The organism is Sulfitobacter sediminilitoris, from assembly GCF_010667575.1.
In the GTDB taxonomy this organism is placed as follows: Bacteria; Pseudomonadota; Alphaproteobacteria; order Rhodobacterales; family Rhodobacteraceae; genus Sulfitobacter; species Sulfitobacter sediminilitoris.
In genome coordinates this window covers 1-57,671 of record NZ_JAABNT010000012.1, presented here as the reverse complement: position 1 = coordinate 57,671, position 57,671 = coordinate 1, and the positions used below count along the sequence as shown (strand labels likewise).

General features: G+C 55.7%; 37 protein-coding genes and 6 pseudogenes (1 of these 43 running past the window's edge). 30 read left to right on the top strand and 13 right to left on the bottom strand.

Annotated features, from left to right (window positions below):
- Both GV827_RS17090 and GV827_RS17085 read left to right on the top strand, forming a co-directional pair.
- Nucleotides 1–4,957, top strand: partial view of a hypothetical protein gene (locus GV827_RS17090; protein WP_164355030.1) — the 3' portion only. The gene continues 155 nt to the left of window position 1, outside the view; the window shows 4,957 of its 5,112 coding nt (coding positions 156–5,112); the start codon falls outside the window, past its left edge; it ends in the stop codon at nt 4,955–4,957.
- Nucleotides 4,958–4,975: 18 nt separating this feature from the next.
- Nucleotides 4,976–5,674 carry a CpXC domain-containing protein gene (locus tag GV827_RS17085; RefSeq protein ID WP_164355029.1) on the top strand — a complete coding sequence of 233 codons (699 nt, stop codon included), beginning with the start codon at nt 4,976–4,978 and terminating at the stop codon, nt 5,672–5,674.
- A gap of 9 nt (nt 5,675–5,683) precedes the next feature.
- On the opposite strand, the gene GV827_RS24020 is transcribed toward GV827_RS17085, so the two are convergent.
- Genes GV827_RS24020 through GV827_RS17055 form a run of 6 tightly spaced genes read right to left on the bottom strand, consistent with a single transcriptional unit; the run spans nt 5,684 to nt 10,705 of the window.
- Nucleotides 5,684–7,081: a DUF4384 domain-containing protein gene (locus GV827_RS24020; protein WP_164355028.1), complete on the bottom strand. Its 1,398-nt coding sequence runs from the start codon at nt 7,079–7,081 to the stop codon at nt 5,684–5,686.
- Nucleotides 7,078–7,476, bottom strand: coding sequence for an ExbD/TolR family protein (locus GV827_RS17075; protein WP_164355027.1), 399 nt, complete (start codon nt 7,474–7,476; stop codon nt 7,078–7,080). Before GV827_RS17075 ends, GV827_RS24020 begins: the two co-directional genes overlap by 4 nt.
- Nucleotides 7,473–7,910 (bottom strand): ExbD/TolR family protein, encoded by a 438-nt coding sequence (locus GV827_RS17070; RefSeq protein ID WP_164355026.1) that lies wholly within the window; start codon nt 7,908–7,910, stop codon nt 7,473–7,475. The genes GV827_RS17075 and GV827_RS17070 overlap by 4 nt, the downstream gene beginning before the upstream one ends.
- Nucleotides 7,911–7,938: 28 nt before the next feature.
- The gene (locus GV827_RS17065; protein ID WP_164355025.1) at nt 7,939–8,565 is read right to left on the bottom strand and encodes a MotA/TolQ/ExbB proton channel family protein; all 627 of its coding nucleotides are present in this window, start codon (nt 8,563–8,565) and stop codon (nt 7,939–7,941) included.
- 2 nt (nt 8,566–8,567) lie between these two features.
- Nucleotides 8,568–8,996, bottom strand: coding sequence for a hypothetical protein (locus tag GV827_RS17060; RefSeq protein ID WP_164355024.1), 429 nt, complete (start codon nt 8,994–8,996; stop codon nt 8,568–8,570).
- Between the two features lie 20 nt (nt 8,997–9,016).
- The gene (locus GV827_RS17055) at nt 9,017–10,705 is read right to left on the bottom strand and encodes a hypothetical protein (protein ID WP_164355023.1); all 1,689 of its coding nucleotides are present in this window, start codon (nt 10,703–10,705) and stop codon (nt 9,017–9,019) included.
- Between the two features lie 205 nt (nt 10,706–10,910).
- Here GV827_RS17055 and tssA point away from each other — a divergent pair, with 205 nt between their 5' ends.
- The 22 genes and pseudogenes from tssA (at nt 10,911) to GV827_RS16955 (ending at nt 39,869) form a co-directional block, all read left to right on the top strand.
- Nucleotides 10,911–11,954, top strand: coding sequence for a type VI secretion system protein TssA (gene tssA / locus GV827_RS17050; RefSeq protein WP_164355022.1), 1,044 nt, complete (start codon nt 10,911–10,913; stop codon nt 11,952–11,954).
- A 74-nt stretch (nt 11,955–12,028) separates the two neighbouring features.
- Nucleotides 12,029–12,538, top strand: a complete 510-nt coding sequence (gene tssB / locus GV827_RS17045; RefSeq protein WP_164355021.1) for a type VI secretion system contractile sheath small subunit — start codon at nt 12,029–12,031, stop codon at nt 12,536–12,538.
- Nucleotides 12,539–12,541: 3 nt separating this feature from the next.
- Nucleotides 12,542–14,038 carry a type VI secretion system contractile sheath large subunit gene (gene tssC, locus GV827_RS17040; RefSeq protein WP_164355020.1) on the top strand — a complete coding sequence of 499 codons (1,497 nt, stop codon included), beginning with the start codon at nt 12,542–12,544 and terminating at the stop codon, nt 14,036–14,038.
- 67 nt (nt 14,039–14,105) lie between these two features.
- Nucleotides 14,106–14,606, top strand: a complete 501-nt coding sequence (locus GV827_RS17035; RefSeq protein ID WP_164355019.1) for an Hcp family type VI secretion system effector — start codon at nt 14,106–14,108, stop codon at nt 14,604–14,606.
- Between the two features lie 95 nt (nt 14,607–14,701).
- Complete coding sequence (locus GV827_RS17030; protein WP_164355018.1) at nt 14,702–15,517, top strand: type VI secretion system accessory protein TagJ; 816 nt, start codon at nt 14,702–14,704, stop codon at nt 15,515–15,517.
- The gene (gene tssE / locus GV827_RS17025; RefSeq protein ID WP_164355017.1) at nt 15,510–16,007 is read left to right on the top strand and encodes a type VI secretion system baseplate subunit TssE; all 498 of its coding nucleotides are present in this window, start codon (nt 15,510–15,512) and stop codon (nt 16,005–16,007) included. The genes GV827_RS17030 and tssE overlap by 8 nt, the downstream gene beginning before the upstream one ends.
- Before the next feature lie 5 nt (nt 16,008–16,012).
- The gene (gene tssF / locus GV827_RS17020) at nt 16,013–17,890 is read left to right on the top strand and encodes a type VI secretion system baseplate subunit TssF (protein ID WP_164355016.1); all 1,878 of its coding nucleotides are present in this window, start codon (nt 16,013–16,015) and stop codon (nt 17,888–17,890) included.
- A complete protein-coding gene (gene tssG, locus GV827_RS17015) occupies nt 17,854–18,885 on the top strand; it encodes a type VI secretion system baseplate subunit TssG (protein WP_164355015.1) in 1,032 nt (343 codons plus the stop codon). The genes tssF and tssG overlap by 37 nt, the downstream gene beginning before the upstream one ends.
- Before the next feature lie 38 nt (nt 18,886–18,923).
- Nucleotides 18,924–21,632: a type VI secretion system ATPase TssH gene (tssH, locus tag GV827_RS17010; protein ID WP_164355014.1), complete on the top strand. Its 2,709-nt coding sequence runs from the start codon at nt 18,924–18,926 to the stop codon at nt 21,630–21,632.
- A gap of 24 nt (nt 21,633–21,656) precedes the next feature.
- On the top strand, nt 21,657–21,791 hold the full coding sequence (locus tag GV827_RS23875) for a hypothetical protein (protein WP_268895751.1): 135 nt from the start codon (nt 21,657–21,659) through the stop codon (nt 21,789–21,791).
- A gap of 65 nt (nt 21,792–21,856) precedes the next feature.
- Nucleotides 21,857–22,690: an ion transporter gene (locus GV827_RS17005; RefSeq protein ID WP_235930416.1), complete on the top strand. Its 834-nt coding sequence runs from the start codon at nt 21,857–21,859 to the stop codon at nt 22,688–22,690.
- Nucleotides 22,691–22,696: 6 nt separating this feature from the next.
- Nucleotides 22,697–23,194 (top strand): annotated as a pseudogene (gene tssB, locus GV827_RS23645) (type VI secretion system contractile sheath small subunit); the annotation flags it as partial.
- Between the two features lie 339 nt (nt 23,195–23,533).
- Nucleotides 23,534–27,574: a type VI secretion system contractile sheath domain-containing protein gene (locus GV827_RS24015; protein WP_328823178.1), complete on the top strand. Its 4,041-nt coding sequence runs from the start codon at nt 23,534–23,536 to the stop codon at nt 27,572–27,574.
- A 51-nt stretch (nt 27,575–27,625) separates the two neighbouring features.
- Nucleotides 27,626–29,668, top strand: a complete 2,043-nt coding sequence (locus GV827_RS16995; RefSeq protein WP_164355011.1) for a type VI secretion system Vgr family protein — start codon at nt 27,626–27,628, stop codon at nt 29,666–29,668.
- A gap of 9 nt (nt 29,669–29,677) precedes the next feature.
- The gene (locus GV827_RS16990; RefSeq protein WP_164355010.1) at nt 29,678–30,289 is read left to right on the top strand and encodes a DUF6931 family protein; all 612 of its coding nucleotides are present in this window, start codon (nt 29,678–29,680) and stop codon (nt 30,287–30,289) included.
- Nucleotides 30,286–30,597, top strand: a complete 312-nt coding sequence (locus GV827_RS16985; protein ID WP_164355009.1) for a PAAR domain-containing protein — start codon at nt 30,286–30,288, stop codon at nt 30,595–30,597. Before GV827_RS16990 ends, GV827_RS16985 begins: the two co-directional genes overlap by 4 nt.
- Before the next feature lie 7 nt (nt 30,598–30,604).
- On the top strand, nt 30,605–32,065 hold the full coding sequence (gene tagH, locus GV827_RS16980) for a type VI secretion system-associated FHA domain protein TagH (RefSeq protein ID WP_164355008.1): 1,461 nt from the start codon (nt 30,605–30,607) through the stop codon (nt 32,063–32,065).
- A gap of 40 nt (nt 32,066–32,105) precedes the next feature.
- Nucleotides 32,106–33,446, top strand: coding sequence for a type VI secretion system baseplate subunit TssK (gene tssK, locus GV827_RS16975; protein WP_164355007.1), 1,341 nt, complete (start codon nt 32,106–32,108; stop codon nt 33,444–33,446).
- A gap of 21 nt (nt 33,447–33,467) precedes the next feature.
- On the top strand, nt 33,468–34,895 hold the full coding sequence (tssL, locus tag GV827_RS16970; RefSeq protein ID WP_408056273.1) for a type VI secretion system protein TssL, long form: 1,428 nt from the start codon (nt 33,468–33,470) through the stop codon (nt 34,893–34,895).
- The gene (gene tssM, locus GV827_RS16965) at nt 34,895–38,470 is read left to right on the top strand and encodes a type VI secretion system membrane subunit TssM (protein WP_164355005.1); all 3,576 of its coding nucleotides are present in this window, start codon (nt 34,895–34,897) and stop codon (nt 38,468–38,470) included. Before tssL ends, tssM begins: the two co-directional genes overlap by 1 nt.
- Nucleotides 38,470–39,156: a type VI secretion system-associated protein TagF gene (tagF, locus tag GV827_RS16960; protein ID WP_164355004.1), complete on the top strand. Its 687-nt coding sequence runs from the start codon at nt 38,470–38,472 to the stop codon at nt 39,154–39,156. Before tssM ends, tagF begins: the two co-directional genes overlap by 1 nt.
- Nucleotides 39,153–39,869 carry a PP2C family protein-serine/threonine phosphatase gene (locus GV827_RS16955; protein ID WP_164355003.1) on the top strand — a complete coding sequence of 239 codons (717 nt, stop codon included), beginning with the start codon at nt 39,153–39,155 and terminating at the stop codon, nt 39,867–39,869. The genes tagF and GV827_RS16955 overlap by 4 nt, the downstream gene beginning before the upstream one ends.
- A 92-nt stretch (nt 39,870–39,961) precedes the next feature.
- Here GV827_RS16955 and GV827_RS16950 read toward each other — a convergent pair whose 3' ends face one another.
- Both GV827_RS16950 and GV827_RS16945 read right to left on the bottom strand, forming a co-directional pair.
- Entirely contained in the window at nt 39,962–42,133 is a 2,172-nt protein-coding gene (locus tag GV827_RS16950; RefSeq protein WP_164355002.1) for a serine/threonine-protein kinase, read from the bottom strand.
- Between the two features lie 42 nt (nt 42,134–42,175).
- Nucleotides 42,176–42,739, bottom strand: coding sequence for an OmpA family protein (locus GV827_RS16945; protein ID WP_164355001.1), 564 nt, complete (start codon nt 42,737–42,739; stop codon nt 42,176–42,178).
- A gap of 149 nt (nt 42,740–42,888) precedes the next feature.
- Between GV827_RS16945 and GV827_RS16940 the strand changes: the two genes are divergently transcribed.
- Complete coding sequence (locus GV827_RS16940; RefSeq protein ID WP_164355000.1) at nt 42,889–43,758, top strand: M15 family metallopeptidase; 870 nt, start codon at nt 42,889–42,891, stop codon at nt 43,756–43,758.
- A gap of 117 nt (nt 43,759–43,875) precedes the next feature.
- Here GV827_RS16940 and GV827_RS16935 read toward each other — a convergent pair.
- From GV827_RS16935 to GV827_RS16925, 3 genes and pseudogenes are all read right to left on the bottom strand, one after another.
- Nucleotides 43,876–44,868 (bottom strand): annotated as a pseudogene (locus GV827_RS16935) (IS30 family transposase).
- A 205-nt stretch (nt 44,869–45,073) separates the two neighbouring features.
- Nucleotides 45,074–45,439, bottom strand: a complete 366-nt coding sequence (locus tag GV827_RS16930; RefSeq protein ID WP_235930420.1) for a hypothetical protein — start codon at nt 45,437–45,439, stop codon at nt 45,074–45,076.
- Nucleotides 45,363–45,764 (bottom strand): annotated as a pseudogene (locus tag GV827_RS16925) (ISNCY family transposase); the annotation flags it as partial. The pseudogene GV827_RS16925 and the gene GV827_RS16930, both read right to left, overlap by 77 nt.
- Before the next feature lie 211 nt (nt 45,765–45,975).
- Here GV827_RS16925 and GV827_RS16920 point away from each other — a divergent pair.
- Nucleotides 45,976–46,362, top strand: a complete 387-nt coding sequence (locus GV827_RS16920; protein WP_164354999.1) for a hypothetical protein — start codon at nt 45,976–45,978, stop codon at nt 46,360–46,362.
- 41 nt (nt 46,363–46,403) lie between these two features.
- On the opposite strand, the gene GV827_RS16915 is transcribed toward GV827_RS16920, so the two are convergent.
- Entirely contained in the window at nt 46,404–48,182 is a 1,779-nt protein-coding gene (locus tag GV827_RS16915) for a hypothetical protein (RefSeq protein WP_204325946.1), read from the bottom strand.
- Between the two features lie 378 nt (nt 48,183–48,560).
- Here GV827_RS16915 and GV827_RS16910 point away from each other — a divergent pair.
- The 3 genes and pseudogenes from GV827_RS16910 (at nt 48,561) to GV827_RS16900 (ending at nt 56,448) form a co-directional block, all read left to right on the top strand.
- Nucleotides 48,561–49,318 (top strand): annotated as a pseudogene (locus tag GV827_RS16910) (IS5 family transposase).
- Between the two features lie 384 nt (nt 49,319–49,702).
- Nucleotides 49,703–53,344, top strand: coding sequence for a hypothetical protein (locus tag GV827_RS16905; protein ID WP_164354997.1), 3,642 nt, complete (start codon nt 49,703–49,705; stop codon nt 53,342–53,344).
- Between the two features lie 29 nt (nt 53,345–53,373).
- Complete coding sequence (locus GV827_RS16900) at nt 53,374–56,448, top strand: hypothetical protein (RefSeq protein ID WP_164354996.1); 3,075 nt, start codon at nt 53,374–53,376, stop codon at nt 56,446–56,448.
- A 325-nt stretch (nt 56,449–56,773) separates the two neighbouring features.
- Here the strand turns inward: GV827_RS16900 and GV827_RS16895 are convergent.
- A pseudogene (locus GV827_RS16895) lies at nt 56,774–57,466 on the bottom strand (IS481 family transposase); the annotation flags it as partial.
- A gap of 63 nt (nt 57,467–57,529) precedes the next feature.
- On the opposite strand from GV827_RS16895, the pseudogene GV827_RS24205 reads away from it, so the two are divergent.
- A pseudogene (locus GV827_RS24205) lies at nt 57,530–57,671 on the top strand (IS256 family transposase); the annotation flags it as partial.

Here is a 57,671-nt window from a genome sequence, read left to right as displayed (position 1 = left end):
AGAGATCGCGTCGGTCGAAGATGCGGCCGTGCGTTCGATCTTGCTCGGTCAGCTCGCGGTCGCTGAGACGATCATTGAGAAAGACCCGGACAACCTCGATTTCGAAGGCGGGCATAGACAGCTTGAAGACGTACAGGCAGCTATGCTGCTGCATATCCGCAAGGAGGATGCCGAGCGCGCGCATCACCAGCTGGAAACAGCGATGGGACGGATGGACAAGGACAATCCGCTTGTCGCGAAGGACGGCGGCGCGGATGGGCAAAGCGATATTGCCCTGACATGGGCCTATATTGAGGAGAAATTCGCAGCCGGCATGGCGTCGAACGATCCCAAGGCGCTGGATGACGCGCTGCGTGCGATGGGCCGGCTTGAAGTTATGATGCGCAATGCCGACAAGGCGGGTCAGAACCCGTTTGAGGCGCGACTGGCCGAGGTGGGCGATGCCAGGGCGGCAGCGGAAGAGGGTCTGGACCCGCGCTTGCAGGATGCGCGCCGCAAGCTGTCGGATACCTTCAACCAGCTTGCCGCGCTGCGTGAGAAACTTGCGGCGCAATTCGGCGAGGACAAGGTGCCGCTGGCGCTGCGCATCGGTGTGACGACCACGCAAAAGAAACTGGATGCAGCGGTCAATGCCGCCCCGGCCAAGTTGCCTGATCTGGCCGATGATGCAGAGGCGGGCTACATCGAGGTGCAGCGGGACGCGGAGAAAATGATCGCCGCGTCACAGGCCTGGGTCAGGGATCACGAGACGTTTCTGGTGCGCTATGCCGTGATGCAGGCGCACCCCAAAAAGGGTGACACGGAATTCGTCAAACCCGAGTTCGACAAGATCACGAGCGCGTACCTTGCGGCCAAGGCCAAAGCGGATGCACATGATTACCTGGAGGCGAGCCAGGACATCGCGGTGGTGCGCAATGATCTGAAAGACGCTCTTGATTTCGCGGATGACTGCGCAAGCTACGAGGCCGTGCTGACAGAGCGTGAGGCGCTGCTGGCCACTTTACCAGCGCCCGCGAAATATCCTTTGGACAAGCTGCGCGAGGACCATCAGGCAGCACATAAATTGCTGGACGATGCCAAGGATGCGCGCCGGGAAAAACGCATGAGCGGGGCAATGACCTTGCTGAACCAGATACCGGCGGCGGTGGCCGAGATCATCGAGCTGAACCAGATGGCAAGTGAGTTCGCCCGGTTCAAAAGAAGATGGGCCCGGCGGCAGGAGGAGTTCGAAGACAACTATGACGATGATGTCAAAGCGCTGATCAGTAAAGACGTTGAGTACTGCCAGAAAGCGGGCGAGGCCGCGCAGGCCGATGCGGACCGGGGGGCCTACAAGAGCGCGGCGGGCCAGATGCGCAAGGTTTATGGCTACCAGCGTCGCGTAAAGGAAGACGCTGATTACGCCAAGCTATACATTGTTGAGCGCGCGGAATTCGCAGCACGGCTGAAAGCGACAGAAGAACGCGCCGGACCTGAAGGACGCGTCGCGATCGAGAGCTACTATCAGGCGCTATTGGGAGACGAGACAAAACGCGCTGGCGCCCAGGCAACAGGTGATATCAAACTTGCGAACGCGATGTGCCTGCGGCTGAAATCGCAACATGAAGAAATGATGAATCTGGCGGATGACGCCAAGAATTATTTGGTCAAGAAGGCGGCCTTTGACGCCGAACTGGCCAAGCTGCAGGGGAAGAAGACGGCCGAGGCACTGGAGGCCAAGCAAACTGCGAATGAGATGCTAACCAATGCAGTTGCTGCGACAACACGCGGAAACTGGCTGGCTGGTAGGACTCTGCTTGAAAGCGCAACGCTTGAGATCAAGCGCGCCGTCAGTGACGCTCAAACCGCTGAGCTGATTGACGGAATGCAGAGCGGTGAAAATGGAATTGTCCTGACGCCAACCAGTGATTTCAAAATTATATATGCGGACTTTGCCAAGGTGCGCGCGCATGTCGAGGGATTGGATACCAATAGCATGTTTGGCACTGCGCTTGAGGCGGCAGACAATAAGGCTCGCTCAGCCGAAGGCATGATGGCCGGAGACCTGCAACAGGCTCAAGATGTGCTCAATGACGCCATCGAAGACTGCAAAAGCATTGCTTTGAAACTTACCGCTGCGGCGAGTTACGAGGCACAACGGATCGTGACCGAGGGAGTCATTGCGCTGGCCAAGGATGCGAATGCGGACAACGTGATCGATGACGAGATCAACGATGCCGAGCAATCGGTGGAAGATGCAGCAAAGGCGGTGAAAGATCTTACGCTGGATTTTCCCAGCGCGGTTCGCACCTTGGCCGAAGGGCAGGCGAAGGCTCGTTTGGGCCTTGACGCGATGGCGCATTTCTCAACGTCGATCAAGGACGCGAGATCGAAGATCGAAGCCCAGCTGGCCAAATTCCGCGCGCCCAATGTGGCCGGGCATATGGCGGCGGTGGCGGACCGTCTTCAGGCTGTGCTGGATCAGATGAACACCGCGTTCGATGACCGGAACCTGACCGAGGCGGGCAATCACGCGCGAAAGGGCGTCGAACTGGTGGCGGCCTTTGAGGGGACCTTCAAGGAATACGAACAGGCAGAGGCATTCATCAAGCAATATGTACGCGGCAAGCAGGGGGTCGAGATGACCCATGCATCGACGACGGAGGAAGCGTCCGAGATCACCCGGCTGACCGCCAAGATGGATGAAGCACACGCGAAGGGAAACTTCGGCGAGTCCTACCACACGGCTATTCAGATTTACCGTCTGGCCTATTGGGCACGGAAGAAAGCAGAGAGCTTTGATCTCTACCTCCCGCACAAGCTGGCCTGCGAACGCAAGCTGGATGAACTTGAGCCGCGCTCGGTGCCGCAGGCGGGTCCGGGATACGGGGCGGTTAAAGCGCTGCGTACGACCCTTGATGGCGCCGCGGCAAAGGCGGATCTTGATAACTATGGTGGGGCGAAGAAGGCACTTGATACCTTCCTTGCGGATTGTGACGCGGCTGGCGCGGAGCTGGACAAGTACGATCGCTATGCGCTGCAGAAAACGAGGGCGCAAGAGGCGCTCGAACGGGTGCGCCAAATCAGGTCCCCGGCGATTGAACCCTTGCTGGCACGGTTGGAAGGCAAGGATGCGAATGCGCAGAGAAAGGCTGCGGGCTTTGACTTTGCCATCGCGACGGACCTCTATACCGAACTGAAGGATGAATGCGACACCGCTAAGGACAGCGCAAAACGCGTCGCGGATTTTGCCGATGTCATCACCGATATCAAGGTCATCGCCGAGGATGATCCCGAAGACCTGATGGCAGCGATCTCCAAGGCTGAAAAGACACTAGACGATCTGAGCAAGGAGCCGTCGGCGATGTACGTGCATGAGGAAATCATGCAGTGCCACGCGCGATTGGACGCCGCACGGGCAGCCGCCGATGAGAATTTCACATCCGCCCGGCAAGATGTCGAAGCGGCGGTGGATGGATGCGTGCAGATCACGCTGCTGATGGCGCAATATGATCAGTTGAACGATTCAGCAGCCGTTGCGCGGACACTTGCCACGTCCCTGCAACATAGCCACCCCTTGCGGCAGAAAGCGGAACATGCCGATTTCGCCCAAGATGACATTTCAGACCGGATGGCGGCATTGGAAGTGTCGATGAACGCGGCACGTTCGGCCAAGTCAAACCGGGCACAAACCCAGAAAGACATTGAAGAGACGATCACCGCGCTGCGCGACCTGCGAAAGGTGCTGGATGCCCATCTGGCCTATGGCAATGAAAGAGAACCCGTCGCGGCAGCGCTTGCAGATCTGGAGAAAGGCGAACACCGTCACCTTATTCGCGAGGATCTGACGCTGGCCCACCGGGCGCTCGATACCGCTGCAACCCGCGCGGCAGACCGCAATCACAGTTCTGCGGTCAAGGAGGTCAAGGCGGCACGGGTTCAACTTGATATGGCAGAGGTGCGGATCAAGCTGGCGGCAAATACGCCGCCCGCGCCAGAAGACCTGAAGGCAATTCTGGAGTCCCCTGACGGGATCGACAAACTCGACGGGATCATCGGCAAGCTTGAAGCTTCGGTGCAGCGCAAGGTCATGGCGGTCGCCTTTGAAACCCGCTTTGGCTGCAAGCTGGAACTGAACAAACCGGGTGGCACGGCAAAGGACGGTGTTGCCGCAGATGACGCGGATATGGAATTGCCCGCACCCAACATCCGGAAATTCTACGAGACGATGTCCAAGCTGCCACCCAGCGATACGCTTGAGAATGACAGCATGCTGACCTTCATGCATTTCGACGGCCGGTCGGCGGCATCAAGCTATAACAGCGGTGACAAGAAGATCGCGATGCGGGAAGGCGACGACAAGACCTCGCGTATTTACAGCATCGCCATCGAACATGAGATCGGCAAGCTGCACGACCGCGCCATTCCCAAACCGGGCGAGGAACGGACAGCGTTTAGCTGGAATACCTTGCACGAGGTGGGCCACGCCGTGGATGACAAGATGGGCTTCATGAAAAAGCACGGGGAGCGGTTGGCGGGCTGGAAAGTCTTTGGCGCGGACGTCAGTGAACCTGCGGGGATCATCGCGGGGGAGTATAAGTTCGATCCGGATTATGTCGCGGAATATATGCTAAGCTCTCAGGGGCGAAACCTGCCGATCCCTGACCCGGATGGATGTGACGCCGAGGAATGGCGCAGGCGGATGGAGGAATGCCGCATGTTCGTTGACCGCGCCCGCGCGGGTAACAAGCCGTGGTCCTCCGCCAGCATTGCCGCCGCCTGCGCGATCGGCAAACACACCTATGTCGAAAGCTATGACAAAAGCTGGGCCAGATACCTGACAGAGCAGCGCCAGTACGCCGTATCCGGCTATCAGTTCCGCGCCCCCGGCGAATGGTTTTCAGAGCTATATGCAGCCTTCCACAGTGGCCGTCTGAATGACAATCACCCCCACAAGGATGAGATCCTCAACCTTTGATGCTGAAAGGAGGGGCCAATGTCCCTGTTTACGACCACGACAATCGAGTGTTCGGAATGCCAGACCACCTCTGACTTTCAGGCGGCCGGCAGTGTGAACGCGGATCGTCGCCCTGACCTGCGCGACGACATTCTGAACAACAGTTTCCAGTCGGTGAACTGCCCGTCCTGCGATGCCGAAATGCGGCTGGAGCCGCTTTTCAACTATCTCGACATGGAATTCGGGCTTTGGCTCGCGGCTTATCCCCCCCGGCAGATCACGGATTTTCGGACCCTGGAGAAAGAGGTGCAGGCGCTTTTCGATGAAAGCTATGGCGCCAAGGCAACCCCGTCGGCGCAAGAGGTCGGCGCTGACCTGCGGCCCCGGCTCACGTTCGGATGGCCCGCCACTCGCGAGAAACTCTTGCTGCGCAAGTCCGGCCTGGATGACGTGTCGATAGAGATGCTGAAGCTGGATCTGTTGCGGCGCGTTCCCGAAGCGCCGCTGCAGGCCGGGATCGAACTGCGGGTGGTGGATGTCGCGCCGGATACGCTCACGCTGGTCTGGATCGACATGATGACCGAAGACGTGTCCCAGCAGATCGAAGTAGATCGGGCGCTGTTGCTGGAAATCGAGGCGAATCCTGAAGGGTGGAACCCGATCAGGACGGACCTGACCAAGGGCATGTTCGTTGATATGCAAAAGCTGTACATGGGTGTCGGCCAGGATGCGGCCTGACCGCAGCGCTTATTCGGGTTTTGTCGTCACGAAGAAATAGACCCATTCGCCTTTGAAATCCGCATGCGCTGCCCGCGCCTCCGCGACGCGGGATTTCATCCATTCCAGATATGCGTCGGCAGGTTCAATCACCGGCCTGAGACCTTCATAAAGAGGAACAGACGCGGCAAAAGCGGCGGCGATCTCTTGGCCGTAGGGTGGCCCAATGATGACATGCAGCCCGGGCTCGCCCGGCTGGCGCGCTCCGATATCAATGGGTTGCTTGGGTGGAACTTGCGTCAATGGCGATGCTTCATTCGGTGACAGGTGGATCACGTTACCTGCGGCATCAAAGTAGTCGACGTAGACATAGGCGGGATAATCAGCGCCCGTCATCTCCAGTACCAGCGGCTGGTCCTTGACGAAGTCGAACGCTCTGGCATGGGTATCAGCACCTACAATCAGGGGGTTCGTGATCTGGTCGGTTGATTGTGGCAAGCCTACGGATGCGATGCCTGACAGGGCGGCACATTGGGGCGCGGGCAGTACCAGAAGATTATCGGTCACTGCGATGTCTTCGCCCATCTGTTCGCGAAGCGCGGCAAGCACCGGGCCACGCTGACTGTCTTGTGGGACATGGCCGGTCAATCTCAATGTGGTTGTGTCAGGATCAAAGGTGACTTGCATACGCGAACATGGAACCGAGAGCGCGGCGCCCACAGTGTCCCGAACGTCCACGCCGTTTGTTGCATCAGGCTGCGTAAAGCTTTGAAAAGCGGCAAGGGAAACAGGATCGACACTGCCTGCGGCAGGAAAGGCAAGTACTGCCTTTGATGCCGTCATTCTGGGCGCTTGTGCTGGGGCCGTGGCGCTTGGCGGTGTTTTCGGCGGCGCTGCTGTCGGCTTTGGTGCCGTCGGGGCGGTCGCAACAGCAGGGGGGACATCGGGTCTGACCGCTGCCGCAGGTACTGGGGCTGGCGCGGCAGACACTGCCGTTGGTGCCGATTGAGCGGCTTTGATCGTGGCCGGAGAGGCAAGAACGGCCTGGGGAGCGTCCGGTTGCGCTGCTGGAGTGGGGGTCAAGCTGGGCAAGAAAAGCTGGCCCGTCTCTGTCTGGCTTTCCGGGTCCTGTATTTCGGCGGCAACCGTTGGGGCACTGATTGCCTCGGCCACTGACTGTACAATGGCGCCGACGCCCAGTGCCGCCCCTTTCGTCGCCTCCTCCGAGGGCTTTTCCGCAGGCGGCGCCTGTTCCGCCGCTTCGCTTCGGGTGACTTGCTGGGCTTCGACGTTAAGGCGGCTTGAGGGGGTGGGCTGGTTCTTTATCGGTTCAGGTTGCAGCGCTGCCATCAGCCCCGCCGCTGCGGCGACATGCACCAATGCCGAGGCAATCAAGCCGACGCCCCAAGTGCCGCCCTCGGACCTCACGGGCTGGCAGGTGTGACGACAAGTGCCACGTCCTTAGCCCCGGCGGCCTCAAGCTCGGCGATCAGGGGCAAAATGTGCCGCAGCTCGGCTGCATGATGAGCATTGATGCGCACGAGTGTCTCGGAATTTTGCGCCAAGCCATCCAAAAGCGCGGTTAGCGGGTCCGCCGTTGGCGCACCGTCTACGGCCATTTCGCCCGTTTCACCAACCGAAAGCGTGATGCCGCCTGCTGGCATGTCCGCGCCGGTGCGCGCCATGGGCGGCGTGACCTCGAACGGGGCTGTGGCGTCCATCCGGCCGATCAGCATGAAAAATACCAGCAAAAAGAACACTACATCGATAAGTGCAATAATCGTTTCCGGCGCTTGCCGGGCAGGGGTCCGCGTCAGCTTCATTGCCGCGCCTCAAGACGGATTACCCTGACATTCCGAACACCTGCGCGTGTTGCCGTATCCATGACGCTGACCAAGGCTTGCGTGCGGGCAACACCGGTGGGTAGGATCATCACCGGCAGTGTCGGTGACGACGCAAGACGGTCGCGTAGAAGGGTATCAAGATCAGCAAGCGCAATGACCTTGCCCCGGATCACCGGTGCGCCATCTGCTCCGATACGGATCAAGATCGGTGGCGTTGTGTCTTGGGTCGTCGTCACCGTGGTGTTAGTATCATTGTTCTGTGACACTGCCGGGATCATGTTGAGATCAAGGTAGGTTGAGGTCACCATAAAAAAGACGAGCAGGATCAGCAGCACATCGATCATCGCCACCAAAGAAATCAGCGCCCGCGCGGGGCGTGGTCTTTTCAAGGTCAGGGGAGGGACATCGGTCATGGTTCAGGGTCCGCATCTGTGACGGGGATCAGGCGGCGTTCGGATTTTCCTCTACCAGCATCAGTCGGCCAATCGCGTTCTCGATCATCTGGGCGGCACTTTCCGCGCGCGCGGACAGAAGGGTGGCCGCGACGGCGGCTGGGATCGCCACCAGAAGGCCGACAGCGGTGGTCAGAAGGGCCTGCCATATCCCGCCCGCAAGGACAGAGGCATTTGCCGCGCCCTGCGCCATCTCAAGTGCTTGGAAAGACTGGATCATTCCCATGACCGTACCCAAAAGCCCCAAAAGCGGACTGATCATCGCGATCAGCTCGAGCAACCGGATCATGCTGTTCATCCGGGCAAACTCCTCGTTCCCGCGTCGCAGCAATTCGGTGGTCAATGCAGGGCCCTTGAACCCTTTGCCTAGTGATTGCATCGCATAGGCCATCACGCGATCAGCCGGGCTCTTGCCGCTCTTGGCGATGGCTTCCGCCTGATCCTTTTTTCCGCTGGCCCACTGCGCCAACGCCTCTTCACGCTTTGCTGCGCCGCTACGTGCCGACCAAAGTTGCAGCGTCTTGACCACGATCAGCGCGAGCGAAAGCGCGGACAGCAAAAGCAGCACGGCGATGATCACGCCGCCCGCGCCAAGTGAACTGAGATCAAATGACATGGCTATTTGACCAGCGCCGCGTTGGCCTTGCTGCGCAGCGTCAGTATGGGAAAGCAATCCATCTCATCCCCGTTCTGCGGGCGGCAGGAGGTCAGATCGTGCAAGAGTATCTCCGAGATATTGTCACAGGCGATTTCAGGGACTTCAAAGAGTTTTAGCGTTGTTCGGCTGACGGGCAGGGGGGCCGCGTCGATGGACAAGAGCCGGTCAATCACACCTTGGGTATCGAGGATGGCCAAAGACATCTCAAAGCCCTCAAAGCTGTTGTTGGTTTCGTTGCGAAACAAAAAGAATGCACTGCAACCGCCGTTGTCAGAAGCTTCGGTCTTGTTCAACTCAACGGTGAGACTGCCGTCCTGGGCTAGGGCATGCCCGGGCAAAAGGGCGACAAAAAGAGCAGTGACAACTGATTTAAATTTCTGAAATAGCATAATAATCCTCTGTTTGAGCCCTATGCAGCCAAGGCGGTTTCGACCTCTGAAAGTGCGTCCAATGCACGGGCGCGGATTTTGGTGTCGGTGAAGCCGTTCTGGTCAACGGCTTGAAAAAACGCGCCATCCAGCGTGCTGCGATAGTCGCGAATGATCTTGATCGAATCTTGCTTGAGTTTCTCACGCTCTGCCCCGCCTGGCGTTTCAACCAGCGCATTCAGTTTGTCCTCAAGGGTGCTGTCTAGATCCTCAAGATAATCGACCAGCATGGAGGTATTCTGCGCGATATCTTCCATGCCTTCGATTTCGCGCACCTTTGCATCGATGGTCATCTTGAGCTTGACCACATCGGCGTAAAGCCCGTTGCGCGTGTTGATCCAGTTGAGCCGGGATTTCAGGTACGCGACGACATTGTCCGGTGTGGCGCCCGCAGTCTCGTCGGACCGTGCCTCTCCGATGGCCTCCGCCGCATCTTTGATCCGCTTTCTAGTTGTCTCAGCGGCCCTCAACGCGCCTGCAAAATCTTTCGACGTTGCCTGAGATTTGGCAAAGTTGAACGCAAGGTTGACGGAATCAAGATCACCGCTTTTTTCATCCATCGCGGCGTCGACTTCGGCCTGCAGGGGGCCAAGTGTGGCCTCCCATTCCGCCTGTTCCTGTGATGCGGCATCAGGGTCGGTTTCGCGGTCCTGTTCAGCATCCTGATCATGGGCGTCTTCTTGATACGTTGCCTCTACATTTGCTGTTTGTTTGTCTGCTACCGTCTGATCGTTTTGCTCGTTATTATCACCCTCCCGGACGCCTTTGGCAGGGGCCTCAGAGAGAGCGCTCAGCATGTTTTCTGCTGCGGTCAGTTCATTGTCAGCTCCAACAAAATCATGGGCCTTTAGAAGGATAAGCGCTTGTAACAAAATTGTTTTGACCAATTTTGTATCTGCGCTTTTCGATTGATCCAGCGCTTTCTTCAACGATCCCGCCCGCGCCATTAGGGCTTTGGGATCTGGGGTATCTGCCGTCTCTGTTTGGGGCTTTTCTGTCGTGGCCGCCTTGGAGGCCAATGCCTTTGCAACGCCTTGCTCAATTTTGCCAATTGTAGCTTCGGCCTTGTTCAGCTCACCGCGTTTCAAAAAAGGAATAACCCGCGCCACCACCTTTTTCAGGGGTGTGCCGGCTGTGCCCAATTCAGCGATCGGTGCTTGCAGGCCTCGCAGCCGTTCGGTCAGTGCGGCGCGCTGTCCGTGATCGGCGCTACCAACGTTAATTTGTTCGTTTTTGCCTGGCGGCGCTGTGGCTGCCTCAGTCTGTTCTTTCTTGTCGGTGGGCGCCGCCTGCGGTTTCTGTAAGGCGTTGTCCTGATCCTCGATACCGTCCGCTTCAAGTAGCGTTCCGGTTGAGTCAAAAATCTCAACGCTGAAAGAATAGTCGAGCTTTTTGAGATATTTGCGCAGCTTTTTTGATAGTCCTGGCAGTTCCTTGTCTGTCTTGTAGATGAATTTGCGCGCTTCGATCTCAAATGTTCCAAAGGTGACCTTCGGCCCTTTGCCTATCTTCTTGGCCTCCCGCCCGATCACCTCGGGCGGTTTCTTGCGGTCGATGATTAACAGGTCGTCGTCTTTCGGACCCGGATTATAAGCAAGGTTCATCGGGCGTCGCTTGCCCATCATCACCAGCTTTTTAAGCTCTTCGGTCTTGATCGGGATATAAGCCAAACTAAGCCCCTATTTTTTTGCTGGAAAGGCATTGACATAAAAATGACGATAAGGCTGACTAATGGTCAAGCCCGCATTTTTCTCCACACCATTATCTCGGAGGATTTATGTAGATTTAATCTTTATTTTGAAGTGTTTGTGATGGATAAAAGTGTACTGTGCTGCCAGAGGCGATCACACAGTTTAAGACCAATGGGGGGGCCAGATGGACGTTTCTAAGCTGCTCGAACCCCACGGGGACGACAACCCGAGTGGTGAGAATCTGGAGTATGATCCGGCTTTTGTCGAAATGGAGCTGGCAGCTCAACCCGGCGAAGAACGCCAGGAAGGCGACAAGATTGTCGAGGCGGAGGACCCGGACTTTGGCGATGTGGTCAAAAAGGCCCAAGTCGTCTTGGAACGTAGTCATGATATTCGGGCCGCGGTTTTCTATGGCGAAGCGATTTTGCATACGCGAGGTCTGGCCGGATTTGCAGAAGCAACAGCTTACGTGCGCGGCTGCCTTGAGAACTTTTGGGACTCCTGCCATCCAGAACTGGATGAGGATGACGACAACGATCCGACAATGCGCATTAACGCAGTTCAGGGGCTAAGCGGATCTGATACTGTAGTCCGCGCATTGCGCCGCAGTGCACTGACCGACAGCCGCATGTTCGGACGTATAAACCTGCGGATGATTGAGATCGCTGAAGGGGTGATCCCGGCACCTGCTAGCATGTCAGAGGTGCCTGACACCTCTGCGGTTAGCGCCGCCTTCCGTGATACTGACCCTGACGCGCTTTCCGCAGTGTTGGCTGCTGCAATCTCGGCACAGTCTGACATCAAGGCGATTGACGAGGTGTTTAACGACAAGACACCGGGGCAGGGGCCAGACCTTGAAGACGTGCTAAAGGTCCTTGGTCAAATCGTGCGACGCCTTTCTGATGCGGTTGGTACCGAAAGCGGAGCGGTCGAAGCCGGAGCCGAAGATCGTGATGTTTCAGAGAGCGGAAATGAGCCGGCGGCTGGACCAACTGGTGGTGGCGGTACCGTTGGTGGGATCAATTCGCCCAACGATGTGGCCAATGCGTTGGACCGGATCATCCAGTATTACCAGCGCAGCGAACCCTCCAGCCCAGTGCCGATGCTGCTGGAACGGGCCAAACGGCTGGTCAGCGCGGATTTCCTGACCATCATGAAAGATATGGCGCCACAAGGCATCGATCAGGTTAACATGATCGGAGGCATCCAAGATGACGACGGTTACTGATCCCATTACCGCAGTCATTCATTTCACCGCAGGGCTGTCCCTGCCTTCCCTTTTCCAAAACCAAGGAGCCCTTCATGGCCGGTAGTTCCCAGAAATTCATAGCTCGCAACAGGGCACCCCGTGTCCAAATCGAATATGATGTAGAATTGTATGGTGCCGAAAAGAAAGTTCAGCTCCCCTTTGTTATGGGTGTGATGAGCGACCTAGCCGGTAAATCAGAGGTCGAGCAGCCCGCCGTAGCGGACCGCAAGTTCCTTGAAATCGACGTTGACAACTTTGACGAGCGGATGAAATCCATTGCGCCGCGTACCGCGTTCACCGTCCCTAATACCCTGACCGGTGAAGGAAACTTGGCCGTCGATATCACCTTCGAAAGCATGGATGATTTCAGCCCTGCCGCGATTGCCGCCAAAGTAGAGCCACTGGCCGAACTTCTGGACGCGCGCACGCAGTTGAGCAACCTGATGACGTATATGGACGGCAAAACCGGTGCGGAGGATCTGATCAGCAAGATCATTCAGGATCCTGCACTGCTCAAGACTTTGGCTGCGCAGCCAAAGCCCGCCGCAACAGAGGAGGAATAATTCATGGCTGAACAAGAAGACCAGGTAGAAGAAGCCGGTGGTGCAACGGCATTCGGCTCGTCCGAGTTTGAAAGCCTGCTGCAAAAAGAATTCCGCCCCAAGTCGGATCAGGCGAAAACGGCTGTTGAGTCCGCGGTCAAGACACTGGCCGAACAGGCGCTTTCCAATACAGCACTGATCTCGGACGATGCGCTGCGGTCAATCGAGAGCATTGTCGCGGAAATCGACAAAAAGCTGACAGAGCAGGTTAACCTGATCCTGCACCACGAGGAATTCCAGCAGATGGAAAGCGCATGGCGTGGTCTGCATTACCTCGTGAATAATACAGAATCCGATGAGATGCTCAAGATCCGGGTCATGAACATCTCGAAAAAGGATATGCACAAAACACTGCGCAAGTTCAAAGGCACGGCCTGGGACCAGTCGCCGATCTTCAAAAAGCTTTATACTGAGGAATTCAGCCAGTTGGGTGGCGAACCTTACGGTACGCTGATCGCGGATTACCATTTTGATCACGGCCCGCAAGACATTGAATTGCTGGGCGAGATGTCCAAGATCGCAGCGGCGGGCCATGCCCCGCTGATCACAGGCGCCAAACCAACCTTGTTCCAGATGGATAGCTGGTCAGAGCTGAGCAACCCGCGCGACCTGACGAAGATTTTTCAGACACCGGAATATGCATCCTGGCGGTCGCTGCGTGAGTCCGAGGATTCCAAGTATGTCGGCCTAGCCATGCCACGTTTTCTCGGGCGTCTGCCATATGGTTCCAAAACCGAACCGGTTGAAGCTTTTGCATTTGAAGAAGATACCGACGGGTCGGATCATAGCAAGTACGGCTGGATCAATGCGGCCTATGGCATGGCCGTGAACATTAATAAATCCTTTAAGGAATATGGCTGGTGTTCTCGTATCCGTGGCGTGGAGTCCGGCGGTACACTCGAAAACCTGCCATCCCATACTTTTCCAACCACTGATGGTGGCGTAGATCAGAAATGCCCTACGGAAATAGCGATCGATGACCGGCGCGAGGCGGAGCTTGCCAAGAACGGCATGATGCCGCTGATCCACCGGAAAAATACAGATGTGGCCACGTTTATGGGCGCGCAATCTCTGCACAAGCCGGCAGAGTATGACGACCCTGATGCGACGGCCAACGCGAATCTTGCAGCCCGGTTGCCCTACCTTTTCGCAACCTGTCGCTTTGCGCATTATCTCAAGTGCATGGTGCGCGACAAAATCGGATCGTTTAAGAGCCGGCAGGACATGGAATCCTGGCTGCAGGAGTGGATCAACAATTACGTTGATTTCAATGCCGACGTTTCGTCGGAAGCTGAGAAGGCGCGGAAACCTCTCGCGGCGGCAGAAGTCGTTGTCGAAGAGGTGGAAGGCAATCCTGGATACTACACGTCGAAGTTCTTCCTGCGACCACATTACCAGCTGGAAGGCCTCTCGGTCTCATTGCGGCTTGTTTCCAAGCTCCCTTCTGAAAAAGGTGCGTGATCCTTTGAATAAGCCTAGGGCCAGCACACACGACATAACGTAAACCACTTTTGAAAGGAATTGCACAATGGCTGCAAATATGTTCATCCACATCTCGGATATTCCGGGCGATGCAACCGAGGTCAACCACAAGGACTGGATCGTCATCCAAAGCGCAACCTTTGAGATGGAGCGAGCCGTGGACATGACCGATCTTGGTTCAAACCAGCGTGCCCATGCGAATACCAATTTCCAAAAAATCGAAGTCACGAGTCAGATCGGCAAGGCATCGAACGAAATCGCGAAATCGGTTGCGAACGGCACTGTCCGCCCCGAAATCAAAATTGAGCTGTGCCGCTCGGGCGATAGTGCCTCAGAAGGCCTCAAGGCTTTCTCGGTGTGGAAGCTTAAGCATGTAATTATCGACAAATACTCAATCTCGTATTCTGAGGATGGTATTCCCGAGGAAACTTGGGCGCTGGCCTATATTGCGGTCGAGCATGAGTACAAGGAAACCGATCAGAAATCCGGTAAGCTGAGCACGAAGAACGTGTTCAAGTGGGACCTACGCGCAGGCAATGTGGGGTAATCCACATGGCATCGCAGCGCACGTCACGGGCGTGCGCTGCGATGCGTTCATTATTATTATTCTCCACGCACCCTGAGCAGAGCGGAGGCCGCCTCATGACGCCCGAAGAGCATTTAAAATCCGGCGATTTGACCGCGACGCTGAATGCGCTGCAAGACAAGGTCAGGGCAAACCCGGCAGACCCAAAGCTACGCATTTTTCTATTTCAGCTTTTGTGCGTTCTGGGCGACTGGAAGCGCGCTATCACACAGTTGAAACTGAGCGGAGAAATGGACCCCGCTGCGTTGATGATGGCCCAGACCTACCGCGAGGGTATCATCTGTGAAGTATACCGTGAAAAGGTATTCAAAGGCGAGAAAGATCCGATGATCTTTGGTGAGCCAGAGACGTGGCTTGCGCTATTGATCGAGGCACAAAAGCTCTTGGCGCAGGGCAAAACTGCCGAGGCCGCACAGTTGCGTGCACAGGCATTCGAAGAGGCGCCCACCACATCAGGCACTGTTAATGGTAAGCCCTTTGCATGGATTGCGGATGCTGACATGCGTTTGGGCCCGGTATTGGAAATCATTGTAAACGGAAGATACTTCTGGCTTCCTTTCACGCAGATCTCGAAACTTGAGATCGAAGAGCCCGCCGATTTGCGGGATGCGGTATGGACCGCCGCAACCCTTACCTTGCGCAACGGAGGAGAGGTCGTGGCCTTGATCCCGACACGCTATGCTGACACGCCCGCCAAGGGCGATGATGCGGCGAAACTGGCGCGCGCGACCCATTGGGATGATGCCGGCCAAGAGACATTCATGGGCATCGGTCAACGGCTGTTTGCAACAGATCAAGAGGACATCGCGCTATTGGACTTGCGCGAACTAGTGCTGGATCAAGGCGCGGAAAAGGCGGCCGCCGATGGCTGACAAAATGCTTGCTGAACGACTGCAGCCTTCGTTGCTCGACCGGTTGACAGATGATGCGCCAACCGAAAAGCAAGAGACACGCGCGCACATGGCGATCGACATCAGTCGCCTGCGCGAAATCATCAAACGCGATCTGGCGTGGTTGTTGAACACCAACAGTATTGAATCGACGCTGGATATCAAAACCTATCCAAATGTGGCGCGCTCCGTGCTGAACTACGGGGTTCGCGAGGTTGCGGGCGAGTTTTCTACATCGGGCCGGGCAGAATTGATCCGCAAGTCGATCCTGAATGCAATCAGCGTACATGAACCCCGGATTATCACCGGATCAACCGCAGTCGAACTAAGATCAGAGAAAACCAAGGGCGAGACGCAAATCGCTTTTGATATCCACGCAGACATGTGGGCACAGCCTGTCCCGCTTGAGCTTTATCTACGCAGCAAGGTTGATGTGACCTCCGGCGAAGTGACGCTGGAAAGGGTGGGCTAGCTGAAATGGACACGAGGCTACTCAGACATTACGAAAACGAACTGGCTTACATGCGGGACATGGGTGCCGAATTTGCCGACGCCTATCCCAAGATTGCCTCCAGGCTAGGTATGGAAGGTGTCGAGGTTCTTGATCCATATGTCGAACGGTTGCTAGAGGGCGTGGCTTTCCTTTCAGCCCGTGTGCAGTTGGAATTGGAAATGCAGTTTCCTGTCTTTACCTCGCACCTGCTTGAAATCGTCTATCCTCATTATCTGGCGCCGACCCCGTCTATGATGATCGCACAATTCGAACCAAACATTAAAACCGCAGGTTTGAAGACAGGCTATGTGCTACCGCGCAACACCACTCTGCGCAGTCGCCTCATGGAGGGAGAGCAGACGGCATGCGAATTCCGCACGGCCCATGAACTCACCATGTGGCCGCTGGAAATTTCTGAGGCCGAATATATCGACAATCGTGGCGGATTGGTGGCAGCGGGCGTGGGCGCTAGCACACCCGCGCGCGCTGGCATCCGAATGCGGCTTAAGCGTGTTGACGGTGATGATATTGCTGAGCTCAAGATGGATGAGCTGACGCTCTACCTTGATCGACAATCGGGCCGCAGCTGGCAATTGCACGAATTGTTGTGCACGCAAACGGTCGGCTTTGCAGGGCGCTCTGCGGATCGGCGGGACGATTGGACAATGGCCCTGCCTCACGGCGCACTCAGCCAAATCGGGCTGACCCCGGAAGAGGCGCTCTTGCCAACGCCGCGCCGATCTTTCGATGGCTACCGGCTTTTACAGGAATACTTCGCCATGCCGGAGCGGTTTCTGTTTGTCAAACTCTCGGGTTTGCAGGCCGCGCTGCGCAAGGCCAAAGGGTCCGAGGTCGACATCTATATTCTGCTGGGTGATGGCAACAAGGATCTGGCGCCAGCAGTGACACCGCTGGCCTTTGGGCTGAATGCCGTTCCTGCTGTGAACCTGTTCCGCAAACGCTGTGACCGGGTGCATGTGTCGTCGCGCGATACTGAGCAGCATGTAGTGCCCAACAGGACGGCGGGTCTGGATTTTGAGATTTATAATATCGAATCCGTGACCGGCATCAGCGGCGACGGCGCGGATGACGTGGTTTTCCGTCCGTTTTATTCAGCCACGGATTTCACGGCGGCCGGGGACTCACATAGCGCGTATTATACGCAAAGCCGCAAGATGCGCCAACGCAGTGAAAAGGAACGCTTGCGCGGTGTCAGGACGTCTTATCTGGGCTCCGAAGTATACCTTTCACTGGTGGATCGGCGGCAGGCTCCCTATTCGTCCAAACTGGACCAGCTTGCTGTTACGGCACTTTGTACGAACCGTGATTTGCCGATGTTGCTGTCCGTTGGCGATGAAAACGTCTTTCACCTAACCGATGGTGGACCGATCAAATCAGTGCGCACACCGATTTCGCCGACGCGTCCCAATCCCACGCTGGCACAGGGGGACACCGCATGGCGCCTGATCAGCCACCTGTCCTTGAATTACCTGTCGATTGCACAAACCAATGACGGCAGTTCGGCCGAGGCGCTGCGTGAATTGATCGGGATTTATGCCCCCCTGGGCAATCGGGTGACGGAAAAACAGCTGGAAGGGATCACCAATGTATCCAGCCGTCCGATTGTGCGCCGGATGAGCGACGAGGTGCTTTCCACCGCTGTGCGCGGGCTAGAGATCACGATTGAGTTTGACGAGACATTTTTCGAAGGCACCAGTGTCTACGTGCTAGGTGCCGTGATGGAGCGGTTTTTCCGCAAGTATGCCACCATCAACAGTTTTACAGAGACCGTTTTGAGAACGGAAAGACGCGGGGAAATTGCCAGATGGCGACCGACAAGCGGACTGGGCCAGATACTGTAGGCCATTTCGTCAAATTGGTGGAAGAACCTGAAAAGCATCACGTTTTTCAGGCCATGCGAGTGATTGATGCCGCCTATCCCGATGCGCCCCGCCTTGGGGAAAGCCGCCGTCCGCGCGAAGATCGCATCCGTCTGGGCCAAGAGGCCGAGTTGGCCTTCCCGCCTTCAACCATCTCCAGTTTCAAGCCCGGAACGGACAAGGTACCGGGCAAGTTGATGAACCGTTTCTTTGGTCTTTGGGGGCCGCAGGGGCCGTTGCCACTGCACCTCACAGAATATGCGCGAAACCGGCAACGCAATCACCGCGATCACACGATCATCGCTTTTGCGAACATGCTTACCCACCGGATGATGAGCCTGCTGTATCGCGCGTGGCGTAGCGGCCAACCTGCGGCAAGCTATGACCGGGGCGACGATGAATTCGAACGCCGCGTGGCCGCGCTTGCGGGCTATCGCGGGCCGGGTTTTCAGGACCGGGACGCGGTGCCGGATGTTTCGCGCCGTCATTTCGCAGCCATCATGTCTCAAGGGTCCAAGAGCCCGGATGGCCTGATCTCGTTTCTCAGCGCATTTTTCGATGTGGATGTGCAAATCGATCAGTTTGTTGGGTCATGGCTTCAGCTTGAGCCGGATGACTGCTGGGAACTGGGCAGCATGGTTGGTTTGGGCCAGACTACCAGCATCGGCAGCCGTGTCTGGAGCAGGGCATCAAAGTTTCGCCTGCGGATCGGCCCACTGGACCGGGACCGGTATGAGCGGTTCTTGCCTGGCACCGACGGGTGGGACCGGCTCGAGGCCATCGTGCGCAGTTATATCGGGGACACGCTGGATTGGGATGTGCAACTGATACTGAAAGGCGACGAAGTGCCAAGGTCTGTGCTTGGGGGCACGACCCGTCTGGGCCAAACCTCGTGGGTGGACATGAAGCGCGACGATGACACACCGCGCCCGGATGCAGCAGACCTGTTCCTGACACCGCAGCGCAGGGTCGCTTGAACCATGACGAATAAAATGAATTTAAAGGGGAGACGAACATGACGGAGATCAGCAGGGTCGCATTGTTCGGAAAGCTGAACAGCCTTGGATACAAAGCGGTCGAAGGTGCCACGGTTTTTTGCAAGATGCGGGGCAATCCGTATGTTGAAGTTGTGCATTGGCTGCACCAGATTTTGCAGGGTCAGGACAGCGATATTCACCGGATCGTGGATCACTATGATCTGGACGTAGGCAAGATCGCCGCCGAGATGACGCGAAACCTTGATGGCCTGCCACGCGGTGCAAGTGCCATTTCCGATCTTTCCGATCACCTGATGGACGCAATGGAACGCGGCTGGGTTTACGGTTCGTTGCTCTTCAGTTCAAATCAGGTGCGTACAGGTCATCTGCTACTGGGGATGCTGAGGACGCCTGCGCTTAAGAACATCCTGAACTCGATTTCGTCAGAGCTTGCCAGCATCAAGCCCGATGATCTTGCAGAGAACTTTATGGATGCCACCGCAGGTTCTCCCGAAGAACGGATGGGCGCACAGGATGGTAGCAAAACCGGCGGTGGTGCAGAACCCGGCGAGGCTTCGGGAGCAATGTCGCCTGCCCAGATGGGCAAGGGTGAGGCGCTGGAGCAGTTTTGTACCGACCTCACCGAACAGGCCCGCAACGGCGAAATTGATCCGATTGTCGGGCGTGATGAAGAAATCCGCCAGATCGTCGATGTGCTTATGCGGCGGCGGCAAAATAACCCGATCCTGACCGGCGAGGCAGGCGTGGGCAAGACTGCCGTCGTCGAAGGCTTTGCCATGCGTATCGCGCGCGGCGATGTGCCGCCAGCGTTACAGGACGTGCGCTTGCTAGTATTGGACGTGGGTCTGTTGCAAGCTGGTGCGTCGATGAAGGGTGAATTTGAGAACAGGCTGCGCTCGGTCATTGACGAGGTTCAGTCCAGCCCGACGCCGATTGTTATGTTCGTGGACGAAACCCACACGCTGGTGGGCGCAGGAGGTGCGGCTGGAACGGGTGATGCGGCCAATCTTTTGAAACCCGCACTGGCACGCGGCACGCTACGCACCATCGGGGCCACAACATGGGCTGAGTACAAGAAGTATATCGAAAAAGACCCCGCCCTGACCCGGCGTTTCCAGGTGGTGCAGGTGGATGAACCAAGCGTGCCCAAGGCCGTGATGATGATGCGCGGGATCGCGTCGATGCTGGAAAAACACCACAAGGTTCAGGTGCTGGATGAAGGCATCGAAGCGGCGGTTTCTCTGTCGGCGCGTTACATTCCGGCCCGCCAACTGCCGGACAAATCAGTGAGCGTTTTGGATACCGCCTGTGCGCGCGTCGCGGTCAGCCAGCATGCCGTTCCGGCGCAGGTTGATGACGCACAACGACGGATTGAATCCCTTGATACAGAACTTGAAATTATCGGTCGGGATGAGACGGCAGGTTACGACGTTGAGGACCGCCGCGCCAAGGTCGAGGCTGAAAAAGCTGAAGTGTCAGAGCGGCTTGAAGAGTTGCAAAAGAACTGGGACCTGGAAAAAGAGATCGTCGCGGAAATTCTTGACCTGCGTGCGCAGTTACGGGCTGGGGGTGCGCCTGTTGAAGAAGGGGCCGAGATTGCGCCCGAAGGCGGCGATGACGCCTTGGAAGATGCCGCGCGGGCTGAGCTAATGGCAAAGCTGAAAGACGCCAACAAGCGGCTGGAAGACGCACAGGGCGAGACGCCGCTGATCCTGCCTATCGTTGATGCGCAGGCCGTCGCATCGGTTGTCGGCGACTGGACGGGCATCCCCGTGGGGCGCATGGTTCGTGACGAAATCGACACGGTTCTGAATCTAGAAGAGCATCTGGCAAAGCGTGTGATCGGCCAAGACCACGCGATGAAGATGATCGCAAAGCGCATCCAGACCAGCCGTGCGGGCCTTGATAACCCGAATAAACCCATCGGTGTTTTCCTGCTGGCGGGCACCTCCGGCGTCGGCAAGACGGAAACCGCGCTGGCGCTGGCCGAGGTGCTTTACGGTGGAGAGCAGAACGTTATCACCATCAACATGTCCGAGTACCAAGAGGCGCATACCGTCTCCAGCCTCAAAGGCGCGCCTCCGGGCTATGTCGGATACGGCGAGGGTGGGGTGCTGACCGAAGCGGTACGGCGCAAACCATACTCTGTTGTATTACTGGACGAGGTCGAGAAAGCGCACCCCGATGTGCACGAGATTTTCTTTCAGGTCTTTGACAAGGGCGTAATGGAAGACGGCGAGGGCCGCGTGATCGACTTCAAGAACACCCTGATCCTGCTGACCTCGAACGCGGGCTCTGACCTGATCATGGACCTGTGCAGCGATCCCGACCTGTTGCCCGAACCCGAAGGTATCGCCAAGGCGCTGCGCGATCCGCTTTTGAAGATTTTCCCTGCAGCACTGCTGGGGCGTCTGGTGACGATTCCTTACTACCCACTCAGCCCGCATATGATCGCAGAGATCACAAAGCTTCAGCTGGGCCGGATCAAGAAACGGGTCGAGGAAAGCCACGACGTACCGTTCAGATATAGCGACGGCGTGGTCGATCTGATCGTGGACCGTTGTCAGGAGTTGGAGAGCGGCGGGCGCATGATCGACGCCATCGTGACCAACACCATGCTACCAGACATCTCGGCCGAATTCTTGCGTCGGATGATGGAGGGACAGCCCGTCAACAGTGTAACCATCGACGTGAAGGATAGCGATTTTACTTATAATTTTGGCTGAACTTTGACCGAGGAGATTTGAGAAGTGAAAAAGGGTGCAACACTGGAACTTGCTGCAAAATGGGAGTTCAAAAACAAAGCCAAGACGATGAAGAAGTTTGGTCTTGCGGCGGAATTGAAAGCCTTTGAGGTTCTTAAGGCCAAGGCAGAGCTTGGGTGAAAGATGTGACGCAAAAGACCGCCAAGACTGAGGAACAAGTGCTGGCTTCCATGGATCGCATCAGAATGAGTGCAAGCCGCGCTAAGGTCTATGATCTTGTGGAAAGCAACCGGTTCAAGAACTCCATCATGGGCGTGATTATCTTCAACGCAATCACGCTTGGCATGTCGACCTCTCAGACGATCATGGGGGAAATCGGCAGCGTTCTGTCGGTCGTGGACAATGTGGTCCTGACAATCTTCGTGGGTGAGCTTTTGCTCAAGTTCTACGCCTACCGGATGTCGTTTTTCCGCAGCGCTTGGAATATCTTTGACCTTCTTGTCGTTGGTCTGGGTCTGTTGCCAAGTCAGGAAGGACTGTCAGCCCTGCGCGGTCTGCGGGTCATCCGCGCAATGCGTCTGCTGTCGGTGGTGCCGCAAATGCGGGCGGTGGTTCAGGCCTTGCTGGACGCTTTGCCGGGCATGGGCGCCGTGATCATCATGATCTCGATCGTATTCTACGTTTTTGCGGTCATGGCCACGCTCATGTACGGTGCATCCTTCCCTGATTGGTTTGGCACTCTTGGACGATCTCTCTATTCGCTCTTCCAGATCATGACGCTGGAAAGCTGGTCCATGGGCATCGTCCGACCTGTGATGGCGCAATATCCCTCGGCCTGGGCGTTCTTTGTACCTTTCATTGTGATCACTGCGTTTTCGGTGCTGAACCTATTTATCGGTCTTCTGGTCAACACCATGCAAGGCGCGGTGGAGGAAGATACCGAGGCAGAGTTCGAGAACCTGCGCATATTGGTGCGCGATGAAACTGACACGGTCGACCGCAACGTGCTGGCCCTGATGGAAGAGGTCAAAGCCTTGCGGGCCGAGATCGCTGAGAGTAAAGGCAAAGGGGGAACCTAATCGGACATGGCTGGAAGCTCGCAAAAATTCATCGCACGCAATCGCGCCCCCCGGGTTCAGATTGAATACGATGTGGAACTCTACGGGGCCGAAAAGAAGGTGCAACTGCCGTTCGTCATGGGCGTGATGAGCGACCTTGCCGGCAAATCCGAGGTGGATCAGGGATCGGTCGAAAGCCGCAAGTTTCTTGAGATCGATGTTGATAATTTTGATGAACGGATGCGCGGTATCGCACCACGCGCCGCTTTCACTGTGCCAAATACCCTGACCGGAGAAGGGTCCATGGCGATTGATCTGACATTCGAGAAGATGTCGGACTTTGAACCCGGTGCAATCGCGTCACGGGTCGATGCGCTGCGCCCGTTGCTTGAGGCGCGGCAGCAATTATCGAACCTGATGACCTACATGGATGGTAAGGCCGGAGCCGAGGCGCTGATCGAAAAGGTACTGGGGGACCCGTCGCTGTTGGGTGCAATTGCCGCCGCACCTGCGTCCAAAACAGATGATCAAAGCGCGGCTTTGGACGCCTTGCGCGACCAAGATGTGCCCGAAGCCGGGAATGTTGATGGGACAAAGGCAGCCCTTGATGCCCTGCGTGCCGTCGAGGTGCCGACGGATGCGGCACCGGATCAGGCTGCCGCCGCGCTTGACGCTTTGCGCGCTGTTGAAGTTGCCGAGGACGTGCCCGATGAAACGGCCAAAGCTGCCTTGGACGCGTTGCGCACGGCGGAAGTGCCTGAAGATGCGCCAGACGAAAGTGCGACTGCACTCGACGCACTCAGAGCTGTAGAGGTTGAAGAAACCCCCGACAACGGATCAGAGGCGGCACTTGATGCGCTTCGTATGGCAGAGGTAGAGACCGCGCCAGAAGCCGACGACACAGCTGACACGCTTGATGCGCTAAAGGCGGTGGAAATCGTTGATGAGCAAAAGCCAGACGACGGGGAAGAAGCCCTAGATGCACTGCGGTCGGTTGAGGTGGATGAAACCCCTCCGCCGGATGAGACAGGTCAGGCCCTTGATGCCTTGAAGACCGCCAGTATCGAAACGCCCGAGGAAGATACCTCTGCGGCTGAAGCATTGGATGCGCTGCGCGCAACCGAAGTTGAGACCAAAGCAGAGGACAACAAAGATGCGGCTCTTGAAGCGCTGAAGGCTGTTGAACTCACGGAAACCGAAGATGCCGACACAAGCAGTACAGCGCTTGATGCGTTGCGGGCGGTTGAGACCGAGGAACTAGGGAAAGATACATCGCAGGAGGCGCTCGACGCGCTGCGCGATATTCAGATCGACACGCCCGATACACCGGATGAAAGCGCCGCCGCATTGGATGGCTTGCGAGAAATCAACCTTCCTGAGGCGGAACAAGAGGATGAGAATGCCGCAGTGCTTGCATCCCTGCCAGAGGTGGATCTTCCGACGGAAGACACCGATACAACAGCGGATATATTGGCCAGCCTCGATGCTCCGGAGGAGACGGTAGAGCAAGACACATCCGCTGAGGTGCTGGCCAGACTTGAGGTTCCCCTAGATGAGATTGCCCAAGACACGTCAGACGACATTCTTGCAGGGCTTGAGGCCCCAGAAGACGTTAAACCGGCGACTGACACGATGGAATCCGCTTTGGCGGGTCTCGAAGCGCCGGAAGAAGCCGACGAAACCGATGACATCGCTGCCACTCTCGCGAGTCTTGAGGCCCCCGAACCTGCGGCCGAACAAGACAACGCCGATGATATTCTGGCGGGTTTGGAAGCGGTTGAAGAAACTTCAGCCTCAGCAGAGGCGGATGCCGTTAACGCGGCTCTGGCCGGGCTGGAAGCCCCTCAGGAAGAGGTGCCTGAAGATAATGCAGACGATATCCTCGCTGGGCTGGAACAGGTCGAAGACGCACTTGAAATTGATGATATTGAGGCAGCGCTGGCCGGACTGGAAACGCCGGATGAGGTGGTCGCAGAGGATACCGCCGATGATATCCTAGCTGACCTCGAAATGCCCGAAGCGACAGATGACGCAACAGACGTCGATGCGCTGCTTGCCGGACTTGAGACCCCGCAAGAGACCATTGAGGACGAAACGGCGGATGATATCTTGGCAAGTCTCGACCCAGTTGAAGAGACGTCCGTCCCTGAAACCCATGACGCAGCACTTGCAGGTCTCGAAACACCGCAGGAAGTGGAAGCAGAAGCTTCAGCAGACGACATTCTTGCCACCTTGGAAAGCACTGAGGTTGCTGAAGACGACCAAGACCTTGATGCGCTGCTTGGCGACTTGGAAGCTCCTGACGAACCGGCAGAGCCGGACGCCACGGACGATATTCTGTCTGCTCTCGATGCGGTTGAAGAGCAGGATGAGGGCACATCAGCTGATGACATTCAGGCCGAACTAGACGCGCCTGACACCTCGCAGGATGCGGACGATCTCGACGATATTCTCGCGGAACTTGAACCGGACCCCGTGCATCAGTCCGAAGATGATGCAGGTGATGATCTGGATGCACTTATGGCTGATCTTGATGACGCCACACCAGACAGTCAGCCTGCCGAGGAGGATGGCCTTGATAGCCTCATGGCTGATCTGGAGCCGGAACCGCTTGGCAATGAAACCGATCCGGCAGATGATCTTGGGGCACTTCTGGCGGATTTGCATGGTGATGCAAACACATCCGACCCAGACACAAGCGCGGCGGATGGCCCAGATGATCTGGATGCGTTGATGGCGGATCTTGATGCGGCCCCTGTCGGTGAAACGCTTGAGGAACACCCGGTTGATCCAGCGCCCGAGCCTGCCAGCCAAGACACAGATCCCGCAGACGATCTCGATGCGCTGCTCGCAGAGCTTGATGCGGATACTGACGCTGGAAAAGACCCAGAAACGGGACAGGACGCCGGAGATGACCTTGACGCTCTGATGGCCGATCTTGACGCAGGCGACGACGCACCTCAGGACGACAACGATCTGGACGCGCTCATTGCTGATATGGGTGAGGATGACGAAATACCCGCCGAAGCGGCGGATGATATCGACGCGCTAATGGCGGACCTTGATACAGGCGACGCCCCGGCAGAGACTGATGCGAGCGATGATCTGGATGCTCTCTTGAACGATCCGGAAACCGATACAGACCTGACAACCGGAACCGAAGGCCCTGACGATCTGGCCACCGAAGTGGAGGCCGAAACGACCCTGAGCGATGAGCCTGAATTGGCCTACGGCCAGATGAGCGCTGATCGGCCAGAACCTCAAAAACTAGAGCGCAAGCGGTTCCGTCTGGCGATCCTGGGCGATTTCACCGGACGCTCCGCACGTGGCCTAATTGAGGTTGGGGATGCGCTTGCCAGCCGCAAACCGATCCTGTTGGACCCCGACACCGTCGAAGACGTGATCGAAGGGTTTGCCACGACGCTGGTCCTGCCCATCGGCAAGGAGGGGGCAGGGGTCGAAGTCAAGCTGGGGGGGCTGGACGATCTGCACCCGGATGAGCTTTATGAAAACGTCGAAATCTTCTCCGCTCTGCGTGATCTAAAATCGCAATTGAGCCATGGTGGCACAGCAGAACATGCAGCGAAATCTCTTGTAACCTGGGGCGAGGCTCATGGACGCGCTGTTACGCCCGCGCGCGCAATGTCCGGCGGCAATACCGTGCGCGCCGATCTCAAACTTAGTGATTTCCAGAAACTGATCGGTGATACGGCAGGCGAGTTAGCAAAACCATCTCCGATCAATGATCTCTTGGCACGTATCGTGGGGCCACATATCCGCAAACTGCCTGATCCCAATGCAAACGCAATGGCAGAGGCCATTGATGATGCTTTGGCCAGTGCAATGCGCCTGATCCTGCATCACCCCGAATTCCAGTCAGTCGAGGCGCAATGGCGCGCCATTGATCTGATCGCGCGCAGCATTGAAACAGACGATACGCTGGATGTGATGCTGTATGATATCTCAGCCGAGGAAATCGCCGCCGATCTGACACAGTCTGACGATCTGTCAACAAGCGGGCTGACGCGTCTACTGACCGAAGGACCGATGGATGAGGAAACCGGACGTGGTGCCTATTCCGCGCTGATCGGCATGTATACCTTTGAGGAAACGCCGCCACATGCACAATTGCTGGGCCGGATTTCCCGCATCGCAGCGCATGTGGATGCCCCCTTTGTGGCGGCAATCACGCCTGCATTCATCGACATTCCAGCAGAAGATCGGCACCCACTGGTCGGCAAGGAATGGGACACACTGCGCGCAATGCCAGAAGCAGGTCATCTGGCGTTGGCCACGCCACGCTTCCTGTTGCGCCGGCCTTATGGGGCAAAGACAGAGCCTATCTATGAATTTGATTTCGAAGAATTCACCAAAAGTGACGGACTTTCCGGTATGCTTTGGGCGAACCCTGTGGTGCTGATCACTATTTTGCTGGCAAAATCCTTCAGGGAAACCGGGCCGTCAATGGGGTTGGGGCAGATTATGTCGCTTGGCGATATGCCGTTTCACTATGTCAACGACCAGTACGGCGATCAGGTCGCACTCCCTTGCACAGAGCGAAACCTGACCCTGGACAAGGTCGAAACCGTGCTGGGAAGGGGTTACCTGCCCATCATTTCGATCAGAGGCCGAGACGAAATCAGGCTTGGGTCATTTCAGTCGCTTGCCGGCGGTGACTTATTGGGGCCGTGGACAGGCGTTGCACCACCTCCGCCTTCGCCCCCGAACCCCCCCAAGGCCGCCGCCGAGAACACGACAAATGAAAATGAAGACACCGCTACAGATGACGATCTGGATGATTTGCTTGCCGGATTTGATCTGGATGCAGACGATGGCGACGAAGATCAAAGTAATAATGATGATGACATGGATGCAGAATTGGCAGCGCTGCTGGCCGACCTTTGATGCGGGGAAATTATGCCCCGCCACCGAGGCGCACCTTTAGAGGGACTTATTATGACCATTAGTAAGCCAAGAGAAGACGCCTCGACATGGATGTCGGGCACTTACACAACCGACAAGCTCCGGCTAAGGCAGGCGATTGTCAAAGAAAAACTCAGCACATTGACCGAAACGACCATCGAATTCCTGGCGCAGAAGGTTGACGTCAAGCTGAAGGATTTCGTGGGTAAGATCATGACCGTTCACGTCGAGCAAGAAGGGTCGGACAATGGGCGCATGATCACGGGGACCTGTATCTCTATCGAAGCGATGGGGATGCGCGACCAGAACGATCATTTCGTGGCTCAGGTGCGTCCATGGTTCTGGTTGCTGACGCTTCAGCGCAATACCCGTGTTTTTCAGAACAAGAGCGTGACGGATATTATCACAGAAGTGTTGGACGCGCATCAGCTAACAGACTATCAGATCAAGACATCCGATGAATATGAAAAACGCGAATACTGCGTTCAGTACCGCGAAACGGATTTCGATTTTCTGTCCCGACTGATGGAAGAAGAGGGGATTTATTTCTATTTTGATCACTCCGATGCGTTTCAAGTAAATGAGCTGCTGGTTTTCTGCGACAGTGTCTCTGGGCACAAGGACATCGACGGCGGAACCGCCAAGTACAAACCGCGCGATGCTTCGGACAGCAAGACAGGGCAGACGATATCGGAATGGGCGGCCGCGCAAGAAGTGACACGCGGGATTGTCACGCTGATTGACTACGATTTTGAAAAACCGTCAGTTCGGCAAAAAGAAGCGTTGAAAAAAACCAAGCTGACAACGGGGGAGCATACTTACAAGGAATTCGAATACTACGACTCGCCGGGCCACTTTCGGGGAAATGAAACCCTTGGCGAAAAACGAACGCGCGTTCGCGTCGAGGCCGATGCGATCAACCATCTGCTGTTTCGCGGCGCGGGTGACGTCAGGCATTTTGGCGCTGGTCTGTTTTTTGCCCTCACCGAACACCCCGAAGTCGCAAATAACACCGAATATCTGATCACCGAGGTCGTTCATTTCATCCGCGATTCAAACGAAATGAAAGAAACCGAGATGTGGTATGCCCTAAACCCGCAGAACATCGAAATCCCCGAAGAGATCAACAACGACTACTCGTTCACTTTTGCCGCGGTGCCCAAGAAAGACCCTTTTCGGGCGCCACTGGTCACGCCATGGCCAGAAATACCCGGCATACAGATTGGAGAGGTCGTCGGACCTGCGGGTAAGGAAATCCATACTGATGACTATGGGCGGATAAAGGTACTCTTTCGTTGGGACAGGATCAGCCCCGTGACCGATACCGCGTCTTGTTGGATTAGAGTGGTGACGCAGTGGTCAGGCAGTGACTTTGGCCTGATCTCGATCCCGCGCATTGGACAGGAGGTCGTGATACAGTTTGAAGACGGTGATCCCGACAGGCCGATCTGTACTGGGATGATGTACAACAAGGACAAAATGCCCCCCTATATCGACGGGGTCGAGGAAACCCGCACAGGCCTGATGACACGATCCTCGCCTGATGGTGGCGAATCTGACTACAATGCCCTCGTGTTCGAAGATGACACGGGCAAGGAATACGTCCATGTTCAATCGCAAAAAGACTATCAGATGGTGGTCAAGGACAGCGCGCAGATCACCATCGGTGATAAAGATGTGAACGTCAGTGCCGACGGCCAGTCCGCAGATGCAGGCAGTTTGTTGCAGACCGTCAAGAAAAACGTCACCGAAATGATCCAAGAAGGAGATAAGTCAGAGACCGTCGATCAGGGCAAATTGGACCTGACGGTCGAGGGCAACATGACCGAGATCGTCCGCAGCGGCAATATGAGCCTCGACGTTCAGTCAGGTAAGATCGATATCAGTGCTGCGACAACCATCATGATGGAGGCAGGACAAAAGATAACGCTCAAAGTTGGGGGCAGCTCTATCGAGATCACACAAACCGGCGTGAAGATCAAAGGGACAACATCCGTCGATGTTGATGCGATCAATACCACCGTGAAGGGCAGCGCAATGTTGACCCTGCGGGGCGGGTTGACCAAGATAAACTAAGGCAGCGCAATGAACGAACGATTCAAAGATATGGTCAAAGTGCCCAAAGAGCCGGGGGCCAAGCTGCTGTCTCTTTCAAACACGCGCCTTGAAACCCCGATCACCGCCCCGGTCGCTGCATTGCCAGAAGAGATCTTGGTAGAGCTTGATGAGAAGGGCGCGATGTTCGATATGTTGCGGCTCATGTCCATCATCCTGCCGCCGCGGGAAAGGGTCTGGTGGGCCTGTCTCGCAGCGCGCGATTACGTCGGGCCGAAGTCAGACAAGGACCCGAAACCTCTGGTTGCCTCAGAAGACTGGGTTTTCAAGCCTACGGATGAGAACCGAGAGCGCGCACGCCTTTCCATGGATGATGCCTATATCGACGATGACACCGTTAACATAGCCATGTCGGTGCTTTATTCTGACGGCACTTTGGGGCCTGCGGACCTGTCAGAGTTTCCTGCCCCTGCAGGCGCGGCCCAGACTTGTGCCTTTGTGATGAATATCGTGGCATTGGACAAAAAGCCTGATATATTTGAAGAATATGGACAAATGCTGATCGACAGGGCGGTAGATATTGCGCGCGGCGGCAGCGGCAGGCTGGAGAGCGAAGGCAAGATGAAGGAGGCGACAAAATGACAAAACCCGCCGCCCGAATGACCGACATGCATGGCTGCCTCATCCCAGCAACGCCGCCGGGCGTACCGATACCACCACCGGGGACACCCGGCCCGATCCTGCCTCCCTGCGCGCCGACGGTGCTGATCGGTAATCTACCTGCGGCGCGGATGGGTGATATGCTCGCCGCTGTACCGCCGCACCCCATCATCCTGGGCTCTCTGACAGTGCTGACGCAGAACCAGCCGCAAGCCCGTTTGGCAGATCAGTGCACTTGCCTTGGTTTCATCCTGCCTCCATGCCAGATTAACGTGCTGGTCGGAGGGTAGCGCACGGATGCCTGTCAAGCTGACATTCCAGTCCTCTGGGACCATGCCGGGCGATGTGGGACTGATGCAGATGCCTGCTGGCGGCTCGCTCAGCTTGGGACGCGGGCCTGCGAACGATCTGGTCTTGCCTGATCCTGAGCGGCAGTTGTCCAAAAGCCATTGTGTGATCGAGGATCATAATGGAAATGTCGTCGTGGTGGATCTTTCGACAAATGGTACCTTTCTGAACTATTCCAAAACTCCGCTTGGTCGTACGCCGACACCGCTGAACAATGGCGATATTCTTTCTGTTGGCCCCTACGAGTTGATGGTGGAAATCGCTGATGCATCGCCGCCCTCAATTCCCGACCCAGTCAGCAATGATCCAGTGTCGCACGGGCAGGCAGGCAATTCGCCCAATCCCATGCAACTACTTGATGATGTGGGGCCGGGCGGCGATTTTCTGGAAGACTTGTTGGGTTCTCCCGAAGGACCAAAAGGCCCCGGTCAGATCAAGACCGCCGATCCGATAGACGACCTGCTACCGCCCTTGGGCGAAGAAGAAGACCCGTTCTTTACCAAGCCTTCAGATGCCAGTGGCGATGATCCAGGTCCAAGCCAATCAATGCACAACACCAGCAGCAGTGACAGTTTTCGTCCGTCTCATTCGACTGGTCCTGCGCTGATCCCGGATGACTGGGACGATGATTTGCTGGCTCCTTCCACACCAGACCCGGAGCCAAAGCCCGAACCGGTTGCGAAAGAAGAACCGCCACCTCAGCCAGCTGCACCCTTGGCCTCCAACGACACCAAGGTACCAGCGCCTCAGGCTGCTGCTGTACTATCTGAGACTGCAGCAAAAGCCGATGTGCCCCCCGCCAAGGAAGAACCTGTGGTGGTCAGCGGCGATCAGGCCGCGGCGCGTGCGTTTCTTGACGCGCTCGATGTGGAGGAACTTCAGATCGCGGACGAGGATCTGCACACGGCCATGAGCCGCATGGGCCGGGTGATGCGCACGATGATAACGGGCCTGCGCGAAATCCTGATGACCCGCACTTCGATCAAGTCAGAGTTCCGTATCGAACAGACGATGATCAGCGCGGGCGGCAACAACCCGTTGAAATTCTCGATCAGCCCCGAACAGGCAATTGAAGCATTGGTCAAACCCAAATCCCGTGGCTATCTTGGGTCCGAGACCGCCACCGAACAGGCGCTGAATGACATCAAGGCGCATGAAGTGGCGATGGTCACTGGCATGGAGGCCGCGCTGAAAGGTGTGCTTGCCAAGCTTGACCCCGAAGTGTTGGGTGAACAGATTGAATCCGGCGGCGGCATAGGTGGCTTACTGAAGGGCAAGAAAGCCCGATATTGGGAAGTCTATGAAAAAATGTACGGCCAGATATCCGATCAGGCCGAGAATGATTTTCATGAACTGTTCAGCCGCGAATTTGCGCGCGCGTACAAAGAACAACTGGACAAATTAAAATAAACCGCGCCCCAATGGGGCACGGACGATAAGGGAGTATTGCGTGTCCTGGGACAGTAAAGTGCTTTGGACGGAGGGGTTGTTCTTACAACCACACCATTTCCAGCAGGCGGACCGCCACAAGGAAGCGCTGGTCGCTGGACTGGCGCGGCGCATCCGGCCATACGGCTGGGGTGTGAACGCGCTTGAGATCGACGAAGAAGTACTGAAGGTCGGCCAGTTCGCGCTCAAGGGCTGTTCGGGGCTTACCCATGACGGCATGGTGTTTCGCGTACCCCAGACCGAAGATCATCCGCCCGCGCTGGAGGTGCCTGATACGATTAAGGACTGCGTGGTCTACCTCACGGTGCCGCAGCGCCGCCAAGGCGCGTTGGAGGTCGATCTGACCGGTGCCGAGCAATCGGCAAGCCGCCTGCGCCCGAGCGAGCTTGAGATAACAGACACGATGGGCAAGGACCAAAAGCCAGTCACCATTGGCATCGGTAAGATGCGCCTGCAATTCGCACTGGCTGTGGACGACATGGCCGACATGCTGGCCATCCCGATTGCTCGCATCATCGAAGTGCGCCCAGACAAGGAAATCATTCTCGACCGCAGCTTTATCCCAAGCTGCATCGACGTCCGCGCCTCGACCCCACTTGGGGGCTTTGTGCATGAAATCGAAGGCCTGTTGTCGCATCGGATGACTGCCCTTGCCGGGCGTCTATCCGAAGGGGGTGCAGCCAAGGCGGTAGCCGAGGTTTCAGATTTTCTGCTGTTGACGGTCATCAATCGTAATATCCCGGTATTCCGTCATCTGGCCACGGTCGAAAACCTGCATCCCGAAGATGCTTACCGCCATTGCGTGGCCCTTGCCGGTGAATTGTCGGTCTTTATGACCACGAACAAGGAACCGCCCGAATTTCCCGCCTACAAGCATGACAACCTGTCACTGACCTTTGCCCCCGTTATCCGCACGCTGCGCCAATACCTCAGCTCAGTTCTGGAACAGACAGCCATTTCCATCCCGCTGGAAGCGCGCAAATACGGTGTCAGCGTTGGTGTCATTGCAGACCGAAAGCTGATCAGTACCGCCGGTTTCGTGCTGGCCGTTCAGGCGGAAATCCCCGCCGAAGACGTACGCCGCCATTTCGCAGGCCAGGCCAAGATCGGCCCAGTCGAGGAAATTCGCCAGCTTGTTAATTCAGCCCTGCCGGGGATCACGCTGCGGCCGCTTCCAGTCGCACCGCGCCAGATCCCCTATCACGCGGGCGTAGTATATTTCGAACTCGCCTCCGACAGCCAGTATTGGGGCAAGATGACCACTTCAGGGGGCATCGCGGTACATGTGTCAGGCCAATATCCCGGTCTGAACATGGAGCTTTGGGCGATCCGCAACACATAAAAGCCGAGAAAGGGAATGCCAGTGTCAGAAGAAGACCCGTTTGCAGAACCCGATGATACAGACAAGACAGTGATCCGCCCCAATCCGGGCGGGCGCCGCACGGCTACGTTAAACCCCGCACCGGCTGCTGCGCCGCAGGCAACATCCGCAACGTCTACCGAACCGATGGCCACCCCGGCTGTTGATGCAGTCGGCATCCCAGCTTCTGCTTCCCCCGCGAGGGCGTCCAAAAAGGATGGGCCACAAGAGATCGAAATGGTTCTTACTGGTATGAACCAGCTGACCGCCTGTGCCGCGCCACTGTTTTCCCTGGTCAGCCGCATCCGCAACCGTGCACAGCATATGGACCCGGATAAACTGCGATCTTCCGTCGTGGCCGAAGTCCGCGCATTTGAAAACCGGGCGCTACAGGCCGGCGTTCCCGCGCAAACCGTCAAAATCGCCCGCTACGCGCTTTGCGCGACACTGGACGATGTGGTGCTGAACACGCCCTGGGGCGGTCAGTCCAGCTGGGGATTGCAATCCATGGTTGGCACGTTCCATCGCGAAACCGTGGGCGGCGACCGTTTTTACGACCTTTTGGCCAGGCTTGAGAAAGAACCCGCCAGCAACCTCGATGTGCTTGAATTCATCTACATGTGTCTCTCTCTTGGCTTTGAAGGCCGGTTGCGGGTCGAACAGGGCGGCCCGGACAAGCACCTGCAAATTAGGGCGGGGCTTGCACGCATCATCCGCGGCCAGCGCGGAGATGTAGAACGCGATCTGTCGCCCCATTGGGAGGGGGAGGACAAACCTTTCAAAGCACTTTCAGCCTGGCGTCTGGTCTGGATCGCGCTCGGTGCCACTGCGGCCGTTCTCGCGCTGCAATTCACCAGTCTTTCCTACCTGCTGAGCAATCATACCGAACGTCTGATCGGTCAGCTTTCCGTGATTGACAGCGGGCCTGTTGCCGCCCTGCAGCGCCGCGCGCCGCCACCGCCGCCAGCGCCACCTGCCCCCGCCGAAGAAGTTCGCCTACAAAAAGTGGTCACATTCCTGCAAAAGGAAATCGACGAGGGCATCGTGAATGTCTTTCAAAAGGGCAACACGCTTGTCATCCGCATCGCAGGGTCAAACATGTTTGGCTCTGGCTCTGATCAATTGACGGACGACTTTATCGAACCCATTGCGCGAGTGGCCAACGCCCTAAATGAAGAACCCGGCCCAGTGATCATCACAGGCCATTCGGACAATGTGCCGATCAAGTCCTCGCGGTTCCCTTCCAATATGCATCTGTCGCTGGCGCGCGCTAAATCAGTTATGGCGTCTATGGCCAAGACGATACAGGATCCCAACCGCCTGACAGCCGAGGGTCGGGCCGAGAAAGAACCAATCGCCGACAACAGCACGCGCGAAGGGCGGGCCAAGAATCGCCGCATCGAAGTATTGCTGGTGCAGGAGGCCTCGTAATGTACGGACGTCGTATCCTCTATTTCTTCTTCAAGTCGATTTATTCCATTCTGCTCCTGGTCGCGATCACCCTGTCCGTTGCCGTCTGGTTCCTGGCCCCTTTCATCGGCAGTGACAGCTGGCGGCCCTTTGACAGCATTATGTCCAGGTCGATCTTTATCGGCGGCATATGGTTCTTCTTCATCGGCCTGATGCTGTTCATCTTCCTGCGACGGCGCCGCAAGGAAAAGGCGATGACCGAGGAAATCGCCGAAACCGTCGATGATGGGGCCGACGATGTCACCAGCGCGGAACTGGGAGAATTGCGCGACAAGCTCAAGACCGCGATGGCAGAGCTGCGCAAATCCAAGAACGGGCGCAAGCACCTGAATGAACTGCCGTGGTACGTGATGATCGGCCCACCCGGCGCGGGCAAGACCACGGCCATCGTGAATTCTGGTCTGAAATTCCCGCTGGCCGAAAGCATGGGCAAGACCGCCATCGGCGGGGTGGGCGGCACCCGCAACTGTGATTGGTGGTTCACAAATGATGCGGTACTGATCGACACCGCTGGGCGCTACACCACGCAGGAAAGCGATGCAGATACAGACAATGCGGGCTGGCTTGGGTTCCTTGGCCTGTTGAAAAAGTACCGCAAGCGCCAGCCAATCAATGGCGCGATGATCGCGATTTCGCTCAGCGATTTGCTGATGCAGGACGAAGTCACACAGGCCAGCCATGCGCTGGCCGTGCGCCGTCGGTTAAATGAACTGCGCGAAAAACTGGGCGTCCGTTTCCCGGTTTATGTGCTTTTCACTAAGGCCGATCTGATCGCCGGGTTTAGCGAATTCTATGACAATCTTGGCAAGGAAGATCGGGAACAGGTATGGGGTTTTACCCTCCCCCTTGATGTAAGCAAAGACGAAACTTCGCCCGTTGCGGCATTTGATTCCGAATTTGCTCTGCTGCTAGGCCAGCTGAATGCGCAATCCCTTGAACGGATGCAGAATGAATCCGATCCGCAACGCCGTTCCATGATCGCAGGCTTTCCGCCTCAGGTTGCCGCCATGCGGTCGGTCGCGCGCAATTTTTTGATCGAGGTTTTTCAGGACAATCGTTATCAAACGCGCCATATGCTGCGCGGCATCTATTTCACCTCAGGCACACAGGAAGGCACGCCGATCGACCGTCTGATGCTGGGCATGGCGCGGACATTCGGCATCGGTCGTCAGGCCATCGGTACGGGGCAGGGTCAGGGGCGGTCGTACTTCCTCACACGACTCTTTGAAGGTGTGATTTTTCCAGAAGCGGGGCTCGTCTCTGCCGATGACAAGGTCGAACGCCGCTATCGCTGGACCAAGCGGGCGGCAATAGCCGCGACAGTGGTTGTGGCCCTTGGGACCGGCACGCTTTTCACCCGCAGCTATCTAGGCAATCAGGATCTAATCGAACAGGCGTCGACCTATGTGGACAGCTATCAACAGCTTAGCGCAACATTGCCCGGCAGCCCAGTGGGTGACACTGATCTGCCCCCAGTGGTGGACGCACTAAATGTATTGCGCGACATGCCAACCAACCCCACAGCCGGCGACCCTGATCCCGAACGCCGTCTAACCTATGGCTTATATCAGGGTGAAGTGATCGGCACACAGGCCGCACAGACTTATCGCGCCGCACTGAATCAGCGGCTTCTGCCTCGTCTTCTGCTACGGCTTGAGGACCAGATCACCGGGAACGTAAACAACCCTGATCTGCTGTATGAGGCGCTCAAGATTTATCTGATGCTTGGCCTTGAAGGTCCGATGAACGCGGTAATGGTCAAGGAATGGATGAACATCGACTGGTCCATAACCTTTGCCGGGCCCGGCCGCGAGGCCCTGCGCCGCGATCTGGCCTTTCATCTTGATGCCCTGTTGTCACAACCGATGGCCAAGGTTTCACTGAACGGCCCGCTGGTTGAGCAGGTTCAAGGTATACTGTCTGAAATGCCACTGGCGCAACGGGTCTATAACGGGATCATCAACAGCCCTTCCGCAACCAGTCTGCCTGAATGGCGCATCACAGAAGCCGGTGGCCCTGCGGTTGCGCGCGTGTTGGTGCGATCGTCAGGCAAGCCCCTCAACGAAGGGGTCGAAGGTATCTTTACCTACGACGGCTTTAACAATGTCTTTCTCGGCGAAGCCTTGGGTGTTGCCAAACGCATCCAGCGCGACAGTTGGGTCCTGGGCCCACGCGGTGTGGCCGAACAAACCGATGGCGCCCTTACCGCCCTCAGCCGTGATGTGCTGAATCTCTATTACAACGACTATATCGCCAAATATGACACCATTCTCGGGGACATTGACGTGATCCCGTTGGAATCCCTTGCACATGCGGTTGAGGTCACGAATGTCCTATCGGGACCAACTTCGCCTCTGGTCAATATCCTGAATGAGATTTCAGAGCAGACGAAGCTGACCGAAGACCGCTCCCTTCTGGGATCGGCCGAAGTGAGTGACGGACTGGGGCGCGTGGCCCAAATCGAAGCGCGATCGGCTCTCAGCATTCAGGGTGAAATCCTGCTTGAGGCCCTTCAAAACTCTGCAACGGGTGAAAACGGCGCGCCGCCCAAACCCCCCGGTGCCTATGTCGAAGAACGTTTCCAATGGATACACACTTTGGTTGAGCGCCCCGAGGGCCAGAACAGCCAGCTTGATATGCTAATTGCCACCCTGCAAGAGGTCTATCAGGAGCTCAACAAGATGTCATTCAGCGGGGTCGCTGCAACCGCGGTTGATGGCGGCACGGCAACGCAGCGGTTCCAACAGATGGCCGCACGTATCCCAGGCCCACTGGAACGCTGGGCCAGCCAGATCACCACCGGTTCGACCGGGATCACCGCAGATGGCACACGGTCGTCAATCAACGCAACGTGGCAATCGAATGTGCTTCCCTTCTGCACACAGGCGCTTGAGAATCGCTATCCTTTCAACCGCCGCGCGCGGGCTGATGTCGCAATGGCTGATTTCCAGAAGCTCTTTGCCCCCGGTGGCATGATCGATGCGTTCTTTTCGACAAACCTTTCGAAATATGTGGACACCCGTTCGCGACCTTGGACTTGGAAAAAGGTCAACGATGTTGACCTCGGCATCTCTCCGGCGGTGCTGCAACAATTGCAGTATGCCGCCGAAATCCGGGACGCGTTCTTTGCGGGTGGCGCGAACCCGCAAGTGCAGTTCCAGATTACGCCCGAGGCATTAGATCCCAAGGCGGATTCCGTGCAGCTGACCATCGGCTCCCAAAACGTGCTGTTCGAAACCCGGCGCCCAAACAACACACCCGTCGCGATCACATGGCCGGGGACGGTCGGCCTGGCTGGCGTGGTGTTCCAGCCCCAACTACAGAACGGCGAAAGCCAGTTGGCTAAGGATGGACCGTGGGCATGGTTCAGACTGCTGGATGCGGCCGAGATCCGACGGACCAACGTGTCGGACCGCAAGCGCGTGATTTTCAATGTCGCAGGCCGCATCGCGATTTTCCAGCTTCAATCAGGATCAGTCATAAATCCCTTTGCCTTGCCTGCGCTGTCCAAGTTCAACTGCCCCAAGACATTCTGATGGAGCAAGGATTCGGCGCTTTTGGAAAGATGCCCGCCTTGGGCGATTTCTTCCATCTTAACGCTCCGCCCGGATTTGTGCGGATCTGGGACAATTGGTTGCAGGGCGCGATGGTGGCGGCGGCAGAGGCGGGTAGGGACGCTTGGGACGATCAGTACATGTCTGCGCCTATCTGGCGTTTCACGCTTTCCGCTGGGCTGGCAGGTGCTACCAAAGTTATTGGCGTTTTGATGCCTTCAGTTGACAGGGTCGGGCGACGCTTTCCACTGGTTTTGATGGCCGCGGTCGAACGCGAAGGGCCGGCAACCCTGGATCACTTGTCTGAAGACGAGACTTTCGAAAAGCTAGAAGATATCGCATTGGCAGCGCTTGAGGATGGCATGGATCGCGATCGTCTCTCTGCATTGTTGGCCGAAATTGCACCACCCCCTGCTCATCGATATGCGCCCCTGCGGCGTGCCGGAGGTGGCTACGTTATCACACAAGCTCAGGAAACTGGCATCGCCCCTGAACTTGCCGCCGGATTGCTGGTTGCAGGGGGCTTGGCTCAGCCCAGCTTGTGGAGCACTGTTCTGGACGGCACTCGCCGCGCCATGATCTGCGACGGCCTGCCAGACCCGCATCAGGCGTGCGCCCTTTTTAATTTGAATGCCCCGCTGTGGGGAGACGCGAGGCCCATATCATGACCCTGCATACCCGCTACAGCGTGAAGACGCACGTCGGCCATAAACGCAAGGTGAACGAAGACGCCGTTCTGGCGTTACCGGAACTGAACATCTGGCTGGTGTCAGATGGCATGGGCGGCCATGCGGCTGGCGATTATGCCAGCAGCCTGATTGCGGACATGGCGGCAGGTATTCCAATTGATCTGGAACCAAAAGACCGACTGCACGCCCTGCGCGATACCATTCAGGAAGCGCACCGCCTAATCCGCACTGAGGCACAAACGCGTGGGATTGAGGTGATCGGTGCGACGGTCGTTGGTCTGATCCTTGCGGAGGGTCATTTCGCGGCCCTGTGGGCCGGTGACAGCCGTCTGTACCGTCTGCGTGATGGCGGGATTGAGATGCTGACGACAGACCATTCGGTTGTCGCGGCCTTGGTAGAGATGGGTCAAATGACGTGGGACGAGGCTGAGAACCATCCGCAATCAAATGCGATTACCCGTGCCGTTGGTGTCGGAGATGAATTGGAACTGGACAAGATACGCGGCCAAATTGCGCCGGGGGATCGCTTTCTGCTGTGCTCTGATGGCCTGACGAAATACGCAACTTTCGATATGTTGCGTCGGGCACTTTCATCGCAACCGATCGAATTGATTTGCGATCACCTTATCCAGATTGCATTGGCCGGGGGCGGGGCCGACAATATAACGACGGCCGTGGTCGACATTCTCTGATCAGCTAAAATAGATTAAACCAAAGGTTACACAGCCTATAAGCCTCTAAAATTCAATAAGAAGGCCCGCCCGTTCCCACGGGGACACAGCCCTCAAGGCTGCGATGTGGTCAAGATGCGCGTATCCAAAGACCGGATCAACTGATCGCCTGTGGCAGCCCGTTCGCTCAGCGCCTCGGCATAGCCGACGGCGGATTCTGTGGTTGGGCGCATCTCGCGGAACAGCGGCGCATCGGAATGCAAAACAAGTATTTTGCTTTTGCCAAGAGAAGACCCATCGACCGCAAAGGCAATCCCGCCGTCTGGTCTTTCTTCATCCAGACTAAAGGCAACACGTAGAGGGACGGCACCATCGCGTCCGTCGCGCAGCGTGTTGATCGAATTGTCCGCCCTTCCAATGTTTGGCACCAGATGAAAGACATTGCCTGACACATCAAGTACAGAAACCGAAAGATACCCAGTGAACACATCGTCTGGGATGATCACATCAATTACAGGGTTCTGACCAACGACGAAATCACCGAACGGGACTTCCTGACCAGACGCGCCATCCCGGAAGGTGATTTCCATCTCTCCCTCCGGCGCTTCGGGGAGATAGTTTTCAACCAGACACAGAGTTGGGTTCAGGATATCTGCATCAATTATTACATCGCGCCCATCGGTCTGATCTTCAAGCGCCGTCTGAAGGGCCTCGCGGCTTGCTTCCCCGGCCAATGTGCCCTTCACCACCACTGGGTCGTCGGGTCCATATCCTACCGGGCCAGGATTGCCGATCTGAAAAACCGGGCCGCAATCAGCATATTGTGCAAGGATATTATCGACATCGCCGGGGTCGAGGAAAAGAGAGGTGAGAGCGACTTCAATGGTCCCATCAAGTGCGCCCGGCCATGTCTCAGGGTAGCGAGCCGTCAATGCGGTAAGCACCGCAGGATCACTGGTGGAGCCGGTAATCTTGGCCCTGTTGCCGTTCAAGGTGAGCTGCCAGTCGTCCAGAGTGGAAATATCATCCAAGACAGCCAGCACGTCGTTGCTCCAACTGTCAGCAATCTCTCCTGATGCGAGAGTCAGATCGGTGGCACCGCCAATTTCAGTCATCCGCGTGACGAGCGCATTTTGCATGTCCGCGCTGGGGACAAAACCGCTGGCACTGGCTGGTAGGTTTTCGAGGTTCTCAATTACCAAAGAGTAAGGGCTGACAGCGGGGTAGGTCGGACCGCCGCCACCGAAGACGCCGCCAAAGAACGCAGCAGCACCACCACCAATCAGCACAACCGCCGCGCCTGCAACGATCAAGCCACTGGAGATTCCGGAGGATTGTTTCTGAACGGATTTGTCTGCGGGCGTGGGATTGGCGGGTCGCGGCGGGGAGGGGGCCTCGGCAATCACGTCGGTCTTGGGAGGTGGCGCGATAATCGTCGCATCGTCCAGCGCTTCCTCGGCACCGCCACTGTCGATGAAAGCCAGAACATCGCTCATGGTTTGGAACCGATCATTGGGATCGGGGGCCGTCATCCGGTCAAGCAATGACTTCAATGGTTCGGGCACACCTGATGTATCCAGGGGGTCGCTCTTTTTCTGAACGACCTCCATTGGATTGGCACCTACATCGGGCGACTTGCCACGGAAGTTGGCCAACAACAACGCACCAAGCGAATAGATGTCGGAGCGTGCGTCGGTGTTTCCGCTTAGCTGTTCAGGTGCCGCGTAGGCGTATTTGCCAGCAAACTCGTTCCCGACAATGGTTTCGGCCCCCGGATTGGTGTCCTTGGCGATGCCGAAATCAATCACCACCGCCTGAGCCGGATCGTCATCGCGCAGGATAATATTATCTGGGGACAGATCACGGTGCACGATGCTGCGCGCATGGGCGGCCTGCAGCCCTTCGCCCACACGTTTGCACACGGTCAGCAGATCCTCTGCCGACATCGGTCCATCCTTGAGCTTACGGTCAAGACCTGGGCCGTCGATGTAATCCATCAACAGATAGACTAACCCATCAGAGGTGCGGTGATTTTCAGAGTACCGCACGATGGCGTCATGCCTGATCTCGCGAATTTCCTCTTCGCGGGTCATCAAGACAAGGTAATCGTCGTTCGTCGCGAACTCAGCCTTGAGAACCTTGATCGCAACCAACCGGCCCGAAATCTCACTTCGGGCACGGTAGACATCAGAAGTGCCGCCACGGCCCAAGAGCGCCTCAATCCGGTAGGTATTGTTCAGGACGTCTCCGGGTTGAAACGCGTCGCCGGGGTGGGGTTCTGTCATAGGTGCATTCCGAATATCCTGGCTGTGTCGCGACCTCTTCGCTTAGCCAAGAGCCTGGAACTCAACCCGGCGGTTGGCATCGCTGCGCGGATCGTCTGTATCGAAGGGTGCGCTTTCACCAAGACCGATTGCCTCCAGCCGGTTTTCTTCAATGCCGCAACTTGACACCAGATGACGCTTCACTTCCTGCGCACGCAGCAGCGAAAGGTTCTGGTTATAGCTGGCCGAGCCGGAACTGTCAGTGTGACCGATGATCTGGAACACCGCCACATCAACCGACTTCATCGCTTCGCACATGGCGGCAAGCTTGGGCTTTTCGTCTTCGCGCAGTGCTGCGCTGTCAAAATCAAAGCTGATCTTGACGTTCACCTGATCTGCCTGATCCACAGCTGAATATTCCGGTGTCGCGGCCACCTCGGTCTGGACAGTCGTCGTATCAGCCTGTGTCTGACCGGAAGGCACAATAACCAATCCACGGGTCTTTTGCTTGTTGAACGCATCCTTGATTTCATCGGCTGTCAGTTCGGACTGCGCGGAAGCGGCGTGACCCACAAGAGCCGTCAGCGCGGTCAGAGCCGCCGCGGTGAGGGTGCGTGAGAGATACATATCTCCTCCTTTCTAAATAAGATTCATCAAAACAACTGTCACCAAACTATACGACAGTATCAAAGGTCACAACGGTTTTGACGCCGGGAGTATGTTTAGCCTAGAGTGTGAGGGTGGCATTGCCCACCTATTTGAGAGAGCAGTTATTCATGCGGTTGATTCCGGCACTGATCCTTGCCTTCGCCATCATTCTGGCACCTGTCCTATGGTACGTCATTCCGTTGATCATGGGTACCGATGACTATGGCTCCGGTCCTGCGATCGACTCTCAGGCCCGGATCGAGATTGAAATTCTGAATCAACAGGTTGAGGATATCCGCCTGCGAATGGAAGACATCCGGGAGGGGATGTCCGCATTGGGGCAGGAGGTGCGCAATCGTCCGGAATTCCAACCGCAGGTGCCCGGCCTAAGCCAAGGCAGCCAGACCGACGGCGCAGAAGTCTTTGAACAGAACGGGACCAACGATATTATCGACGCCTATGCGCAGGTTGTGTTGATCGCAGATCGCCGCAATGTGAATAAGGGTCTCAAGGTTGCGGGGCCTACATATCTTGCCCAAAAACTAGGTAGACCCCGCGAGGTGTTGAGCGACCGTTGCGAAGCGATGACAAACCCAAGGCTGAAATCGAAACTGGTGACCGAGCAAGTCGGACCGATCCGTGTCACGATGCTTCAGCCTGCAATCGAATCCCTGCGCCGTGTGTTTGAAAATGTGCGCATCACCGATCCTGACCTTTATGCTCGGATCAATACCGCAGGTGCGCTATGTGTTAGACGCATTCGCGGCACGACTGATCGGCTCTCGACGCATAGTTTTGGATTGGCAGTTGATTTGAACATCGACGGCAGGCTGGACACTTTGGGGGACGGTCGGACGCAACTGGGTCTGACGATTCTTGCCGATTTCTTCCGAACCGAAGGTTGGGTCTGGGGCGCTTCGTGGCGCAGAGAGGACAGCATGCATTTCGAGATCAGCCGCAGACAGCTGGAAACGTGGCTGGAGGAAGGAAAACTCTAGCGTTTTGTGCACCAGACAAAAGTCCACCACTCGGGCGCCGGATGGTTCGCTGATTCACCAGGCTCAGTTCAAATACCATGTTTTCTGATGGCTCAAGGGTCGTTGCGACGTTTTCCGCTATCTCAGTTTAATCATTTCTTCTCTGAAGGCCTCGGTTGGGGTTCGCCATCCCAGACACTTTCTTGGCGTGCCGTTTAAGCGATCACAAATCGACTTCATATCTCGATTTGAGAGCGCGGCCACAGGCGCATTGCGGGGCAGGTAGCGGCGCGCCCGTTTGTTCAGGTTCTCCACTGAGCCTTTCTACCAGGGTGCTTGTGGATCACAGAACCAAGCCTCTGTACCGATCCCAGGCTTGAGCTTACGCCACTCCCGGAACTCAAAGCCACGATCAAAGGTGATCGAACGACGTGCAGGCTGGGGGAGGGGTTCCATCACACCCATCAGCTTGTTCATGAAGTGAGTGGAACTGCGGTCGTTGTTACGAAACAGGACGGCAAAGCGGGTCTTGCGCTCAACCAGTGAGGCGACGTTCATCTTGCCCTGTGCCCGCTCAAAGATCATCAAATCGCCTTCCCACTCGCCGAATGTCTTGCGCGTCTTCACGTGCTCCGGGCGTTGGTGAATGGACCGATCTGGCGGAAAAACCTGGCCTCTGGGCCGTCTGGTATAACGCGGGCGTCTCTTCTTCCGACGACTGGGAAGATGTCGGGCCAGTTGTTGTTACTGGCCTTCAAGACTGTAAACATAGGCATAGATCGTCTCATGACTCACGCGGATCGGCTGACCGTCGTATCCGAGACGGCCTGCAATCTGTTCGGGCGTCCAGCCAGCTTTCAAACGGTCAACCACGTGACGGCGCAAACCCTCCAGTCTGACCAACTTCCGCCGCCGCGCTCTGCGATTGGAAGCTTCTCGCTGGGCAACCATACCGTAGTAGCCGTTCAAGTCCGGGATCAGATCGTCGGTATAAAAGTTCCGCTTGATCTCTCGGTAGACAGTCGAGCGGTGCCTGCCAATCTCAGTTGCAATCTTGCTAACTGGCACATTCGCGTTCAGCATGTCTTCGATTGCGCGCAGTTCACGCAAATCCAATTCTGTGTGGGCCATATCCGTTCTCCTTGCTTCTCAGCAAGATAGGGGAATTGTCGCAACCCAGTTTAGAATGTGCCCTTAACGGAAAGGCTGTAAACGCCATTCAGAAATGTCACCGGCTGTGCAAAGTAGAAGTGTCACCAAGGGCGCTGAGGGTAGCAAGGCTTAGCAACCCGGAGACCTCAAATATCGCAGGGTTGGTAAGCCTTGCGGGGGGTGGTCATATGCCGAGCTTGCGCCGTTCTTTCTTGTTGTAGAATGCTGTGATGCCTTCCTCGCGCACGAGTTCTTCAAAGGCACGCCAGGCGAGGACATCCCCGAAGAAGGGTGGGTTATCCGAAACCGTCAACGTTCCGAACTGGTTCTCAACGGATAGGATCCAGCCTGGGTCGATGCTGGTTCGGTAGATCTCGACATCGAGATGATGCCCGTCGATGACGACGGATTGCGTGTGATCGGAGAAGATGATCTCTGGGTAGTCTTTGGCATCTATGCCGTCATTCTTGCGGCTATTCTGCCGCGTGCACAATCTTCTTCTTGGTGCGCGTGCTGGAAGGTCGCCCTTGCCGCTTGCCACTTGGCTCATAGCCCATCTTCTCTGAATTTGTGCGCACCTTCGGTTTAGGCGGGGCGGCGTCCTGCATCTCCTTGATGTGTTCCAGAACGGCACTCAGTCGCTTGTTCTCAGTGATGGCGGCGTGCGTCACGCGCTGATCCATGTCGAAGATTTTGTAGGGCAGGGATCGGCCTTTTGAGCGCACTTCGAACTGGCCGTCCACGAAGGCGTAGGTGTCGACATATTTGCCGACGAGTCCGCGTGTCACATCACTTTCCTCAAGCATGATCCGTTTGCGGTCATAAGAAAACGTCAACTGTTTGCCGACGTAGCGGTTCTCTCGCCAACACAGCAAGAACCTTCAGAAGCTGAAGATGCTGGCCGATGAGGGCAAGCTGGACGATGTGTTGATGGAAGCCGCCACCACGATCCGCAGCCGCTTCGGAAAATGAATTTATTCATTGGGATAGGTGAATTCTTCGGATACACGAAATCCGTATTTGTGACGAGTTCATGCAATCCAGAGCTGCTTCGTGAGCAGCACCTATCCTAAGGAACTATTCTCAATGGTTGATGTCGAAATCATCAAGTTTACTCCGTCGGCAATCAAACGCTCGTCTCCCGATAACCGTCTTGCCCGTAAGTGGCTGGAAGAAAATGGTGGTCCCCAAACGACCAAGAAAGCGATTTTCGAAGGTAACGGTCGTATCGAAAGCCGGAGGGTGCATTTTGCCCTCCTGATCGGCCTGACAGAACAAGAAGTACGGGACTTGCATGAGAAAAAGAAGGCCGAGCTTTCCGAAGGAACAGCCTTTTACTGGTCCTTCTTAGCTTCGGATGATTCCAAGAAGTTGAGCAATCAAATTGTGGATGGGATCGACGGTCTGAATGCAAATGAACTCGAAGACTGTAGATATGCACGGACCACTTTTGGGGACAGGCTCAACGCGTAAAAGGACGCGCATCATCAATGCCCTGTAACCACTGCAAGACACTATGCGCGCAGAACTCGACCAATATCGTTGAGCGCTTCCCGCGCTGTGGCCGCGACGCTCACGCTCACAAAGCCATTGTTAGTGTCGACATCGTCAAAGAACGGGTTCTTCAGTTCTGTCTCGTATTTGTCTAGGATCACGATCGCATCTCCCTTTAGAGTGTCCCGCTCGCCGGGTTCCTTGGCGTTCACGATCCGGTCAAGGCGGACCTCCAGTTGCTCGTCCAATTTCACCAGGTACGCAGACAGCTCATCGATCTCGTCCACCATCTCTTTCAGTTCGAGGTCGTCGCTACAAACGTCTTTAATCTCCTTCTGGAGCTTGCCCAGTTCTTGCGTCATGGTTCCGCGGGCCGAACTCCACCTCAGTCTCGCTTCGGCAAAGGGTTTGACCTCTGCAGCAATTTCGGCGCTAAAGGCCGTATCACCGTCGGTACGGCCAGCATCTATCATCTCCTCAACACGGTCCATCGCCTGCATCGCCGTGGCGATATCACCATCGCCAATTGCCCCTTGTACACGATCCCATTGAAGTTTGAGGGCATTCACGTCCGCAACCAGACCTTTGCTGGCGGCCTCTACATGCCGTGGTTCAAGAGCCATCATGCGCGCTATACAGTCTGCCTCTTCGGATGACTGTTCTGGTTGTTGGGCATCTTGCCTGGCCTGCTCGGATGTCTCCGCAGGTTCGGCCGTGGATTCAGAGGGCGCTTTGGCGGCCTTGATTTTGCTCAAAACGGTTTCGATGCCAGACAGGAGGTTTTCTGCAGAGTTCAAATCACCTCCCTTGACCTGTCCTACCGCTTTGGCCAGCTCTTGCATCAGCCTTTTGCGTTGATCGTCTCGTTCGACCAATCCAATCTCATCTTTCAGGGCATTGATCTTTCGGACTATTGCGGCCTTGTCTTCGCTTGGGGAAGAGGCTGGAGTTGGTGCAGCTGTCTCGCTTGCCTGGTCGGAAGCCTGCTTGCCTCCAAGAGTGGAAAGAGCCTTTTCAAGCCGGTCCAGCAATGCACTGGCTTTATTAACGTCGCCTGCCTTGAATGCGGCTGCACCGGACTTCAGCACCAGCATTAGCTTCTCGCGCTGATCACCGTCATTCACCTGGCCAATCTGGGTTTTGAGCTCATTGAGCCTTTGCACCAGTGCCATTTTATCATTACTTGGTGGTGTTGGTGCTGCAGCTGGTTTTTCCTGTGCTTCCGGCTTTCCGCTAGGCAGCTTGCCAATCACGGCTTCCAGCTTGCTCAAAGCGGCGTCTGCCTGGTCAGCATCACCTGCTTGGATATACCCCTCAACTTTGGGAAGTAGCGGTCGAATTTTCTCAGCGGGTGCCGTCGGGACCGTTTCCAGGCGCGCTTCAATATCTGACAGACGTTGAGACAGCGAGCTCAGATCAGTATTCTGATTGCCGTCATCATCCATTTCATCGTCGGGAAGATCTTCCACGTCACTGTCAATAACGTTTCCCGAAGTATCGAGAACCTGCACATTCAGTGATATTTTCAGAGATTTCAGAAATTTTTTGACCTTCTTGGCCATCGCGGGAAGAGCTTTTTCACATGTAAGATTGAGGAGTTTTCCATCAATCTCGACGGTTCCAAATGAGAATTTGGCGCCTGGCCCATCAGTTTTTGCAACCTTGCCAAGGACCGCTGGTTTCTTGCGCCGGTCCATGTTGAAGTAGTGCTCATTGTCAGATTTGCCGGGGTTGAAGGCGAATGCAACGGGCTGCTTACGCGCCAGTTTCAGCAAGGGTTGGAGATCTGCTTTGGTCATACCAGCTGCGCTCATTTCAAATCCTCTTTGCTTTGGCCTAATATCCATCTGCTCCGGTGGCGCTTGATCAAAAAAGGATCACCAGAAACCAGACTAACACCCTAAAGAGGTGCGCCTTGAAAATCAGCTTAGGTCAGTCATTGGTCGGTTTGCAACAATCTTGACTGACGTCAAGACAGGTGGGAACCGCTTTTCCCCAACCAGTTTCGCTCCTGCTTTGAGCAAGGTGAGTTTGTAAGACCAATTATTGAACGCCTTCAAAGCACCAAACGACCACCCTGTTGACGTGCAAGAGTGGAGTTTCTTCTAGGGCCTGTGGACATTTAGGATTCCCATTTGGCCCGATTTCTGATTCAAGCTTCCAAAATGGAGGTTTGAATGAACGAGCAGCGATTTGTGGTGTCGGACGTCTTGTGGCAGCGGCTTGAGCCGCATCTTCCGGGTAAGGCCAGCGATTCCGGAGCCACGGCAAAGGACAATCGCCTGTTTCTGGAGGCGGTCTTCTGGCGGGTACGCACCGGGTCGCCATGGCGCGACCTGCCGCCTACCTTTGGCCATTAGAACAGCCAGTTCCGGCGGTTTCGCCGGTGGGCCAGGTCCGGAGTATTCGAGAGTCTTTTCAAAGCGATGAGCGAAGACCCCGACCTCGAATTTGCGCTGATCGATGGCACGATAGTTCAGGTTCACCAGAAGGCGACCGGCTCAAAAGGGGGACTCAGGCTCAGGCCATTGGGCGCTCCCGCGGCGGGCTGACGACGAAAATCGTGGCGTTGGTAGATGCGCTCGGCAATCTGGTGCGTTTCTTGCTGCTGCCGGGACAAGCGCATGACATGAAAGGTGTCGCGCCGCTAATCAAAGGCGTTTCATTTAACGCACTGCTCGCAGACAAGGCGTTCGATGCGGACTGGCTGTTGCAAGACCTCGACCAGCGCGGTGCAACCGCTGTGATCCCTCCCAAAGCGAACCGCAAAATCCCGCGCGATTATGACACGGAGGTCTACAAGTGGCGGCATCTGGTGGAGAACTACTTCGCAAAGATCAAAGAGTTCAGAGGGATAGCCACAAGATACGACAAAACGGACTGTAGCTACACCGCTTCCTGGAACTTGGCAGCGACCCTCGTCGCATCAAGATGATTGTCCACAGGCCCTAGCTGGCACTCTCCAAGTGGTTCGACTTTTCGCGCATCTGATCGTCGGTAATGTGGTGCGCTTCGATATGTTGACCTGGGTGCAGTTGGTGAATCAATGGTCGTTCGAAGGGGCCAAGTGAAACGGGTGGTGTGCGACAGGGTCAGCGCGGTCAGCCCGACCCAAGGGGAGCAATGTGGTAAGAACGGAAGGGGCATTTCGGCTGCATGTATTATCGCCCGGTAGTCGTGTTCAGCCTGTTCGGGCACTTAGAATGCAGAACCTGAGTCCCTATTTGAGCTTGCCAGATGAAGTTTCCCTCGACTAGGGTAACCTAAAGTTTTTTAGTCAACGCGCGTATTTTGACCGCGTTTTCCAAAGGTTAGATACATGCCCTTTGACGATCTAAGCGACAAGCAACAGAAATTCATCCTCAATTACCTTCGGACTCCGAAGTTTAAAAACCTTAGCAAAACCAAGAGGCTAAAGGCGGAATTCAACGATAAGCTCCGTTCGGAAATGACGGATCTATACGAAGAGATCAAAGCGCTTGATATCAAACTTGATGCTGTGCTGAAGGATCACCCAGGGGGTGACGAGGCTTTCCAACGGTTCCAAATTCGCGAAGCTGAACACAGGGTCAATAGGACCACTAAAGCCGGCGCAGTCGCGATGAAGAAGTCCTATGAGATCCCGGATTTTTCGGCCGACAAAGCTTTTATCTTTTCTGTCTCGCGCGACATCGACCTGTTTCGAAAACGTTGCGAGGATGCCGAAGCATTTGCTGCCAGCGTAACGGGGCACAAAGATGCATATTTCAACGACATTATTGACAGGTTGCACGCGCATGAGAATGTAGCTCTTGCTGTCTTTGGTCCAGCCTGCGCAGGGATGAAAACGGCGCTACAGCCTGATCTAAAGGCCCGCGACGCTGCGATTGCTACTTATAACGGACTGTTGTCGACAGCCCTGAAAGCTGCGGTGGAGTTGCGCAAAAACGAAGTGTCCAAATCAGAAGTCACACTGGATGCGTTCAAGGGCAAGGCTGATGTAATCCTCGCGGATTTGACACGCGACGGGGATGTTCAGGTGGCTATCGTGAAAAGCCTGTTCGAGAAACCTGGCCCAACAAATCAGGACTGCCTTGGATTCCTTGACGACAACCAAGACTTGGAAGTCGTCAAGCTGGAGAAGGACCGACAAAAACTGCTTGTCAGTGCCAAGGCTGAATTAACTTCTGCAGTTAAGTTGCAGCAGAAAAAAGTGGACGACCTGCGCAAGGAATTCAAAACTGCGAAGGGCGGCAAACGTGACGAGCTTCGGGCTGAATACCGCGAAGTGCAGGGACACTTGGACGGATTGAACGACCGGCTGGGCCAGCTTACGGCCTTCGATAGCGAAGAACATCGCGTTGAACGAGCTAAGCGTATCATTGAGACTGAGCAAAAGCTGAGCAATGCCGACCTGCAAGCGGACGAGGTCGCCCAATTGCTCGAAAATGGCCACGCGCCCGAAATAGCAGCGTTCGACCAGCGTTTGATCGAGAACGAGGAACGTCTGAAGGCAGCCAAGACCAGCAAAGATGGTGGCATTGACTATTTTCCGGTTATCGAAAATTTCGACACTCTGCGCACACAAAACGTAATGCTGCGAAAGCAGGTGGAAAAGTCAGCCAAGCGCGAAATCCTTGCGGAACAGATCTTTCCTGAAGAACCCAAATTGATGGAAATCTCGGAAGATCAGGAAAAAACTCTGCTTAAGATGTTGACCAACGCGATGACCTGCATCACGGACGAAAACGCGAAATATGCGAGCGTCCTGCATTATGATGTCAGCCAGCTCTGGCAGGCGTTCTTGCTGCAACGGCGTATGGGATTGCCAGTGCCACCTCCGCCGCTGCCGGATGAAACTAGCCGCCTTAAGGGCATTCTTGACCCGCTGGAGGCCATTGCCCGTGACCATTGGGGGCAAGGCAATCCTGAGGCTCAGGCCAAGCTGGACGCGATCCAGGCTTTCCGTACCGAGATTGATGCGCGCAAGGCAGAACTAACGGTTTCTGCGCTTGGTGGTGTTCAGGATACCAGCGACAATCCCTATGACGAAATCGAGGGCCGCATCGGGAGTCTTGCCACCGAGATCAAGAATATGGAGACGGTTTCTGTCGACACTCCGGAGACGACGCAGGCAAAAGAGAAAGCGACAGCAACCTCGGCGGCAGTCAATGATGAGCTTATAAAGCTCTACCGGACACAGGAAATCAAGAATACTGACTTGATCGAGGTTCCCGGTAAAAAATACACAGCCAAGGAAAGCAAGAAAATCATCCCGCTGGATGAGGTGCTCACGATAACTGACTCGGATGGGACCGAAAGGAAATTCCGTATCAAGACACGCACAGCCGGCGGTCAGGATCTGAACCGGCGTAAGAATAAAGATGTGCCGCGTGATATGATGGATAACCTTAAGCAGCGGGCCGACACGCTGGCCTTAATGGCCGAGATGACGGCCGACGGATGCGAGGGTGCACTGGACGCCTATGCAGATCAAACACAAAAACTGCTTGATGAGATCAGCAATGATGGCCCGGCGAACTTCAAGTTAATCCAGGAAATCATAGATTTTTGCGATACAACGTTCAAAACCAGCCCGGTCAAAAGCTACCTGACTGAGAATTACGGCAAGGTCAAAACGGCTTACGATGCCTTTGGAGTCAGCTACGCCACCAAGCTGCCGTCAGAAGCGCTGAAGGAAGCAAAAGATCACAAGAAGGCCGTAGAAAAGCTCAAGACTGCTTCGGCTGCGCTGAAGGAGCGCTATAAGAATGCCAAAGCCTTGTCGATGGAGCTAAGCTGGGAATTGTCTTCGGTGTTGTCTGATAGCGGTCTTGCCGCGCCGGACGAAATTGGTCAGCAGATGGCGAGTTTCATTGAAGGCGGAGCAGAAAGGCTGCTTGCTGAATGTAATCCAGTGACAGACGAGGATAAGGCGAAAATAGCGCTCGCGCGGGACAAGATAAAAGCCTCTGCAAAATGGTTTTCCGACAACAGAGAACCGCCCCAGAACATGGCTGGAACTTGGCGAAAGGATCTCGATTCCACGTTTCGTTTACTAGAAGGAAAAACGTACAGCGCCGTTGATGACGCCGAGAAAAAGTTGGGTGAGATCGACAAAGAGATCGCTAAGATGAAAAGCGACATGGGTAAAACGGCCAGTATGGACGGGCCTGAGCTTATGGCGTTTGTAATCTCCATTGCCGACAAGATGGAGGATATGGCGTTTGGTATAGCGGATCAAAATGCGTACATAGCTGAGTGCAAGACAAAGAAAGCCGCATTGGAGGCACGTCTTAAGGACACTAAGAACGTCATCAAAAAGCATGGCAACAATTCGGTCAAAGAGCTCTGTGAATCTAAACAGACGGCGCTTGAAAACGGCCTCAAAACTGCAGTGGCCACCTACAAGAAACAATTCACTTACGAAGAGGGCAGTGCCGAACTTGACAAAATATCTGAGCAGATCACCGAGCTTGAGGGTACGTTGTCAATGGCTGACGCTGGTGAAAAAGAAGACGTGAAATTGATGAAGGTTGCACCAAAACTACCAGCAATCGTCAAATTCATCGAACTGCTAAAGACCACAGCTGCCAAATTACCCGACGATAAAATTCGGCCAAATGTGACCGAGGAAACCATCAAAGAATTTGCTGGAATCGATGGCGGTATTGACGTGGTTGAGACCAGTCTCCGCAGGGTTGCATCGCTGCCACCGATCACCAACTTGGAAAGTTTGGCGAGCCAGATCGACAAGGCTATCGACAACAAATCCGGCACCAAGGCGTTACGCATTGATCTCCGGGAAAAGGCTTTGGCTGAATTGCATCAAATCCGATCAGCGGTTGAGACCCATCCGGCGATCCAGCTTTACAAAGATAATCCGTTTGATCTGGGCACGAAATTCGTTCCGATCAAGAGTGCTTTCCATCAGGTCGAGATTGCGATCCTTGCCTGCGTCAGCCCCAAGGAAAAGAATTGACCGGACTGGTCTAGGGAAGGATTACTGCAATGGCAGATCTCAGCAAGTTCCAGATTGACTGGATCAAAAAAGTGTCCGGAAAACCAATCACGGATGCCACAATTGAAGCAGCGCAGGTGCTTCAGGCACAGCGTGAAAGTTTCGTGGAAGAATTCATCGGAAAACGTCTGGCCGAAAGCAAGGACGAGATTTCCAAAGCCCAGGTCTTTGTCGTAACCAAGCATGAAGACGATAATGCATTGATGGCGATATGGAAAAAAGCAAGAGGTCGCCCAAAAGGCAAAGACAAAGAGATGGCCTGGCGCGCCAGTGACTCTGATACGTCGGGCTGGGAAATGCGTGCAGACGTTGAGGTCGACACCGACAAGGATATCCCGGGTATTAACGCAATTCCGGACGAAACGCTGGATGCGCTGAACGACTCGTTTGCCAAAATCTTGCTGATACAGCAACAGATGCTGAACAAACTGGATGCCGACGGCAACCCAATGTTCTCAGACGAGGATATAAGGCGCGAACTCTGGACTCCGTTGGTGCGTGAAGGCACAATTCCCGACAATATGGTGCCGGACCGTTTTTCGGAGCAGGCGATCGCCTTTGCGGGTGCTGCAGATATCTATCAAAAACGCATTGATCAATACTCTGAACAATCCACCGGCAAAGAGGATTTGATCCGCGGCCTTGGCATCGCCAAAGAAACCATTGGGTTGGTCGGTGCAGTGGTGTCAAACAGTGTCACAATCGCCAATGCCAACGAGATGGCCAAGGTCGATGGTCAGCTGACCAGCGGTAATAAAGCGGGCACTGAGACTCCTTTGACAGGCCCAGAAAAAGAAGCGCTTAAGGTTCAAAAGCTGGAGATGCAGGCGCAGCAGGGTTTCACCACTCTTGGTGTTTCTGTGCTGACTGGCGGGTTCGATATCTTTGTCGAAGGAGTAAAGGAAAAGTCTAAGGGTAAGGATGCAAAATGGCACGGCTTTGTGGACAAGGCGCTGTCGACACTGGCGACCATTGCGGCCAACGCAGTAGGCCCAATTGCCAGCGTTCAAATCGGGTTTGACGAACAAGCCAAGAGCACCGACGACGCAAAGGCTGGACTTGCTACAGCCGCTGCCATCAAAGCGGGAATCCTTGGATCGATCTCGGCTGTGCGGATTGGTCCTGCATTGATCTCTGTCGCGCTAGAGGACGATCCGAACGAACGCCGCAAGTTGATCAATAATGTCGTCGATCGATTTGCCGATGCTGTGGGGCAATGTTTTACCGCGATCGCTTCGGATTATGGATCAAACCCCGAGGCTAAGGGGAAAATCACCATGGCTGGTGCCGGTGTATCGGCTGCCATCAAGACATTGGGGCGCGGTGATCTGATCCTCAAGGCGTTGATGGATGGTAAACCGGGCGAGGCGGCGGTGCTACTGGGTGGCGGTGCAATTCAAGGTGCCCTGTCGCTGCTCGCAGAAGAATTGATCGAGGTTAGCAAGCGTTCAGTTACTGCAGAAGAATTTGCTGCTGCCAGCCCCGAACAGCAGCAGGCCATGCGCGTCGTGTCAGCTGAACAAGATGACGGTACGCAGGGCAGTCAGGAAAAATACGAGCTGAAGAAGGAAGAGGCCGCAGCTGCCCTAATAACCAAGGTTCAGGCGAATATGCAGTCGATGGAGGAATCCATCCTCGCAGACATGCAAGTCACTGCAGTAGTCCCAATAGATGACGGGGCCATCGCATTTCAGAAAAAAATGTCAGAACAGATTTCGAAAGAAGAGCAGGCTCTGGCAGAAGAAAAGCTCGGCGAGTTTTTCGCGGATAAAAACGCTATGACCGAGACCTTTGCAGACATCGACAAGGATCTGCTCGAATACGAAAAAATGTACCAGGACGCCGTGCCGGATGCCGATCTTGAAGGTAAACCTGCGGACGATGTCGCGCGGGCGCTGGATGCGATTGATCAGGCCATAGCAAAGACCGCAGCCCTGCGTGCACGGGTGGATATGATCAACGCAATTGCTGATGGTGGCGTGGGGATCATAGGGTCCTTTATACCCGGAGGCGGTGCAGTGATCGCAGCCAAGAAGGTGCTGGCAGATATCTATGCGCTGACAAAGGCCGTGCAAATGCACAATAAATGGGTTGAAAACATGGAAATCTCTTTCCGTGCCTATAGTGCCTATTCCCCGGCTATCGAAAAGACGATGGATAATGCAAAAATTACAATGGATCAAAAGGGTGTTGATCTTGTTCTTCACTCGTTGAAATGCGGCGCCGAGGTTGGAAAATGTTTTGATCCGACAGGCGCGAGCGCGATCGTGTCGGGCTCTCTCTCGATCACCGAGGCGTTGGTTCAATACGGGTACAAAATGCAAAAGGAAGTTGAGATTACGCGCGGTTGGAACGCCTATGTCAAAGCGCGCGGAAATCCGGCTAACCGCAAAGCGGCGCGTAAGGCACTACGGATGAATTCAACTTTGGCCAAGTGTTGTATCGCGTATGGCGCGTGCATGGCCAACGATCCAGCAGCACAGGAGGCGATCAAACGCTGTGGTATCTCACCGGCGCTGTTGGCGGATGACAAGGCTGTGTGCAATGGGCTTGTCGCATTTCTAGAAAATGAACTACGAGACGATCCGGTTGTTATGCACGTCGAGAAACAGCCAAAGAAATGGCAACCCGGAAAACCGGAGCTTTTTATTTCAGTATGGTTCGAAATGAAGGCAGCAGCGCTGACCGCTGCTGAACCTAAACTGCATGCCGATTCAGCAAAAACTCCGGCGATTGATCGACTGCTTGCGCAGCTTCAAGCAGACGACTGCTGGAACAGTGCAAAATCGTACGCGGTCTGGCGCAGCAATGCAGAAGTCGAATCTGACAGCGATGAGAACAAGGAAAAGCGCGGAGCTGTTGCACGCAAGAGCATCGAGATTCTGACCGGTATTAAGGAGCAGTTTCAAAGCTATCGACCGATAGTGGCTGGAGGCGTTAAGATGCCGCACGAGGACATGGCCGACATTGCCATGACCTTTGCGGCACTGGCTGAAATTGCATTGCGAGAAGCGGACAGGGATCGTTTGGACGGATTGGTCGTCGAAGAACCAGTGGATGCATAACAATTACCAAGGGCGGACCTGCTAGGGGGCTGTCAGAGAAAACTGGTTGTGAGGGGCTGGGTGGCGATTTTGCTTCCCAGCATGACTAGAACAGCTGAATTCAGTGTTTCAACATCACGCAAAGCACCTTCTGCTTTGCGTGATGTTGTACCTTCGGTTCCCCTGTTGCTCCGGTATGTTGAGGATTGTCTGACGTCAGCGCTTATGGGGCCAAATATCCGCATTTGATAAGAGAGAGTTCTTGGCTCATCGTAACCACCGAGGAGTGGACGACGAGAAAGACAGCAGGAATAGGCAACACACCTGAAACCAATGGGTCCTGAGCCTAGGTGTTCAGTCCCGGCATCTGGTGGATCGGATCGATGATGAATCTGTCTGGCTCTGAAGTCCAGATCTTGCAGATGTATTCGTAAGGCGTGAGACCACTTAATGTCTTCAAGCGGCGAGCGTAATTGTATGCATCAAGGAAGTCGGCCAGGTGCGTGCGAAGTTGGTCGTGGCTCTCGTAGTGATATCGCTTCACAGTGGCGTCCTTGATGGTCCTGTTCATGCGTTCGACCTGGCCGTTTGTCCAAGGATGGTTTGGCTTTGTCAGGCGATGCTCGATGCCATTGGCCTCACATATCATGTCGAACCGCATCGGCCGGGAATAAACTTTGTTCCGGTTCCTCGGTTGTTCTGCAAACTGGATTCCGTTGTCCGTAAGGATCGTGTGGATGCGGTAAGGCACGACCTTAATGAGGTGCTCCAAGAACTCCCATGCCGTCTTCCGATCTGCTTTATCGACCAACTGCGCGACCGCGAACTTGCTGGTTCGATCAATGGCCACAAAGAGATAGAGCTTACCCTCCGTCGTCCTGAGCTCTGCAATGTCGATATGAAAGTACCCAATTGGGTAGCGCTTGAACCGCTGACGCTTGGGCTTGTCGCCGTCCACCTCAGGTAGACGCGAGATACCATGCCGCTGCAAGCATCTATGCAGAGAAGACCTTGTCAGATGCGGGATTGTCGGTGAGAGTGTCCGATCTTCTGTGTATGAGTAATTTGGCCGATGCTTCACCAACGAAGGAGCATGACGACAATGACGATTTCCAAAGAACTTTTAGACGAGCTGCTTAACGGCGTTAAGAACGCGGATGATTTGCTGGGCGATCAGGGCTTGATGAAGGAGCTCAAGGTTCGCCTGATGGAGCGGATGTTGGGCGCGGAACTGACCGAACATC

Excerpts from the sequence above, each read along its gene's own strand:
- tssF (WP_164355016.1), top strand. The coding sequence starts at position 16,013 with ATGGACACGAGGCTACTCAGACATTACGAAAACGAACTGGCTTACATG.
- GV827_RS17035 (WP_164355019.1), top strand. The coding sequence starts at position 14,106 with ATGGCTGCAAATATGTTCATCCACATCTCGGATATTCCGGGCGATGCA.
- GV827_RS16985 (WP_164355009.1), top strand. The coding sequence starts at position 30,286 with ATGACAAAACCCGCCGCCCGAATGACCGACATGCATGGCTGCCTCATC.
- tssG (WP_164355015.1), top strand. The coding sequence starts at position 17,854 with ATGGCGACCGACAAGCGGACTGGGCCAGATACTGTAGGCCATTTCGTC.
- GV827_RS16990 (WP_164355010.1), top strand. The coding sequence starts at position 29,678 with ATGAACGAACGATTCAAAGATATGGTCAAAGTGCCCAAAGAGCCGGGG.
- GV827_RS16915 (WP_204325946.1), bottom strand. The coding sequence starts at position 48,182 with ATGACCAAAGCAGATCTCCAACCCTTGCTGAAACTGGCGCGTAAGCAG.
- GV827_RS17005 (WP_235930416.1), top strand. The coding sequence starts at position 21,857 with ATGAGTGCAAGCCGCGCTAAGGTCTATGATCTTGTGGAAAGCAACCGG.
- tssB (WP_164355021.1), top strand. The coding sequence starts at position 12,029 with ATGGCCGGTAGTTCCCAGAAATTCATAGCTCGCAACAGGGCACCCCGT.
- GV827_RS17030 (WP_164355018.1), top strand. The coding sequence starts at position 14,702 with ATGACGCCCGAAGAGCATTTAAAATCCGGCGATTTGACCGCGACGCTG.
- tagH (WP_164355008.1), top strand. The coding sequence starts at position 30,605 with ATGCCTGTCAAGCTGACATTCCAGTCCTCTGGGACCATGCCGGGCGAT.
- GV827_RS16950 (WP_164355002.1), bottom strand. The coding sequence starts at position 42,133 with ATGACAGAACCCCACCCCGGCGACGCGTTTCAACCCGGAGACGTCCTG.
- tssE (WP_164355017.1), top strand. The coding sequence starts at position 15,510 with ATGGCTGACAAAATGCTTGCTGAACGACTGCAGCCTTCGTTGCTCGAC.
- tssA (WP_164355022.1), top strand. The coding sequence starts at position 10,911 with ATGGACGTTTCTAAGCTGCTCGAACCCCACGGGGACGACAACCCGAGT.
- tssM (WP_164355005.1), top strand. The coding sequence starts at position 34,895 with ATGTACGGACGTCGTATCCTCTATTTCTTCTTCAAGTCGATTTATTCC.
- GV827_RS16930 (WP_235930420.1), bottom strand. The coding sequence starts at position 45,439 with ATGAGCCAAGTGGCAAGCGGCAAGGGCGACCTTCCAGCACGCGCACCA.
- GV827_RS16905 (WP_164354997.1), top strand. The coding sequence starts at position 49,703 with ATGCCCTTTGACGATCTAAGCGACAAGCAACAGAAATTCATCCTCAAT.
- tagF (WP_164355004.1), top strand. The coding sequence starts at position 38,470 with ATGGAGCAAGGATTCGGCGCTTTTGGAAAGATGCCCGCCTTGGGCGAT.
- GV827_RS16955 (WP_164355003.1), top strand. The coding sequence starts at position 39,153 with ATGACCCTGCATACCCGCTACAGCGTGAAGACGCACGTCGGCCATAAA.
- GV827_RS17075 (WP_164355027.1), bottom strand. The coding sequence starts at position 7,476 with ATGAAGCTGACGCGGACCCCTGCCCGGCAAGCGCCGGAAACGATTATT.
- GV827_RS17065 (WP_164355025.1), bottom strand. The coding sequence starts at position 8,565 with ATGTCATTTGATCTCAGTTCACTTGGCGCGGGCGGCGTGATCATCGCC.
- GV827_RS16920 (WP_164354999.1), top strand. The coding sequence starts at position 45,976 with ATGGTTGATGTCGAAATCATCAAGTTTACTCCGTCGGCAATCAAACGC.
- GV827_RS16995 (WP_164355011.1), top strand. The coding sequence starts at position 27,626 with ATGACCATTAGTAAGCCAAGAGAAGACGCCTCGACATGGATGTCGGGC.
- GV827_RS17085 (WP_164355029.1), top strand. The coding sequence starts at position 4,976 with ATGTCCCTGTTTACGACCACGACAATCGAGTGTTCGGAATGCCAGACC.
- GV827_RS16940 (WP_164355000.1), top strand. The coding sequence starts at position 42,889 with ATGCGGTTGATTCCGGCACTGATCCTTGCCTTCGCCATCATTCTGGCA.
- GV827_RS24015 (WP_328823178.1), top strand. The coding sequence starts at position 23,534 with ATGGCAGAGGTAGAGACCGCGCCAGAAGCCGACGACACAGCTGACACG.
- GV827_RS16945 (WP_164355001.1), bottom strand. The coding sequence starts at position 42,739 with ATGTATCTCTCACGCACCCTCACCGCGGCGGCTCTGACCGCGCTGACG.
- GV827_RS16900 (WP_164354996.1), top strand. The coding sequence starts at position 53,374 with ATGGCAGATCTCAGCAAGTTCCAGATTGACTGGATCAAAAAAGTGTCC.
- tssC (WP_164355020.1), top strand. The coding sequence starts at position 12,542 with ATGGCTGAACAAGAAGACCAGGTAGAAGAAGCCGGTGGTGCAACGGCA.
- GV827_RS17060 (WP_164355024.1), bottom strand. The coding sequence starts at position 8,996 with ATGCTATTTCAGAAATTTAAATCAGTTGTCACTGCTCTTTTTGTCGCC.
- GV827_RS17070 (WP_164355026.1), bottom strand. The coding sequence starts at position 7,910 with ATGACCGATGTCCCTCCCCTGACCTTGAAAAGACCACGCCCCGCGCGG.
- tssH (WP_164355014.1), top strand. The coding sequence starts at position 18,924 with ATGACGGAGATCAGCAGGGTCGCATTGTTCGGAAAGCTGAACAGCCTT.